The sequence below is a fragment of the Phytohabitans houttuyneae genome (assembly GCF_011764425.1).
GTDB lineage: Bacteria > Actinomycetota > Actinomycetes > Mycobacteriales > Micromonosporaceae > Phytohabitans > Phytohabitans houttuyneae.
The window spans coordinates 1,313,443-1,371,113 of record NZ_BLPF01000002.1 but is presented as its reverse complement, the minus strand read 5'-3'; the positions used below and the strand labels follow the sequence as shown (position 1 = coordinate 1,371,113).

Sequence of the window (57,671 nt, the reverse complement as noted above, 5' to 3'; positions counted from 1 at the left end):
AGGATCCCTGACGTCGACCTAACCTTCGTACACGGGCTGCCGAACCTGCGAAGACTCTCGGTGGAGGACCCCCGCACCCTTCACCCCCTCGCCGGCCAGCCCTTGGTTTCGCTGACCGTGTCGCGCACCGAGGTACCCATTGATCTCGCGCCCCTCGCCTCCATGCCAAGGCTCACCGAGTTCAGGGCCTTCACCCGCGTATGGAACGAACAGAGCATCGCGGGCCTTCCCCTCGCCGAGCTCGGGCTCGACGCCGCCGCCTTCTGCCGCCTGACCTGCGACTGGCCGGCCCTGAAAAAGCTTGAGCTCATCGGCGCCCACGACCTGACGGAACTCCCGGTAGCCAACCTCGCACAGCTGACCCACCTGACCCTGGAGATCCTGGCACCACTCGACCTCAGCCCGATAGCTCAACTGCCGGCGCTGGACAACCTGCGCCTAAACGTCAAGGCCGAGGCGCCAGACCTGACAGCATTGCAGGACACACACATCTCTTCGATCGAATACACCAGCGACAGCATCGACCGCGTCGACCTCCGGCCGTTAGCGTTTCACAGAGAAGTAAAGGTCCGCGTCCCACGCGGCACGACCGTGCTAGGCGCGTCACAGTCTGGCGGAAACATCTCCGTCGTGCACAAGTAGCCGTTCGACGAACTGGGCTAGATCCGCACCGAGGTCGTCAGCCCGCATTGATGTGCCGCTGCTTGACCTGGTCCCCGGAGCCAAGGGTTCCTCACCCGGGCTAGGCCCCAACGGCGCCGGTCTCACTGCTGCAGCGAGTCAATCGCGCAAAGTCGGTTCTGGCAGCGTTCAGGCCGGGCGGGTGCTGTTCGTGTACCACCTGCGGGTGACTTGGTATCCCGGCCCGACCGATCCAGGCCGGTCCGGGAAACGCGCCATTCCAACCCGAACTGGCCCAAGCCGAACCGACACTCCTCACCGCTTGGCCCCGCGCGCCGCAACCGGCCCACGGGAGCGGGAGCCGCCTATCGAGTGTTCACTCTATTCGGCCAGATGCGTGCGTTGGTAGGGCGACGTGACCGTGTTTGCGGTGGCCGGCCACGTCGCTGGCTGCCCACTTACCGCTGTCCGAGAGATCTGGGCGAATGCCGACCGCGTGCCGGATCGTGTCAGGGTGCCGGGCAGGCTGTGCTGAACGGTGTGCGCCCTCGCCTCCCGAAGCGGTGAAAGGACGGACTGCTTCGGGCAGGCATCGCGGGCTCGTGGCCGGGGCCGGTAGGGTGCCGGCCTGGCGGTCCGCAATGATGTTGGGGATCAGCCAGATTCGTTGATTGGTTGGTGGCGGTACACGAGGTTGGTGGGCGCTCCCTGCCGCCACATTAGACACAGCTTCTCGTTGGCCGCTTGCTCGGCTGCCTGATCGGCGGGAAGCGGCAGGTGTAGATGCTCAAGCAGATCGAAGCGATGCAGATCGAACGCAGCTCCCACCGTCTCGCCGTATGCGATGGCGGCCTGCACGGCCGATCGGTATGCCAGAACGGCCAACGCGAGCGGGGCCAAAGCCAGGAGTACCCACCATCGTGACTGCGCGAGAAGCCCGGCTGTGACCACCGCCAAGACGGTTGCCGTGACGGTCAGGCGTGCCGTCAGGTCGAGGGTGTTGCGTCGGTCGTCGACCAGCGTTCGTGCCTGCGGGCCGAGTACTGGGTAGAGCCGGGGCCAGGCTACTGTGGCGTCCCAGCCGTACTCGGCGCCGGCTCTGGCCTCCATCGCGGCGAGCGCGTTACCCAAGGCCGTGGGGCGTAGCCGCGATGGTGGGAACCGCGCTACCAGCAGCGCACCGGCCTGCCCAGCGCGCTGTATGTCGGTGTCGGTCGCGCCGTTGGGCGGAGCCATTGCCGCCCGGGCCAGCCGGGCATGGCACCGCCGTTGGCGTCGGGTGCAAAGCCGCGCCAACCATCCGGCCCACGTTGGCCAATCGCCTTCGAGTACTCGGATCATCCTCAGATGCAGCGGCTGAAGCACCGCTGCGGTTAGCATCACCGCCAGAACGACCAGCAGCAGCTCGCCGAGACCAAGCTGGACGGCGGTATGCCAAGCCTGGGAGAAGTTCAGCTTCCCTGGGGCTCCCGCCCAGAAAAGGATCAGGATGGACAGGACACCGGCGTAGGTCGGCAGATACCCGACGAGAAGAAATCTGCCGCCAAATGTGTCGAAGGCCGCCTTGGCCGGTGTGTCCAGTTTCACGGCAGCAACACCATGGCACCGTGCCCTGACGAACAGTTCGGTGCAGACCTCGGATCGACGTGGATCCGTCGTTCCTCCGCGCCGCACGTTCGGCATTGGAATCGTATGACCTGGTATCGGCTTGAAACGCCTGGCAGGGTAGCCCCGTCTGCATCGCCTATGCCGCGGAACGATCCTTCGACCAGTTCGGCCAGCCGATGGCGACTCATGACGCCGGCCAACTGGCCATCGACGTACAACGCCGCCCGGTCGATGCCAGGTTCGGCCGCGAAGATCTTCTCCACCACCTCGGCCACGATCGCGACGTCCGTGCTGGCTGGCACACTCAGCCGCACCGCGTCGCGTTCGTCGGCATCTCGATCGAACAGGACCCCGAGATCTCGATTCTTCACGCCGCTCCAAACCTTGGTGGGTTGCCCACGATACGGTAGCCATCGCGCTTGGCGTTTCACATGACGAGTCGGGTATTTCATTGTCACCTCCTTTGTTGATTGGGAGTCCGATGGTCGATGAGTTGCTGGCAGCGGTGCGCGCCCGGATCTTCGCGTATGTGCAACAGCACGACCCGGCGGCGGTCGTGGCTGAGGAGGCGGTGACCCAGGCCGATGACCTGTGGCTAGCGGCTCAGCGCAGTTCGGAGGGCCGCGTACGGGAGGAAGTGCTTTTCGCTGTGGCGTGGCTGCACTGGTGCCGTTTCCTGGCCCTACCCGCCGGCGCGAACGCCACGGCCCTGCGAACCGCCGAGCACCTGTTTGTCGAGCTTGCCCAGGTGAACCCACGACGGGTACCCGACCACCATCAACGGGCAGCGATGATCGTGCGACGCTTGCGGACGCTCGACGATCCGCCCGCTCTCGACCATGCCATAGACCTCCTTCACCAGGAGCACCCTGACCGGGTCGGCCGGCTGTGCCTACTTGGCGTCGCGCTGCAGATCAGGTCCGAACGGACCGGCAACCTCGCTGACCTCAACGGTGCCATCGCCGCGCAACGCGAGGCGCTCAGAAATATGGCCGCCGATCACGACGATCGCGGTCTTTGCCTGTCCAATCTCAGCAATTCGCTCCGTGTACGGTACGAGCGGGTCGGCGACCTCGCCGACATCGGTGAGGCAATCCGGATGGCTCGGATGTCCGTCGAGGTCACGCCCGCCGACGATCCTCATCGAGCAAAGAGGCTTGCTAACCTTGGCACCGCCCTGCTGGTGCGGTTCGAGCGAGATGGTGACCACGGGAACGTCGCCGACCTCAACGAGGCTATCGCGGTGGATCGAGCTGCCGTCGAGGTCGAGGCCCCGGACGACCCGGACCGAGCGGGCATGTTGTCCAATCTCGGACTCGCGTTGCAGGCCAGGTTCGACCGGTTCGAGGATCTTTCAGACCTTGATGAGGCCATCACTGTGGGCCGCGCCGCTCTGGACATGAGCGCTCCCGGCCAGGCGAAGCGGGCGGAGTTGCTGTCCAGCCTCGGGCTGGCCCTCCGGGAGAGGTATCGACGCGTTGGTGCCGACGCCGATCTCGACGAGGCGATACGCGTGGGCCGCGCCGCGGTCGAAGCGACGTCCGCCGGCCACTCTGAACGGGCAGCGACGCAGTTCAATCTCGGGCTTGCTTTGCAGGCCCGCTTCGAGCGAGCCCGGGACCCGGCTGACATGTCGACAGCTTTCGGTTTGTGGCGCGAGGCTGCCGCGGATCGGAACGCCGCGGCGTCGCGCCGCATACGCATCGCCGAGAAGTGGGGCGACTCGGCCGCGTTGCTGGGCCGGTGGCAGGATGCGGCCGAAGGGTACGCGGCGGCGGTACGGCTTCTCCCGCTGCTGGCTTGGCCCGGCGCGAGCTGGGCGAGTAGGGAACGGCTGCTCGCGGAATACCACGGACTGGCCAGTACTGCCGCAGCCTGTACCGTGGCCGCGGGATTCCCCGACCGGGCAGTCGAGATCCTGGAGCGAGGCCGCGGCGTGCTGTGGTTCCACCTACTGGCCAGCCAGACCACACCATCGAAGGTCAGCGCCCGGCCGGAGCTGGCCGGCAGGCTCGCCGAGCTGCGCACCGAACTCGATCAGCTCGCCAACCCGACGCTGCCCCGTAATACCACCGTCGTCGATGCGAAGGGCAACAGCCTCAACAGCCATCTGAATGCCATAGTCCACCAGGTCGAGCACTATCGGTCGCTTCCCGGCGCCGAGTCCTACCTGCACGAGAACATTCCTGAGTCGATGAAGCTCCTCGAGGCGCTATACGCGCTGGTCCGGCCGGGAGAGGCGGTTGACCGGCAGATGGCGGCCGCGCAGCAGTGGGATGTCCTCGTTGCCCAGCTCGGCATCGGGTCGGACAACGACTCGCCGCACGAGACCACGATCGGAGAACTGCGCCAAGCCGCGACGTCGGGACCAATTGTCATTGTCAACTGCAGTTCGTGGCGCTGCGACGCCCTGCTGGTGACCACCACCGGCACCGATGTCGTCGAACTGCCGGATCTCACTCATGCGGACGCTGTCGACCGGACCAACGCCTTTCTGCATGCGCTTCGGGATGTTGATTCCGTCCGCGCCGGCCAGGTGGCCGCCCGCCTCACTCTTGAGCGGGCGATCAGTTCGGTCCTGGAATGGCTGTGGGAAGCTGTCGCCGATCCAGTCCTTCGCGCCCTCGGCCACGATCGCTGCCCGGCCCCGGCTCAGCCGTGGCCGAGGATATGGTGGTGCCCGACTGGCCCGTTGGCCATGTTGCCGTTGCACGCCGCCGGATACCACGACCCGAACGACAAGGCGCCGGGCCGGGCCGTCCTCGACCGGGTCGTGTCGTCCTACACAACGACGGTGCGGGCGCTTGCCCGCGCCCTGATCGACGACAGCCAGCCGCCAGCGGCGCCGCAAAGGCCCAACGAGAAGTTGCTCGTCGTGGCGCTGGGCCGTACGCCCGGTCAACCACAATTGCCCAATGTCGATCGCGAGCGTGACCTGCTCGCGACGGTCTTCCCCGCCGAACGGTTGACGCTGCTGGAAGGACCGGCGGCGACAGTTCACGCGGTACAGGACGCGCTTGGCAGCCACACCTGGGCACATTTGAGTTGTCACGGCAGCCAGGAACCCACCAGCCCATCCCGCGGCGGCCTGGTGCTGTACGACGGAAGACTCACCGTGGCGGACCTGACCGCCGGCGGGAGCCAGGGTGAGTTCGCGTTCCTGTCTGCCTGCAAGACGGCCATGGGCGGCACACGCGTCGCCGACGAGATGATCACCGTCGCTGCTGCCCTTCAGTACGCGGGCCGGCGTCACGTGATCGCGACGCTCTGGTCCGTCTGGGACACGGCCGCAGCAAATGTCGCCGAGGACGTGTATGCGCGCCTGGTCTCACGGGGTGACCTGCGGCCAGGACAGTCGGCCGAGGCGCTTCACCACTCCGTACGGCGGCAGCGCGACCGGGATCCTTACAGACCTAGCGTCTGGGCGCCTTTCATCCATATCGGTCCATAACAAGCATGATGCCTGACGACCAAGGCGCTCAGAATGGCTGGAGGCAGCCAGGTCTCGCCCGATGGCACCGGACCGACCCATATCAGCGGGCCGCCGCCGTCCCAGAGAACGAACCGGCCGTGGTTAGCGAGATGCCTACCTGCTGGTGCCCTGCCTCGTGGTCTGGAACAGGTCCGCGAGGTCCAGTGCGGCGGCGTGTTGAATCGGCCAACCCGTCCGGGAGGACTCTATTGGGCTCGCGGCCATTCATTGGCGCCTGTCGGCATCTGTGACTGCCCGTGCGGCCGACCATGAGCCCAGCCACGAACACCGTGATCACCGCCAGGACGAGGGTGCCGTACAGGCCGGCGCCGCCGGGCGCGACCTCGCCGAGCATCATGTTGATCATCGGCATCATGCCGCCGAGCGAGGTGTACGAGTCGTTGAAGGAGTTGACCGCGCCGGTCGAGGTGAGTGTGGTCGCGGCGGCGAAGGTGGCCGAGTTGGCAACGCCGAACCGGACGTCCTCGCTTTCCATGGCTGCGGCGACCGCCTGCGGCACGGTGCCATCGTGGCCGAGCTCGAACGCGTTGTTCAGTGCCACGCTGGCGATCGCCAGGATGCCCATGGCCGCGACGATCGCGTAGCCCTGCCGGTTTTGGCCCACCATGCGCCCGAACACCCGGCGCAGGCTGAACGGGATCACCAGCAGCAGGAAGATCTGGATCCAGCTCGTCCACGACGTGGGGTTCTCGAACGGGTGCGCGGAGTTGACGTTGTCGAAGCCGCCGCCGTTTGTGCCCAGCTCCTTGATGGCCTCCTGGGAGCGACCGGACCGCCGGTGATGCGCCGCCAAGCGTGGTGACTTGGGCGCCGCTGGACAGGTTCTGCACCGCCCCGCCGATGATCAGCACGATCGTGGCCAGCGCGCAGATGGGCAGCAAGATGCGGATCGTGATCCGGGTTAGGTCGACCCAGAGGTTGCCCAGCTGGTTGGTCCGCTTGCGGGCGAAGCCGCGCACGAGCGCGACCGCGACGAGCCGGCGGCGAATATTGACGCGGTCTTGACGCTGGTCGCCTCAGGAGGGCTTCGACGTTGCCGCCGGTGACGCGCTGCTCCAGCTGCCACACGTCGGTGGTGACTGCCTCGATGTACGCCTCTTGGTTGTGGGTCAGCGCGGAGGCGATCGCGTGCGAGAGGTCGAAGGGGGTGCGCGGGCGCAGCCGCCCCGACTGGATCCGGGCCAGCACCGCGCCGGTCCCCCAGCGCCGCCTGCGGCGCGACCGCAGTGTTGAGCGGGCCGTGGGCGGTGACCGCGTAGTTCTGCCCCACGAACTGGTCTAGCTCCAGGTAGTGCACATGGCCACGGTCGCCGCGTTCCGGCGCGTGCAGCACCACGAAGACGTGGTCCGTGTAGGCGTGCACCTTCGGCACCCGGTTGCGCTCGCCGCAGTCCGCCACCGCCATCGGGTGGAAGCCGAACACGTCCGACAGCACCTTCGCCGCGGTCGGGTCGCAGCTCGGTGTGTCGACCCACACCAGGTATTCCCGTCGCTGAGAAGGGCGGGCAGGTCGGTAACGAGCCGGTCCTCGATCCCGCCCGCAGTGATCAGGCGAACTCCGTTCGGCTCACCCCTCGCGCGCCCGTGGGACCTGATCGTGTCAGGGCCAGGCGAACCTCGGGTTAAGGTCCGCGTTAGCCGCCGACGTGGATGCGGGGACGGCGGTCCGGGTCCGGTTCGCTCTTGCGCAGGATCTCGCGGACCACCGGCGGGGTGTCGCCCCGCCCGAGCAGCAGGTACCGGAGCAGGTGGGCCAACGGGCTGCCCTCGGACCACTGGAAGTAGCAGCGGGGGAGCTCGCCGGTCGCGTCGCGCAGGGCGAGCAGGATCGCGGCGATCGCGTTGGGGGCGGCCGGGCTGCCGGCGCGCAGGATGCGGTGGCCGGCGACCTCGACGCCGCGCACGGTGAGCACGTCGGAGAAGGCGGACGGGTCGATCACCTCGATCTCCAGGAACAGCACGTCGGCCCGGCCGGGCACCGGGTTGAGCGCCCGCTGCTCCTGCTCCTTCGCGTCGTACTCGGCCTTGTCGCCGCCCTGCCGCCGGTTCGCGATGAGGTTGAGCCGGCCGTCGTGGGTCAGCGAGTCGGTGACGAACCGGCGAGCGGTCGCATCGAACTCGATCCGCTCGGCCCGCAGTTCCGTGGTCCGCGAGACCCGGGAGATGAGCGAGACGGCGATGATGCCGGCGACGAAGAGCCCCGAGATCATGATGCCGTCGGGCTTCTCGCGGATGTTCTCGCCGAGGGCGTACAGCAGCACGAGCGTGAGGACCGTGAACCCGGCGGTGGCCGCGCGCTGCCGGCGCCGCAGCGCGGAGATGGTCACCGCGACCGCGCCGGAGACCATCATCGCGAGGATGCCGGTGGCGTAGGCGCCGGCCTGGGCGTTGACGTCCGCGCCGAAGGCGATGGTGATCACGACGCTGATCGCGGTGTACACGAGCACGACCGGCCGCACCGCACGCCCCCACTCCGGCGCCATGCCGTACGAGGGCAGGTAGCGGGGAACGATGTTGATCAGGCCGGCCATCGCGGAGGCCCCGGCGAACCAGAGGATCAGAATCGTGCTGACGTCGTACACCCCGCCGAAGCCCCCGCCGAGGTGCTCGTGGGCGAGGTAGGCCAGCGCGCGGCCGTTGGCCGCGCCGCCCTCCTCGAACTCCTGCGCCGGGATCAGCACGGTGGTGACGAAGCTGGTCGTCACCAGGTACACCGACATGATCAGCGCGGCGGTGGTGAGCAGCTTACGGGTGTTGCGGATCCGCGACCGCAGACGCGCCTCGGCGTCCGCGCCGTCGGCGGCGACCAGCGGCATCATGCTCACCCCGGTCTCGAAGCCGGACAGGCCGAGCACCAGCAACGGAAACGCGACCACCGCCGGCCAGAGCACGTCGGTGAGCCCGCCGCCGTGCTCGGCGCTCAGCGCGTCGGTCCAGCCGGAGAACGCGCCGCCGGTGGTGAACACCTCCACCAAGCCGACCACGACCACCACGGCGTTGAGCGCGAGAAACGCGGCGACCAGCGGGATCGCGAGGCTCACCGCCTCGCTGAAGCCGAGCAGGAACACTCCGCCGAGTACCAGCAGGAGCACGACCGTGATCGGCACCGCGTGGCCGTGCAGCGCGTCCGGCAGGAGCGGGTTTTCCAGCATGTGTACCGAGGCGTCGGCAGCCGACAGCGTGATCGTGATGATCCACGAGGTGGCGACGAAACCGAGCAGCACCAGCACGAAGAGCTTGCCCCGCCAGAACGGCAGCAGGTGCTCCAGCATCGCCACCGAGCCCTGCCCGTGCGGGCTCTCCTTGGCCACCCGCCGGTACATCGGCAGCATGCCCAGCAGCGTCAACGCCACTATCAACAGGGTGGCCAGCGGCGACAGCGACCCGGCGGCGAGGGCGGCGATGCCCGGCAGGTACGCGAGCGTGGAGAAGTAGTCCACGCCGGTCAGGCACATCACCTTCCACCAGGAGTGCGGCTTGGCGTGCGACTCCGGCGCCTCCGGCCCAGCCGGCGCCACCCGGTGCGCCAGCAGCCACCGCCCCACGCGCCCGGCAGGCGGACCCGGCCGGGCCGGGCTGGCCACCACCGCAGGTACCGCCAGCTCATCCGTGCCGCTCATCGCCATCTTCCCCTCACCGCACGCCGGGCCGGGTATCACCCTAGGCCGCCACGGCTTGGAACCGGCGCGCCCGGCGGTCGGCTAGCGATATTTTGTTGATTTTAGGGTGGGATGTGCAGGTTTAGTGTGTGTGTCCGTTGGCGACGGCGTTGAGGAGTGCTTGCAGTTGCGGGGATGGTGGTTGGGTGGACCATGCCGTCCAGGTCCGTCGTAGTGTGAGCCCAGAGTGCGAGCCAGCTACGGACTTTGCGTAGGGCTTTGGGCCAGGAGGGTGGTTTCGGTGGTGTGGGCCCCCTCTGCGGGGTCGGCGGGTAGGTCCGGCTCCGGGGTGTCGTTTGTGGGCTGGTCGTCGAACCAGGTGTCCCAGCAGTACGAGAAGGCGCAGTTGACGAGGGTTTGATGGCGGCGGATCGCGGTGTCGGAGCGGACTTTGCGTCGGCCCAGCCGAGTTCGTCTTTGATCTGTTTGTAGCTTTGTTCGATCCAGTGTCGGATCCCGTAGAGGCGCACGATCTCGGTTAGGTCGGCCGGTTGGTGGAGGCGGTCGGTGCTGTCGTGCGGGCCGCCGGGGCGGGGCAGGTGTAGCTGGCGACATTCGACGCTGCGTCGCATTGAATCTGTCGCCGACGGGGGCCTTCAGGGGCGGAGCTCGGCTCTGAGAACGCCGGCTCGGTCGGCTTCGAGGGCGACGTCGGCGAGGGCGAGAACGTGACGGTCTCGGTCACGGCCGTTCGATGACACGGGTGAGGTCCTTCAGGCCTGCGTGACCTGACGGACCGCCGAGTTACTCAGGGCCGGTCCGGTGGGGTGGGGAACCTTGGTGTCTGGTCACGGAACGGACGCAGGGTCTGCCGCTGCAGCAGGAACAGCGTCGTCCAGAGAAGTAGGAACGCTGCTGCCCCACACACCACCGCCACGGACCGAGGGGCCTCGACGGCCCGCAGGCCGAGCACGACGATGGCCGCAGCAAGCGCCGCGTCCACCGTCGCGACGATGTTCGGGGTGTTGATCAGGAAGTGCACCCACATCGACTTCTGGCTGGGGCGATTCACCATGTAGGTGGCGAACACGCCCTGCTCGTCGTCGTATTGGCTTGTAGTCAGATAGCGCTCCAGGCCGGGCTCCAGGGTCAGGTACGCGCGCCGGAGCCGGTTCATCGCCTGCACCAGCTGGAACTCCTCGGCATTAAGATGCACCAGGCGGACGTAGGCGGCGATGCCCAGCAGGAACACCACCGGCAGCAGCACCAGCGCCAGCGTGGCGGTCTGGGTGCCAAAGCCGGTGGCGTCGGCCAGCAAAGCCAGCGCAATGATCGAGGCCGACAGCACGGTCAGGAAGACCGTAGCGCGGCTCTGGGCCTCGCTCCAGATCAGTGACCGGGCCGAGAGCAAGCTCCAGCGCACCTCCTATGTGCCTACGAGGTGGCCAACGGCTGCCACCAGCTTCTCCTACGCCCCCTGACCTACACGAGCAAGAATCCGACAAAGCACGGTGACAACATGGCTGCCACCATCACGAATGGGCTAGTCCGAATGCCTGATGGTAGGTCGATTGATCGCACAAATTGCCGACGATGTGCAGCGGACGCCGGTCGATCAGCCGCCCGTACCGACAAAGATCGGATTGCGCACTCATCGGCATGACCGGATGTCTTCACGTAGCGGATGGTCGCTCCACGCTGATCGAGATCGAACTGGCGCAGACGACGGCCGCCTGCCGCCGACGTGGTTCCCGGGCGTAGACGCGACGATCGGCTCGTGCAAGCCGGGCTATGCCCTCCATCTCTTCAAGGCAGCCGAACCCTGCCAAGCGGCGGCCCGTCCTCGTGAGGATCTCGGTGTTGTACCGGCCTTCCCGCACTCATTGCCGAGCCGGTACACCACGCGCTGTCATGTCCAGCAGCGGGATGCCGAGCGCGGCGCCGATCTCGCCCAGTGTGGTCGACAGCCAGCCGGCCAAGCCTTCCTACCTTCGCGGGCGGGAACGGACGACTTGACCCAGCTGGCGCTCAGGATGCCTACGGCGCTGCCATCGGCGGCCGCGGTAACCGAGGCCGGTCTGCAGCGTCACCCGTGCACCCGACGTCGGCACCATGGCGAGCACCGCCATGCCGGACGCAGCCAGTGCTGCGCCGCAATTCAGCGTCTATCGCACCTCTCGGCGCGCGCAGGCATCGTGCGCGCCAGACTAGCGATCACTTGACGCTTGCCTAGATCGTCAGCGAGCGGGTGTGCAGAAGTTGGGGTTCGGTGCTGGCTCGCGGTCGAGGAACGAGTCTCCGGTCATCTTTTGATTCCCTGTCAGATCTTCGACTCATCCATCAACGACATAGGATGCACTGCTTCTCTGGACGAGTGGCGTCAGTTGATCAATTGGACCAGGCATGATCGAGCGGGAGAAGGTTTTGACGACGCTCGGTGGATGCGTCGGCGCGACGGCGGGTGTTCTGATCGTAGTCCGTGGTGGATCCCGAGGAAGCCAATGGGAACGGGCCGCCCTGGCGTGTATCATCCTTTCGCTCTATTTAAGTCTCGTCGCACTGGCGCTTAGCGCGAGCATCTCAATTCCGCGCGCCATCACTGCGGCGCTCACGACCGCTCCGTTCCTGGTGCTTGGGTTGATAGTTTCGCTGGTGGTAATCATTGTTGGGCTCTTCGCGGTTGGTCTCGCCGTTCCCGTCGCCCTCGTTCTTGGGGCAATTAATCTCCTTCCTTTTCTGTCCTTTTGAAGGAATGGCCGCCCGAGGTTTCTGGGAGCGATAATAATGCCCTTCGTGGTTCTTTGGTGGATGTTGCTGGAGCGCATAGCAAATAATCACAAAAGCCGATCGACGCGTTCAGGCAAGACGGCGGCCAAACGTACGCGCTGCGGGCGGGCATTTGTGGTTATCATTTCAACCACGCTAGGTGCCATGAGTGGAGTCGTCAGTCGGTTTGGTGACCCCAACAGCCGGATCGGCCGCTGGTTCTTTATGCCGTCACAATTTAACTCGGCCGTGTTCTGCCTGCTTGGTTCGGTGTTTCTCCTCGCTCCCATGGCACTGATCGATTCATGGGTCTTCGGCTATGACTACTCTGCACGCCATGAGACGACCCTGTACAGCATGGCGATCGGGCTCCTTGCCGGAACTGGGTCCGGCGTTACCATAGGGATCATTGCTTTCGTCACGTCTGGCCTAGACGAATAGCCCATGCCTTGGCAGGCTAGTCGCTTTCGCGAGGGCGGCTCAGATTGCAATGAAGCGGCACCGCCCTTGGCAGATCGGATGCGCTGTCATCGGCATGACCGAGCGTCGGATGCCCAGCTTGATCGGCTGTGGGGCCAGTGGCTGACGGCGTCGCGGATGTGGTGATCTCGCTGCCGGCGCAGGGGTTGCCCCCGGCGAGGGGTTACGGGGTGTGCTCGGTCCCGGTGACGGCTGAGCCGCGCTGTCGGCAGGCGATGGCTGGAGATTTCGCGTCACGGCGCGCAGCGTGTGCGAGTAGCCGACCTTCTCGTGTCCGACGACCTCGACGACACACGCGACCGATACCAGGGCGATGACCGTGAACAGCGCGGCGAGGTCGGCATCCTCGGCGAGGTCGATAGGGGTGTGGGGATCCACGACGACGGCGATGACGATCGCGGCGGCGATGGGAACGAGTGTGCACACGAACAGCGGCAGGTGTGTGAGATCGAAGGCGCCCACCAGCAGGCTCCAGAGCAGGAAGATCAGGATGATGACGATCGCGACCGGTATGGCCAGGGCGAGCGTGATCTGCAGCAGGGAGAGCAGCTGTTGCTCTACACCGTCCGCGGCGACGCGAAGGCCGGCGCCGACGGCAGCGATCGCGCCGAACAACGGCAGGTGAGCGTATCTCCAGGGAAAGATCCGCGCGGGCGACCGGGTCAGGATCGTGCGTGCGGGAACGAGGTAATACGCCCACCAGAGTCCAGCGGCGATGACCAGCCCCGACGCGGCGATCACGATCGCGGCGACAGACCATCCGGTGTCGCGCACCAGCACGCCGACGGCGGCGACCGTGGCCGCGACTACCTCGCCCAGGGTGATGAGGGTGAGCAGGCCAAACCGCTCGGCGACATGGCCCGCGCTCCAGGGTGCCCTGCCGAGCCGGCCCTCGATGACGGCCGGTGCGACCAGCTCCGCGGCCGCGAGCACGACCAGGGCCGCGATTGTGGCGCCCGTCGGTAGCCCGGGTAGCGTCGTGAGCGCCCATCCGACCTGGGCGACGGTGATCGCCACGGCGTAGGCGGTCGAGGTTCGCCGATGGTCGCGGTCTTCCCGCGCGGCCCGCAGCCACAACGCGACTAGCGGCAACCGCATGATGATGTACCCCACGACGAGGAGCACGTTGTTCGGGCTGCCCCCGTGCGCAGTGTCGGCGAAGCTCACCGGCAGCCCGAAGGTGAAGATGACGACGCCGACCATCTGCACGACTGTCGCTACCCGAAAGAGCGCATCATCGTTGCCGTAAGCCGAACTGAACCAGGTGAAGTTCAGCCAGGCCCACGTCACACCGAAGATCGCGAAGACATACGCCCCCAGGCCAGCACCGACCTCGCCCTCGATGACCGCGTGCGCGAGTTCGTCCGCCGCCACCGCGAAGGCAATCACATAGATGAGGTCGTAAAACAACTCGAGCGGGGTGACCGAACCGGGACCTCGACCCGACATCGGCCGCAACCGGTGCCGCAGGTCGTCCCGCAACCGCGATGCCAACTCCGACTCCGACTCCGACATGCCTTCATCCTCTGCGGCACCCGTCCGGCTGTCAGCGGCTCTCGACAGACCCACCAGGAGCCGGGCCCCGCCAGCCTCAGCGGGTGACCCGCGGCGGCGGTCCGCAGAAGGCCGGCAGCGCCCTTACGGCGCGGTCGCCATCAAGGTCGCGGTACCGAGCACAGCCGAACAGGTCAATAGCGGTCAAGGCGCAGACCTCCCCTTCAAACCGACCGCGCATAGACAGATGCAGCCCGACACGGGCAATCCCACCCTCCAGCCACCTGCAGACACAGCCCTATCGGCACACCACTCCCAACCACCGATAGCATCCCCCACTCGTCCCACGACCGGACACCACAACGCAACACACACCGGCAGCACACTCAACCACGAGCGGATCGCGGCAGATAAGTAAGAGCGACGACCGATGGACTCCGACACTTGCGACCTTGTGCTGTTACCAAATCATAGTCGGCGAATGCGCCTCGTTGTGCGTCGCCTACTGCCTGCCAATGCACGACCCAAGAGCCTTCGCGTTGGCTCAAGACTTCCAATAATCCCAAATAGAGCCAAAAACGCGAAGAAGCCATATGTCAAAGACGCCGTCAGGTGGCCGACAGCAAACGTGTTCACCGCGAACGCAATTCCGAGAGTTATAATGGCCATTCCCGAGATTACACCTCCCCGCGCCGATTCGGGAGTCAAGAGCGCAAGTCGGTCAAAATCCTCCGGAGACCATATAGTAGATCTCGGTGGCTTGGGCAGTTCGGGGTACAACCTCGATAATCCATACACTACATGAGTCACAAACAACGAGGTAGCCATCGGAAGCTCACCAACGAGAAATGCCCTGTTGGCGTCGAGATCAAACGGAACGGCGGACAAATACCGAGTACGAAATAGTCCAGAACCGTTCCGACCAACGATTGTCGGATTCTCCATAGCCTTATTAACGATGAACCCTCGAAGCTTATGGGCAAGCTTCTTCTCTGAGAGCACGTCACTTAGGTGTTTGGTGGCCTGAACAGATGTGGTGTCAGGTTCTACAACTAGGACAATGTCGTCGACAGCTTCGCACACCGCCAACGATTCATCGTCTATGCCACCTCGACAATCGACAATGAGTCGTCCGGCACGGCTGGCTATCGAGGCCACCACGTCGCGAATAATGGGGGGTAATTGTTGCGGATTCATCGTTCGCATAAGGAGAGCGTTATCGCCCATTGGAAGGAAGAGAACCTCTTCCTGTGACGTTGACGTCACGAGTTCGATGTCTCTCAAGGGACGCAGAGACGACCAGGCGTCGCGAACATGTGAGTCGCCATCTAAGGAGTCAGCAGCCACCTCGGCAAGACCGTCCCCGATGTTGTGAACGTACTTCATTCCGAGGTAATAAGAGAGCCCAGAGGTTCCCGCATCGGCGTCCACCAGCACGACAGGCCCAACCGATCCATTGGGCCAACTGGCTGCCGCAAATGCGGACGCAGCAACGGCCGCTACAAGCGTCTTTCCGCTCCCTCCCTTACCAGACAGGATTGCGATACTCCTGCCCTTGTCCTTCCCGGGCTCGTCTGATGAAGGTGTCATTTTCCTTGCTCCGGGTTAGATTCGGAGGAAGCAATCTCGTTGATCATTCTCGCATGCTCGCGGAGCGTGCCATCGGTGGCGGAGCGAAGCCGGCCCGAAAATCTTAGCGCGGCGACAAACAAGATCGACGTGCATACCGCCGCGAACGAACTCAAGATACAGAGTGAGTTGAATTGCCCTGGGTCGACTCCGAAGCGGTCTACGAACATGTTATAAGCAGGTCTGCCCGCCGGAAGCGCAATGGCCATAAAGTTCAAGAAGAAGGCAGCAAAGCCAAAAACCACCTCGTCGCCACGCGCTTCTAAGTTGAGAATTCGCGGCACGGGAATCCGAAACATCTGTTTGGTTTGCCGAGGCATCTTTAGGCTGGTCCCGACAATTTTGCCACTAACAATGACAGCTATAGGCATTAGAGCTACCCATGAGAAGACGAACTTAAGTCCATCCTCCAGGAAGCGTAGAGGGTCATATTGCCGCAGCGAACCCTCTTCTGGTGGCATATTCCCTCCGGGGCTCCAGGAGCTTGAGGTCACGAAGCTTTCTCGGTGCTGATACGTTAAGCAGCGTATCCCGCGATTGTTATAGGACAAAAGCGCCACGAGACGTTGCTTTCTGTCCGGGAGCCGACAGTCGGTCCCTTCAGACCTGACCTGCCGGAGGGCGACGAGGTGTTTGGCAACGAATTTCCCACGCGGACTGGCATGATGCGCCTTCTCGGGCGACTCACTCATCTCGGCATGACCGGACGCTGGCGAGCGGTACCTGCCGTCACCTTCGGTGACTAGCGCGGTCGCTTGTCCGCGCAACCGATCTTGGGCGAGCACCGGTGAGGCGAGCAAGTACAGGCCGCCCTCAAACCTCTTGCGGCTATCCCCGACCTTGGGGCGCCCTCGGTGTTGACGCCAGGTCACCGCGAGGCGCGGCGCGTGGCTTTCTGGAGGAGGCGTTCCGGGCTACGGGTCGCTGAGTTAGGCGACCTTCGTCTCCGCCGTGACGATGTCGGTGCGCAGCGGCGCGAGGGTGGCGCCGATCTGGGCGATCGTGTCGCCGGGAACGCCCAGGCCGGTGAGGGTATCCACGAGGTGGCCGACGACGGTGTCGAATTGGGCGTCGGTGATGCCCAGTCCGGCGTGCGCCGTCGCCATGTCCCGGCCTGCGTACGGTTGGGGACCGCCGATGGCGGCGGCGATGAATGCACGTTGGTGCGCCTTGAGCCGGTTCAGGTCTGTGCTGGCGAACACTGGCGCCAGGGCGGTGTCCGCGAGCACGCGGACGTAGAAGTCGTCGACTGCGGCCTGGACGGCGGGGGCACCGCCGATGGTGTCGAAGATGGTCATGCTGTACCTCCCTGTCGTTGGGCGTAACGGGGTGGGCGGCGCCTGCGCCTGGGCAACGGCGGGGTTGGCCGGTACGGAAGGATAGATGGATTACGTTGCGCGGCCGTTGGCAGGCCGCGACGGCGGCGTAACAACGTGTCGCACAGCGAGCTCGACCTCAATCACGACGCGGATCTGCCGCCTGTTCTGATGGATCGGATTGCCGACCGCCGTTTCCCAAGGTCACACAGTGCGCGAGGAGACCGCCGGACGCGACGCTCCTGAGCACGATGTCCGCGGCAGATCCGGACGCCAAGATCACCTCGTCGCCGGCCCGCCACCGAAGCCGCGCGTGAACGAACAACAGGTACGGTCGTTAGGCGATGATACGAATGCGCGGCAGGCCGCAACCGCACCCGCAACTGGCCAACGCGTCGCGTCCCGGGTCGGCGGCGCTGGCGGATCTCGCCTCCGTCGACATTCCCCGCCGCACGTGCTTGTCCGTGCCAACCACGAGGCGTCCTCCAGTCGTCTTCGGCTGTCGTAAAACACGGTCTGCAACCGGGCCTTGCCGTGACAACTGGCTTGGGAGTACCGGTCCGTCGACCGGTTGACGACGAGCCCGACGCCGGCAAGTAACACCGCCGCTACTGCCGCGACCGCCGTCGTTGGCACCGACACAGTCGCCAAATACACGCCGCTGATACTGGCGAGAACTCCATGACCACGGTGGGCAGTTCGACCGTGTCGAGGTCACGGCCGGGCGGCTGCTCTGCGGGTGTGTCGTCACCGTCCACTGTAGGTGCCCTCTCTGCTCGGCGGGCGGCCCCGCTCACCGGCCGCACTCACGTTTCGGGTCCCGCTCGTGCTGAAGACGTGACCAGTCAGCCCAAGCAGGGCAACAACCACCTTGGCGTCGCACTCGTTTGGCGCGATACCGCAAAAAGAGAGAGCCACGAGAACGCAGCCCAGCCGGAGGAAGTGCCGTCGTCGAGCGCACTGAGTGACGACCAACCGCTCTTGCGGGAATCTGCCGTCGCAGCTACTCGCAACCGCCGGTGAGGAAGTCCCTGGCCTCCGGCGCCCAGTGCCATCGCTCGTTGTGGTGTCCGTTGGTCGGCTTGCTCCACGGGACTGAGCGAGTAGCGGGGCGGCTGCTGCGGCGCCGATGATGCATCAGCAGCCGAGAAGCACTCAGTCGCCGACGTGCGGGGGCTCGTCCGCGCCACGGTAGATGTAAGCCGCGCCGTCAGGGTCTTCCTCAGGGAACGAGCGAGCGCGGAGCGCGATCGCGGCGAGGCAGTCCGAGCACGCCGCCACTGGGCTGTGCTCGAATTTCCCCACCTTTCCGGGTCCGCCACGACCGCCGCGGCGCACAAGGCGCCGAAACGGTTTGCCACCTTGCTAGATGACACCTGTCACTCAGCAAGTCTTTGAAGGCTACAACTTCGCTGCTAGCTTTTCTGACATCACGCCATGCCTCTTCAAAGCATCCGCAAAAGGCGGTCCGATCGGGCTGTGAAGAGGCGGTCGGGCCGGGCCGTAAGTGCGGCGGTTTAGGCACCTGACCTGGCCCTTTGTGTTGTACGGTCTCCGCCATGACCGAGACTCCCTCGCCACAGAGTCACCGAACCGCTGTATACCTGGCACTAATTGGCCTCGCCGGCACTGTCGTCACAGCCGTCGCGTCGATATTAAGCGCGATCTTAACATGAATAATCCTTGTACCAGTTTACGAACCACATGGTCAATCCTCGAGTGAACTTCAGCCCATATTCCGACGCACTGTCATCGGCAGTTCAGGACGCGACCGGCTCAGGGCGTTGGCCACGAGCGTGACGGCCGCCGGAGCGACACAGCGCACGGTCGGCGGCCTGACCCTGCTGCCGCACCCGGCTCGGGATGTCCACCGTGCGATAATGCGCCAACGATGCGGCCTCGCGCTGGTGAAAGGTGACTCGCACCGAATACTTATAGGCGCGCCGAGCATGACTCCGATGGATTCCAACCTCTGGCCCGCGCGCAGTCGGCGGTCAACTGTCGGTTAGCCGACAGTTGAAGGCGATGTCGGTCAGCGGCGTATGGTTCCCGAACCTGGCGGTCTCCCATAATAGCCCCGTGGCAACCACGGACGGAGCCAACCGAAACATCCTCGTGATCCCAGCCAGGTATCGGATCGGTGCAGCATTTATGCTCGGCACTGCCGCCGGAGGTATGTTCTTCAACCTGTTCAGCGCAACCACCGGATATCCCGGAGTGGCGGTTGCGGTGATCGCGGGGTTGCTTATTACCTTGGCCGGTCTCGTCGCCGGCGCCACTCGCTCACGGCTGGCGCATGCCGCGGTGCCGAGCCTCCTGCTGCTGACACCGGTTCCGGTGCTGTTTGCGGCTGGCTCTTTACCTGCGGACTCGGCAAACCTTCGTCCGGGTGGAGCCTTGGCGGCCACCCTGGTCGCGATGTTGATGGGTTTAACCGCAGCTCACCTCTGTAGCGTTGGCGCGCGCGATACGCTGCCCCGATCGGGATGGTTGTTCGCGTGCGTCGGTGCGGTCAACGTGGTTCTGGTGGCCGTTAACCGGCAGACCTTCCTGGCAGGGTGGGTGCTCATGTCCGCTGACGGTGCAGTCTTTCTCGCAGCCGCCGTATGGCTCCGACGTCGCCGACCCGGCCTGCTGACATTGCAGCTGGTCTCCATAGCCGGAGGTATGACGGTGTACGGCTTCGTCGTGCTTGGCTGGGCCACGCCTCTGGCATACGCCGGCGCACAACTCGAACGAATGACGCACGTGCACGTCCCTTTGTTACCCGTTCTTACTGGTGTCGGTATCGCCCTTGTCGCCTCAGCGACATCCAGATCTATACGCCGCCTCGTAGTCGCAGCCACTGCGGGATTGATGTCCGAACCAGGCACCGTCGCCGCCGACACCACGACGAACAAGGCAAACCCTGTCGCCAGGCTATCGAACACAGGCCGAACGACCGAGTGACAGATAAAGCCCGCCACGCGAGGGCTAATGCTTCAAGCCATCCGACTTGACCAACTGCGCGACACGAAATCGGAAGTCAACGACCTGACAGTGCCGTCCGATAAATTTGGGGTGATCGAATGCGATCACATCGGCAAGACAGTGCGTGGAGCTGTTGTGATCACCCTGGTCTGGCGTAGGTGACTACCGCGGCTGGTAGTACGAGTGCACTGCGGGCTGGTTGGTGTAGTTGGGGCCGGCTTTGTCGTCGGCGCCGAGGTAGTCGTAGGGCAGACTGACCTCGCGCCGGCCCTCGCTGGTGATCCGGCGCCGACGCGCGTCGTACCGGAAGCCGGCCTGGCGCAGCGCTCCGGCCAGGGCACGTCCGGCCGGCCGTCCGTCGGGCAGCCGAATGCTGGTCAGGTCAAGGTCGGCGACGAGCAGACCGTCATCGGTCAGCCAGCTCGCCGCACGCGTTAGCACGGCGAGCTTGTCGCCGATGTAGTGCAGACCATGCACGCAGGTGATCAGGTCGAACCGCCGCGCCGGCACCCAGCTCGTCACCGACGCGCACACCAGCTTCACCGGAAGGTCGACATCGTCGATCGGATCGAAGTAGTCGACCAGGTCGACACCGACCAAGGCGACCCGCTCGCCGCGCATCGAACGCGCCGCCTGCAACAGTGCACGGCCGGTGCCGCAGCACAGGTAGAGCCAGCCACCATGCCGGCCCCGCCCGGCCGCGGAGCGGACCTGGTCCAGCGGGTTGAACCCGAGCTCACGCGTATAGCTGTTGACCCCAGCCAGCTGCCGCCCCCGGTTCATCGCCGAGTTGGCCACCACCGCCGACCGCGTCAGGTCGTCCTCAAGAAGCAACCGCCGATCCACCCCCACAGCCTGCCAACCGCCGCCCACTCCCGGAAGCCATCCACGCCCCACCAACGGCAGATGAGAATGCCTGATCATGGCGGTGGTAGTCGCGATCGGGGGCGCGCGGAGCTGGGGCGGCGACTGTTTCTGCGTGAGCGTGGACACCGTCGGCGACGCTACGCGGGCGTCCAGTCGAGGGCACCGGCGTCGGTCACGTGCGGCCGGTAGCCCTGGGGACGGCTCGCCGGTCTCCAGCGCGCGGTCACGAAGCGGCAAGGCCTGTTCGCGCACTGGGAATAGGCCTCTCACTCACCACCCGCCTGGTGACCAGGGTGACGAGATCCCGGTGAATCGAGAGGTTCACGCCCGGGATCTGTCGAAGCCGGAGGGCGAGACTCCCTCCGGCCACCCGACAAGGCACCCTTCCACATCTAGATCCACAGAACGGGCAGCACTTGACGAAGGACCCAATTAAGCTCCGGCGGGAACAGCGGCCGATGGACCGCATGCACGAGAACCAAGTCACGCTACAGTGCGGTCATCCAATGGGTTCCGCCGCTACGCGTATCGCAATATCCCGACGGTCTTTCCTGGATCACGCAACGCCCGACGCAACAAGGCCCGCTGCGTGGGTGGGGTCAACTGCTTCCGGCCACGCAGGTCAGACACGCTGCGCAGACCGGAGCGCCCGGGTTCCCAGCCCGGATTGCTAGTGCGCACATAGCACAGACCCACATGCACAACCACGGCGTTGCCGGGTCTCCGGCGGCTGAAAGGTCGACCCGGTCGCTGAGCATGTTTCCCGATTCGCCGATCAACGTAGTGAACGCGGAGTCAAGGCGTGACGTGTCGTCCCGTGCCTCGCTACGGAATACAACGGTAGGAATAGAACTGTCTGGCGGTGTGACAAGCGTTACGTCGGCCTGCGAAGGAATCAGCCCAGAGGCGTCCGTTCCCAACTGCGCCGCGATATCCGCCGCCGCCGTCGAGTCATCGCCGAAGATCCCTGCAAGACCGTGGCTCTCCGCTTTGACACCGGAAAGCAGGGCTAGGGCACAGATTTGCTGTTCAGTCTCGCCTTGGCTCAGCCTGGCGATGGACTGCTGGGCTGCCATATCGATCCGGGAGTCGTCCAAGTTTTCGGAGGTCAGGAGCTCGCGACCGCGCCCAAGAATGCCGCTGATATCAGGTTGCGTCATAAGAAGGTATATTATACGAAATTTTCCGTTTGGTCGCGTGTCGCGCGGCTGTTCGTGTGAGCGGAGGAACCGTCCGGCTGATTCGGCACACCGCAGCCACCAGGGCATCGACAGCGTTCGTGATCGTGGGCTTGATGATGCTTCCTGCTGATCAGCAGCTACAGAGGTTGAATGGTCGGGGTTACGGTGGTTCGGGGTCGAGGTTGAGGCCGGTGCGATCGAGGAAGCTGGTCAGTAGATCGGGCCGGTACTGGATGCGTTTGAGCCGGTTGCGCACCACGGCGGCGAGGTGGTCCACGCCGGTCGCGGCGAGGTTGCCGAGGCTGCGTTTGACGTGGGACCAGACGCCCTCGGTCGGGTTGAGTTCCGGGGCGTAGGCGGGTAGCTGGACCACGTGGAGCCAGTCCCGCGCTGCGGCCAGTTCGCGCATGACGGCGCTGATGTGGGTGTTGAGGTTGTCCCAGATGACCACGATCGGCGCCTTCAAATGCTGGTGAGCTGCGTCGAGCAGTGCGATGTAGTCGGTTTCGGCGAAGCTGCGCCGTTCGCCTTTGCGCCGACGATGGACCTTGATCCGGTAGAGCAGGCGTGGGCGTTGGCCGGGCTTGACGCAGAGCAGGCCGGCTACCGAAATACGGCCGGATCCCTTACCAGACACCGGAATTATCGGTGTCCGGCCACGCCGCGCCCAGGTTCGGGCCTTGGGCGGCCTAAGCGTGTGACCAGCTTCGTCCTCGAAGCAGATCCACGCCCCACGCTCGGCCGCCACTATTTTGCCTGGGTCCACACCTCTCGCCGCCAGGTCGCGATCGCCTCCTCGTCCTGTTCGACCGGCCGATACTTCGGCATTTGCGGGCTGAAACCCATGCGGTGCAACAACAACGACACCCCGCGCAGGGTGTAGCGCTGCCGGAACAGCCGAGCGATCAGATCCGCGACCCGAGCCAACGTCCACCGCTGATCCTCGACGTAGCCGTGCGCGGCCGGACCCTCGTCCAACGCCGCCGCAAGCGCATCCAGCTGCGCGTCCGATAGCCGGCAATCGCTGCCCGACGGGCCCTTCGACGCCAAGCCTGCCTCACCGCTAGCCACCCACCGTCGCCGCCACACGTAGACCGCGTTGTGCGACACCCGCAACCGCCTGGCGATCTCCGCGACCGGAACGTTCGAAGCGAACAACGCCGCCGCCCGCAAACGGACCGCCTCACGCCGGGCACGGCCCTCAGCCGTCAGCCCACCACCATCGGGATAACGCACCCGAACCAGATACGCCGCCGACCGGGCCACCGTCACGACGACACGCCGAACCAACCAAGATTTAACCCTGACCATTCAATCTCTGTAGCCCCTCGTACTCGTGCTCTATCCAGAAGCGATCCTCGGCGGGATCGCCACGTCGTACTGGAGGCTCCCGGACGCCGACTGGCCGCGATCCACTCACTGCTCCGCTACGCCGCCCTGCGCTGTCCCGAACACACCATGCTCATTCAACGCATCCTGGCCATCCGGTCCAAAGCCGCGACCGCACCGATGTGTGATTTCCTGACCCGTGAGGAGACCAACGCGCTCCTGGCCGTCCCGGACCGATCCACCCTCGTTGGGCCGCCGCAATCACCTGCTGCTGCTCATCGCGGCGCAGACCGGACTACGGGTGTCCGAACTCCTCGCACTGACCTGCGGCGACGCCATCCTCGGCACCGGCGCCCGCCTGCGCTGCACCGGCAAGGGCCGCAAACAGCGCTGCACCCCACTGACCCAACCCACCGCCCGGCTACTGCAGCATGGGTCACCCACCGACGGGCCACACCCCGGACGCCGTCTCGGTCCTACTGGCCAAATGTCTGCCCGCCGCCGCTGCCTGCGTGACCCTCGCGACCAAGAACTGCAAGCCGCCCACGCTGCGCCACACCGCCGCGATCGTCGACGCGATGATCACCTTGTGCGGGACGATCCATCACTCGCCGTAGTCGCTCAACTGGACGTCGGACACCCAACAAAACGCGACCATGCGGGTGGCGTATGGCAGACGTTCCCCTACGAGATGGAGGACTGAGCGAGACCGCAACGGCCGTCCGGCCAGCCATGGCAACCCTCAGTGGCCGGACGCTTCCCCCATCAGTCAGCCCTTAAGGGAGAAGCGCCCGGATCGCGGCAGATCAGTACGCCAAGATCGCACGCCGGAAATCGGCGAATCGTCTCACCCATACTCGAAGAACAGCTACACCGGTGTCGGTGGACGCACGGGTTCCGCACGCCAGAAGCCCGCCCACCAAGTCATGTCAAACAATTCGATCTGTCGAGGGAAATCATAGCGACGTGCTTGGCGTATCGCGCAGCCGAGGGCTGCGTGTCATTACCAGTCCTCGGCGCCGCGGATGCCTAGCCGGAGCGCTTCATTTCGTATGACTACGAGGTCTGCGGGCTCGGCCTGATCCCGGATTACCGATGTAACTCGTGCCACATTGTCCCAGATGGGTTGCTCGGTATTTCGGAGTAGGTGGGCGAGAAGCTTGGCGAACAGCCTGGGATTCTTGGCTATTCGTTCTTCTGTCCAGTCTTCGAGGGATCGCCGTTTCGTCAACGCGGCTGGGTGCGCGGTGGCGAGGGCGACTCCGTCGGCGAAGGACACGGTCAGTAGGGTGGCCCACGTCGCCATGACAGATGCCTCGTCCTTGGTGAGCCGGAGCGGTCTGCTGTTGGCACGCTGGTTCCAGTATTGGGCGATCCAGCGCTGCCATTGCTGCTCGACTGCTGGAGCATCTAGCCCGTCCAGGATGTAGGCGATCTGGCTCATCCATTCTACCCGCTGTTGTTCCGAAGCTCGCCGCGTGAAATCCTCGACCCAGGTCATTGGGTGTGAGGCGCCGTGGAGTGCGATGACGGCAAGGTGGTCACTCAAAGCGCGGCGGAGTTCTTCCGGAAGTTGATCAGCGCGATCGACAGCGTGGAGATAGCCGTCGCGTAAGCCCGCTTCGAATAGCGGGCCGACCCGACCGCTGTAGAGGTAGCCTTGCCAACACCGCACGGCTCGGTCCTGGTCCGTTGTCCAGTCCATCAGCGGGAGAAGATGCGCCTCGCACCAAGCTTGGTCGGCGGCGAAGAAGAAGGCCAGGTGGTTGGCGAACATCACCTGGGCGAGCCAAGTATTGGTGTCGGTGCCGGCAAGGACGCGCTCAAGGGGGCGGCGTAGGTGCGGCGGCAGCCCCGCCCAAGAGTCGCCAGCCGCGGTCCAATCAGCGGAGACCGCCCGAATCCAGAATTCCGCGAGATGTCCTGCCGGCCGATTGATCGCCCGTGTCAGCCAGTCACGCTCCCCGTTCGCGTCAGGCGCCACGGGCAGTGCCGTCCACAGGTGTTCGGCTAGGGATCGCGCTTCGGGTAACAGATGCCACTTGGTTGCATTGGGGTGCTCGCCGAGGCCACCGATGAGCAGGCGAGCGACGCTGTCTGACAGGCCGGCGAGCTCGATGTTGTGGAGACGATCGAGTATGGCCACTGCAGCGACAGGGCAAGGGCGGCTGAAGACCAGCCATTGATCACACTACTAACTAGATCGGTCGATCCATCGCCGACAGCGTCGAGGACCGTGAAGCCATCCTGTGGGTTCGCGTTAACCGTCGCGGTGAGAACTCCGAGCGCGTCGCTCCAGCTTGTGCGATCGAAGGCGAAGTCCACGCCTTCGTACCGGCGAAGTTCAGCGATCGCCCCAGGTGCATCGGATCCGATACGCGTGTGAAGCTCATCCGTGGTCATTGGTGGCTGGTCAGCCCGGACGCGGACCTCGACTCTGGAGCGGAGAAGATCAGGGTCGTTGCGTGGCTCGAAATGCGGATACTCCGCCTTCACGGCCGCCAACGCGGTCCGGGCCGAGTGGAGCTCCGGCGCCCAACGGGTTATCCAGGTCAACGCGTTATAGCGGATGTAGGCGATGTGCTCGGCGTCCTGGCCCTCAAGGGGCAACGTCGTCGTGGCCGCGACAAGTGCGTCGGCTTCCGCGGTCGACGCGTCCGGCAAGGCGACTCGGATCAGGCCGAACACCTCAGGACGCAGTTGATGCTCGAACAGCCATCCCCGTTCGCGTAGCCAGGCAAGCTTGCCCGAAGCGGGAACGTCAGAACGGACCTTCCAGCCGTGCAGTGCAAGCCGGCGCAGGATCGGAATGTCCGACGCCGCCCAGCTGTCCAGGTATCCAGGCCCGGCCGGGGCGCCCGATCGCAGCAACTCGTCGATACAGTCTCGGGCGGCGTCGATGATGGCGTCCACCGGTTCCCGGTATCTGTCACCCGGGTCCTGCTCGATGGCGTATCGGCCGAACGAGACCGGATCCCAGCCGGGCTCCGCCGAACGTGCTACCTGAAGTTGCGAGAACATCCGACGCAGCTGCCGCTCGGCGATCACAAGTACCGCCGCGGCCACATCTCCCAACGCCGGGCGGAACACGGTTGACCAAGCCTCTGCCAGGTCGTCCGCCGACCCACGCATGTTCACCTCGAACGAGGGCTCACCGCCCCAAAGGAGAGAACGTTGCCGCAGTCGCGGCTCGGTCAGCGTGTCGAACAACAGCAGCGCTGCCTCACGATCTTCTGGCAGACGCGACTTGAGTAGGGCTTGCTCAAGCCAATCTGTGTGCTCTTCGCCGGAGTGCTCGATAAGTAGCGTCAGCCACGGTCCCAACCACGGTGGGCGTGGCACCGGACCTCTGTGGAGGTGTAGCCCGAGGACGTTGCAGAGCATGGGGGCGAGCCGGCCGCCACTGCTGTGAGTTACCCGTAACGCATCCGTGGTTAGGGCCTCGCTCATCACGAAGCGCTCGACGAACCAGTCAGCGAGGCGTCGCGTACAAGCGTCGTCAGGAGCAGTTGGGTCGAACATCGAGCGAAACTGAAGTCGACCGGCTGCCCAGGACAACCATTCCAGCCCGTCAGCCAGCTCCGTGAAGAATCGGACTCGGTCCGCGTCCGCGACCACGTCTTCCAGATACGAAACGTCCTCTGGAACCAGGGCTGGCCAGGGCGCGAGGGCTGCATCGTTGGCCGGGCGTGTCGGCCTGTTCGCCACTAGTTGCCCTACGCGTTTGCGGTGGTCATGTAGGCCCATCGAAGCCCACGCTGCCCACGCATCGATGGCTTCCGCCAAGGCAGCGTGTGAATCATCGACCACCTTGTACTCGACGGGCACCACACCGTAGGTCTGCCAGACCTCGCTGTCCGGCTCGAATGTCAAGGCGTATCGCTTCTTGCCCTTGCCCCCTAGGGCGCGTGCCACCATGCGCATAACGGTGTCGTTGTGGCTGTAACCAACGAATAGCACCGTGTACTTCGCGAACATTCGTTCGACGAACCGCGCTGCCCAGGCGGCGGTGAGGTACGCCCGTCCAAAGTCGGCTTCGGTCGCGACCATCCACCGTGGGTCTTGCGACACCGCCCCATGCAGGTAGACGATGCCGTCAAAGTCGTCTCCCACCGGCAGCGCCGGCGCGTAGTACGTCGCCACCCCTGTGCCGACGTCACGAAGTGTCGATGACATGTGCGGGTCGTAGTTCGTGGTCACGATGCGTGCCGGCGTCTGGGCGGTGGCGAGCCTGCCAAGTGCCCGGTGGAGCTGATTCGGCTGTGAATCCGGGCGGTCAATCATGGTTCTGATCATGTGATGAACGTCGACGTCCTGGTCCTTGATCCAGTCGAGCGCACGTTCCGGAACCGTAAGCTGCTCATCCGTTAGGCCGATACGAGCGTCGGCGGCGATCTTCCCCGTCATCTCTACGAAGTTGGGCAGGCCTGCTGGCGGATCGATAGACGCGCCCGCTCCCACGAAGAGAACCAGGTCTCCGGTCCGATGAGCGTGAATCAGACCGGTCGGGAAATTGACATTGCGGAACCACATCGAGGCACAGCCTATCGTGTTGGATCTCGACCGGTGACGACGCCGTTGTCAGGCGGATGCTTTCCTCCTCTGGCTGTTACTGTCGGCACGCATGTCCATGTATGCCGGCGTGGTTCGACCTCATAAGCAATCAGCCATCGGCACGGTCCGACTTTTCGACGAGGCGGGTCACGACGCCTATCATCAACTCTGCGGACGGCAGCGGACGGCCGTCGGGGCGGCCGGCAGTGTACTCGGTGAGGGCCTCGTCGGTCAGTGCGCGAGCCGCCACCGGATCGCTGTCCGCACAGGCCAGGACGGCGAGGGTGGCCGTGCAGTTGCCCGCGCCTTGAAGGTCGTCGGCGGCGCGGTATGTATCCCGTAACGCGCGGATGTCCGAGCGGAGGTGCTCGGGTGCTGGGTGGCCACGCAGCAGGGCGTTCAGCGCCAACAGCGTGGCTCGGTGGTGGCGGATCAACATGAGCCGGTTGCCGTTGCGCGCCCGCTGCGTGGCGCGTTCGCCCAGCTTGGCGGCGAGTTGGCAGAGCGTACCGAGGGGCGGCCAGGACGCTCTAGGCATGACTAAAGTCAGCTGTTCGAAGAGGCGTAGTGAGGTCTGCTGCAACGCCCGGTAGGCATCGCCTGCTTCCTCTGGCAGCTGGCGTCCGTTGCGGGTGGCGATCAAAACCTGGATAGGGCGAGCGTAGGCCTCCGCGAGATCCCGTACGACTCGCGTGCCTCGGCTCTGGCGGGCCGCTCGTCCGCGCGCGAGGTCGCCGAGCCGTAGCAGGCAATGCAGCCGCGTCGCTTCATCCCCCGCATGTGTCGCCATCTCCCCGAATATTGTTCCGGCACGGTCGCGATCGTCGCCGCGGGCACGGTTGTACAGGATCTCGGCGTGTCGTAGCCGTGCGCCCGGCGTCTCGGGCAGCGCGGCGAGCATCGCCTCGGCGGTGTCTAGGTCGCCGAGGTCGGCAATCAGCCACGCCCAAGATTGTGCGATGAGCTCGGCTGGGTGTGCTGCGCGCAATCGCTGTCGCCAGCCGGCGAAGAGGTCCGCGTAGCGGTCACCGCCGAGTCCGATTGAGGGCCAGGACGGCAGTGCGGGAGTGCCCAGGATCTGCCGGAGCGCGGTGACGGCCAGGCCGTCCGGCGCTCCCTGCACCAGGTCAATGCCCCTGTCGCAAGCGTCCGCTGGGACGGTGGATGCTGCGGGCAAACTCAGACAGCACCAAGTGGCAGATGTCCGTGCGGCTGCAGCCAGGAGCGGGCCGTACACGTCGGGGTCGCCGCCGGAGTAGCCGGTGATGAGCAGCCGGTCGGCCGTGCCGAGCCCTTCGACGGCAGCGGCGCGTTCGGCGGTGAGCTGGGCCATCTCTTCGATGTCCACCACGACCACGTCGGCTAGCGAGGTCTGCCGCCGGTCGAGGCCGCCGTGCACCTTGAGCAGTGCGGCGCGACGGCCGGAACGCAGCCAGGCGGCGAACTCGTCGTGGCTGGACACGGTGAGCAGGTCCGGCGAGCCGCTCGGGGCGAGCGCCCGCCAGGCGGGCAGGGCGTCGTGGTATTCGCGGGGCGCGGCAGCCGGGAGATCGGTACGGCCGCAGATCAGGTCGTATGCGAGTTCGATACCTATGTCGAAGTTGACGGTGACGTGTGTTCCGCCGCGAAGCAGGTGTAGGGCGGCGAGCATGTGCGCCTCGTTGGGGACGCTGACATGCAGCGCGAAGATGCAGTCGAGGGCGGCCGGGCCGATCGTTCCCCAGAGGCGACCAAGTACAACCTCCAGCTTGTACGACTCGCCGCGGATCCGCTCCAGCTGCTCGCCCGAGACGAGTGTGCCCAACTCGTCTCGGGCCGCCTCGAACATGGTCTCCAGCACGTCGTCGCGCAGGCCGAACCCGCGCGGGAGACCCGCTGGCTCGTCACCGCTGATCCCGGCTCCGGTGAAGACCGCTGTGGTCAGCAGAAGAACACCTCCTGCGGCTGGCTGCCGCCGGGCAGGCTGACCGCGGCGGTGGCGTGCGCGTGGACGAGGCGCGCACCGATCTGGCCCGCCAGCTCCCGAGCCTCGGTGAGCGCGGCACGGTCGTCGTCCCGTTCCACGGCCACCAGTCCGGTCCCGAGCAGTCCGAGGGCCCGTTGCAGCGGAAAGCGGGACCGGGCCACCTCCCCGTACCACCGAGAGGCCAGGTCGAGGTCATGCGCGTGCACCCGGGCATACTCCGCTCGCTCGATGAGGACAGCCTCGTCGGTGAAGCGGTGCCCGCGGGTGAAGTACGTGTCCTGCGCGGACGTGGACTTCATGCTGCCGTCCAACGTGGCCAGCGCGGTCCGGAACCCTACCGGATCTGTCATCCGGACCAGCGCCAGCTTCGCGGTCTGCACGCTGACAACGCCGTCCATCGAGCCCTCGCCGCGGAAGCGCAGTTCGCTCAGCTCGTAGTACCGGGCCGCCTCGGCAGGTTTCCCCTCGTGCAGCGCGATGCCGCCCTCGACGAAATCGGCCCAGGCGACCCAGCGTGCGGCCGCGATCCCCGCCGCGGGCCGCAGGTCTTCGTCCAAGCATTGGCGGCATTCCTCCAGGCGTTCGGCCCACAGCAGCGCCTGCGCGCGTTGGAAGGCGGCGTGCGCGACGCGTACCTCGTGGACCTCCCAGACAGCTCGCCGGTGAGCTTCGGCCGCGATGTCGGCGGCTTCGTCCAGGTTGCCGGTGATCCGCATCGACATCGCTCGCAGGATGAGCAACGTCGACACGGTCTGATCGTCGATCCGACCTGTACCGCGCAGCACCTTGTGATGGCTGCCGAGCCGGGAGTGGGCGGTGAGGCGTTTCCGCTCGGCGCCGTTCCGCCACCGTGCGGGTACGAGCGGGACCTTCGCAGCCACCCAGAGCGGCACCGGTAGCCACCGGCCACCGTTGTTGACGATCAGCGCGATCAGCTGGCCGACCGTGGCCCGCCGGCCTGGCTCCCGCCAGAGCCGACGCAGGTTGACCCGGACTGCCCCACGCCAGTCGCCGAGAACACCCCGGATCGCCGCTTCCGCCGGTAAATGGTCGACGCCCAGCCCGGGGAACGGCCGCCGCGGTCGTTCCTGGACCAGCTGGTCCAGTAGGGGCTTGGGGACGGTGGCGAGACCGTTTGCCTGGCACCAGGCGACGAAGTCACGGGACGGGTCCGAGCCGGTACCGGACTGGGCCAGCGTCAGTGCGTTACGCGCCACACAGCGGCGCAGTAGCCGGCGCCGGCGGTCCACCTCGTCCCGGTTCGGGAGGTCGAACCAGACGACGTGTTTCGCCTCGTCCAGCAGCTCGTCCCACAGCGGCTGAAAGTCGAAGTCACGGCCGCTGTAACCGATGAACACCACTACCCGCCCCCGGACCGCCTCGGCCAGCGCCTGACGCCAGTCCGCCCGAAGACCGGCCAGAACGCCATCGGCGGTGACGATCAGTTGGCCGGGCAGGGAGCCGTGCGGCTTGTAGATCTCCCCAGTGCTGGCGGCGTCCGAGGGCCAAGCCACCGCACGAAGGCCGTGGCCGGCTTCCTCGATGAGGGTGTCGAAGTTGACCGTCCACACCGCCGCACCCGCGGCGGCCAGTTGCGCCAACGCCACGTGCACCGCGTTGGGCCTCGGCGGCGCGGGCTCGTCCATCCGCAGCGTCCGGGACAACCAGTCCTGCACGTCGACGCCGCTATCGCGCAGGGCGAGCATGAACGGTTCCGGCGCGAGGCCCTCGGTGATCCGGACGAGCTCGGGCTGCTCCTCGTCCAGGTAGTCGTCGAGGCCAAGCTCGCGGAGGATGGCGTTTCGCATCGGGTCGAACAGCGGCAGCGCTGCTGGCGGGGCGTAGGACGCCCCGGCCCCGGCGAACACGAACAGCTCGCTAGCGGCGCCGACCTGAGGCAGGGCCGCCGTCATGTCGCCTCGGCGCGGGCCGAGCGCCAGATGGCCTCGAACTGGTCCAGCCAGTATGTGTACCAAGGTCCGTCGTCGCGGGTGAGGTGGATGTGCATGCGTGACCGGATGGCGTCGTTGCGGAAGCCGTGGAACTCGACGTTGGCGTATCCGCCGGCCGAGTGCGGGTTGACCGCGACGATGCTGAAGCCGGGGTTGAATGGGATCTCGCCGAACGCGAACGTGCCGGTCACCGTCCACTGTGCCATGGACGCCAGCCGAGCCCGGGTCTCGCGCAGCGAGTCCGCAGCCGTCTGCACCGGGTAGTCCAACAACGCGTCGAGCTGCTCGGAGATCGGGTCGTCGGGGTCGAACTGCTTGAGCACTACGATCCGCACCGTGCCGTCGCCCTTCGCCAGCGGGCCCTGCCGGAGGATGTCGCAGCGTTCCTCGGTCAGGAAGTTCGACGCCACCGGAGCGAAGATCCACACGTCTTTCGCGGCGCGCAGGTCGCCCGTGATCGGGTTGCGGTCGTAGTCGCTGCGGTCCAGGAACCGTTCCTCACGATGGTTGGCGAATGCCACACGCAACAGCAGGAACCCCAGCCCTGCGAATAGCAACGACCACCGCACAGTCTCCGGGAGGTCGGCGCCCACCAGCAGCAAAGCGGCGAAGACGAACGCGACAAGCGTCGTGGCGTAAAGATCGATGAAACGGCGATGCCGGAGGTCCTTGACGATCTGCTTAAACCGGCCTCGCACCCTCACTCCGATCCTGGTCTCACAGCCGCATCCCGCTCATGATGCCGTCCGCTGAGGTTTGTGACGCTCACCCATTCAGGCGACTCGCTCCAGGAGCGCCAGTACGATCATGAGTCGCAAATCGGCAGCGCAGCGCATGGGTGGTAATGATCGACCTGCCGGCACGGTACGTGCCCTTCCCCGGGCGGCATCACCTGCTGACCCGGTTCCAGGCAGACTACCTGCACCGACTCCCCAGGGGCCGGTGTCACGATCGTCTGAGCGGTCACCTCCGCCAACCACGACCACACCAAGCGCAAGCCGGTCCCATACCACCGCCGGGAGGCGGCGATCGAACGGTTCCAGCGTGCCGAGCAGCCTGCGCTCGCTGGTCGTACCAGTCTTTGACACCGCGCCCACCGACGCGTGATCCGACGACTGCAAGCCCGTCCCCTCGCCGAGCACTATGCGGGCCGCTACGGACGCAGCCATCGAGCTGATCCAGCGCGCCTCAACACGGCTGACTCTACCCGTCGGCCTGGAGGCCATCACTGAGGCAATGGAGGACCGTGTATTGAATTGGCGTGATGCCTGGAAGAGTGATGTGCCCGGCCGCGTCGGCGGCTAGGAACATCACCGCAGGCGGCGAAGGCGTCGCCGCCATGCGTTGCCCAATTACGGACGACTTAGCAGTGCGACCCGGCACTAAGGGCTCTGCCGCTCTTAGCCAGTGACGACTTTGCCTGCGCACTCTACTGGAAATCTGTCTGACTCGCCGTCAACGAGACATGCCTTCATGACATAGTCCTTTATCCCTGGCGAGATCGCAGAGGATGTAGTTATAGGTGCCAGAGCCTCGGCCGTTGCAGGTACTCTCAAGTTCTGTGCCGTTGCCGCTCAGCAATGTGCCGCGAACACCGTATCCATCTGCGAAACATCAGCAATAGTAAGCTCATCAGTACCGGGACCTGTATTTTGATAATAACGCATGTTTCCAGCATTTGCTGTTGATCCGATGCGATTAGGGGACCGGCGGCGCGGACGCGTTTGCTGTATCCGGCACGGCTTGAAAGCATCCCACGACTTTGTTGGCGCCCTGCTTGCGATCCCGAGCCGGGCGCCCCTGGTCCTCCATACAGCGCCCAGATCCGGCGGCCAAGGAGCTCGAGATCACATTGGTCATTACGCCGGGACAAGGGCGGGGCGTAGCACAACCGAGCTGACGCGTAATCTTCTCCCACAAGCCTCGCGCGAGGCGCTCCGCGGCACAGCCGATGTCCGACTCGTGCCCAGGCTGGCCGTCGATCCGCGACCGCACGCAGTCGAACGCGGCCAGCGGATGATCAGTCCGCATAAGGTGCCACTCGTCCCCCGGTCAACCGACGGCATGGCCGCCGCCACCTCCGGCGCTTGGGACAGGAGTAGACGGCTGCCGTGGTGCCGAACTCTGGCTGCTTCGTATGCTGGGGATCCCGTCGTCTGGGTCAAACGTCGTGGTGCTACCTCTTACAATAAACGGGCTTTGTCCATCGAGCATGGGAAGCTCCTGACGCTCGCAAACCCGCTTGTCAAGAACACAAGCCGTGAAGTCATTTTCAGTCTTGAAGAGGACCAGACCAGGACCTAAGAAGATGGTTTCTGTGAAGCCCTGCGTCAAAGGCAGTTCACCGGCGACGGTGGCGTTCTTTAAGAGATCCTCGACGCGAGCAACTATGAGATGATTCTGACCGCCTTGAGTGAGAGGCCTTATGGCGCCAATCAGCCATCGGCCGTCTGAGCTGAGCCGGAAGCTGGTAGTGGCTGGATTGAGATCGCCCAGTTTGCACATTCGCCTCAGGATCCGCATGGATTCGAGCGGCTTTACGTCGAGCAGGCAGTCATCTTGTGTGAATAGAGCCCGACCTCCTGGCAAACTTCCCACGAACCCGTTGAACTTCTCCGACTGAGCAACCAGGTCAAACGGCCCGGCCTCGGGTACCCAAACGTCATACCATGTCGGTTGAGCGCCGTGTCTCGCCATGATCACTGCATTGCCGGCGAATCCGGCGCCGAAATACTCGTCGGACCGGGCCTCTCCTAAATGCGACCCGCCTGGCAGGTCATAGACATCGTATGTACCCTTTTCGGCGTTGTGAATCAATATCCGAGTGGCGGCTCTGTTGATGACGGGTTGGCCACCCAACGTGGTGGTGATGAGTTCTCGCTCGGTGCCGTCGTTCGATAGCATCACGATGCGCGTGGGTTCCTCGCCCTGCGAACCAGTTCGGACATCTGTAGTGGCAGTGCCAATAACCCAGCCGGACGGGATGCGCTCCGCTAGTTTGACGGGCCCTTTCGCCTGGATTCTGTGAGTTTTTCCGTCTGCTTGTTTGATGGTTACCTGGTACGGCTGGTTAAACGGTCGCATGACGTAAACAAGGTCAAGTGTATCGATTCCGGGTGACCGATTCTGGAACGCGTAGACAGCGATGGTTCCAACAAGCGCCACAATGACCATGATGATGGCCGCACGCGTAAGCCTTGACATCGACTGGAGCCCGGACTTCCCTGCGCGGCGAACGCGAGCCAGTCTCGTCCGCAAGACTCCCTGCATTTGGTTCGACACGACAGCGTCGAATGCCTCCTGGCGAAGCGCTCTCTTTCGCCGCACCTGCTCTGCTGCAGGTGCCGGACCCGTAACCGACTGTGTCGTTGGAACATACCAGTGATGTTGCCCGATCGTCGCGAGGTACACCTTTGCTGCCTCTGTCGCAAGGGCGAGGCACCATTGCCGAGCTGCGTCAGGATCATCGCCAGGCAGGTCGCGGGAGGTGTGGATAAGCCCGATGGCCACCAGGGCTAGCAGTTTTTGATGCCGCCAGTAGTGCCCATAGCCGCGAATTAATGGGCGCGCGTCGCATCCACGGTGGACCGCTTGGCTGATGCGCTGGAACTCGGTCACCAAGGGCGAGGAGGTCGTCGGCAGTGCATCCGGGTTGACGATGATTTGTATAATATCATCCCTGCCAGCTGCACCGAGCCGGGCGTCCACTATCGAGTTGACCGCGATTGCAACGAGCAGGTGCATTGCGTCGTACGCGACTATTCCGTCCGTCGCGTAGTGATCGGCATCAAGCAAGATGAACCGGTCGGGCTCGAGCCGCGGCTTTGTCGGAAGCACGATGTTGCCCTCGTTGAGGTCGCCATGTACTCGTCCCACCAGTACAGACGCCAACTGGTGCGCGGCTAATCGCTGATCGTCAAGGAGGACGAGTGGTAGTAGGCGGGCGTCAACGTTCAACCTGGTCAGCCGGTCGCGGATGGTGGACTGCCGGTCGCCCAGCAGACGCGTCAAGAAAGCCCCGGTAGTGATCCTCTCGATCTCGAACTCCGGATTCAGCCCGTCCATCGATCTAACGATGCTTTCAAGAACATCCCCAAATCGCTCTTCCTTCCGGATGTCGGTCAGCGGACGGAACGTTCCGAGGTCACCGCCGGCGATACCCAGAGTGACAGCCGTCCAGTCATGACCGAGCGGGTACTCGTCGAGATACTCGACGAGGTGCATCCGAAACTCCGTGGGCACGTCGGAGTACGCAGTTCGGAAAGCTTTGATACGTTCCGTCCCGCGAAAGGTCTTTAGGCATACCAGTCTTTTGTGGCGATCGGTTTCCGGCCACTCGACCAAGAGTACCGGTGTGCGGCCGCGTCCACCGGTGAATCGCCCGTGCAGACCTAGCGTCCCTGGGAGAGTTTGTGCCCATCGCTCCATCAGCGGGAACAACTCGGGTGGCAATGCCTGCCGCCAGAGATCGACATCGTCAAGCCCCATCGCGCCTCCAGCCCCAGTGGTTGCTCGCCAGGTCACGGCTTGGCCCGTTCAGCAGAACACCATAACCTATCGGTCAGAACCAAACACCTCAGGGTCGCGCTGCGTTCAACGTTCGGGGAGTATTGATGGCCGACGAGATGTCTGACAAGATCAAGATGCAGAAGGACCTGCTCTGGGGCGTCTACTCCGATGTGCGTGCCCATTCGCGACACGCAGAGACACTGCGTTCTAGCGCGGTCAACTACATCTTCATCATCGCGTCGGCCTTGGTGGCGGTCATCATCTCGGACGGCAACGTTCGAGCGTCCGAACGCCCGCTGTGCCTAATGGTCGCGTTGATCGGCCTATTCGGGCTGGCCTTCGTCGGCATATACACGGAGCTATACCAACGGAATTACCGACGTGCGATAGATTTGCGCAACGAGCTAGACAGTCGATTCTTTGACGGCAGCGACAGTACACTCGCGAAGCTGATAGCTAGCGCAGACAGCCGTCACGAGGCGACCCCTCTCTATCGCTCGAGTCGTCGGCTACTGGGCAGCGCACACCGATTCTGGCTGCTGCTTCCGGGGCTCGTACTAGTAGCCGGACTGGTGCTGATGACTCTAAGCGCATGATCAAAACCTGTGAAGCTTGCCGTCGGCGCGCTAATAGGAGGCACGCATGCGGGGGAGCGAGCCGGGTGGAATGATTGATTGCCCTGGGTACCGATTGCGTGCAGATTCATGACGCCTGATTGGCGCGGTTGGGACGTCAACATCGACGCACTGTATTCGGCATGAGCGGGTGGCGGTAGGGACCGGTGACCGTGCGGCGGTGGACGCGATGCTGGCCTCGGTGATCGGCGGCGTCCTGCCGGGTGGGTACGGTGATCGGGTGTGGCGCAGGAGCGGACGTTCGTTCGCTGACCTGGCTCTGGCCGCTTTGACGTACCAAGAGGTGGGCCCCACGCGTAACCACCCCTTACCCGCGGGCTACGGTCACGTACGCCGTGACGTGAGGGTAGGCGCTGGCCGCGTCGTGTTCGAGCGTGCCGTTTGACGGGCTGTTCGGCTGGAGGATGCACCGTGGCGCTGGGCTCGTTGTAACCAGTAGCGGTGCGAGAGCGGCTCGGGGAGTCGTCGTCGTGCTTCGAGCCGGCTGGGGTCCACTGCGGCTCATGATTCCGTGCCGGGTGGTCTACGTCGTCGATGAGGCCGATCGTCGAGGTTTTGCCTATGGCACCCTGCCCGGCCACCCGGAACAAGGCGAGGAGGCCTTCCTGATGACGAGGGCGAGTACGGGCGAGGTCAATCTCCACATCCGTGCCTTCAGCCGACCCGCGACGTTGCTCGCACGAGGTGGCGGAAAATTCACCCGCACGATCCAGGAGTACGCTACCGACCGCTACGTCAAGGCGATCCAGCGAATCTCCCAGCAAGACAACAGCTCATAAGACCTTCGGCAGCGCCCTCATCTCGGCTAGAAGCGGATGTCCACCGGAGCCGGAGCGCGGTGACGCCGGGTCGTGTGCGGAAATGTACAGACGAGTGTGGCGAACATCTGGATCCGCTGGTCATTGGTGGTGTTCACATGGAAGGCGCCGTCGTCGCGAAGGTGTGCTGCGGGTCGTGGAGGGTCTTGGACTTGCAGACCGTCCTGGCCTGCCAAGGCGCCCGCTGTCTCAGGCGACTGCGCGGAAGAAGGAGTAGTGCCCGGCGATCCGGCGGCTGCCGTGGCCGGTCTGGGAGACCTCGGTCAGTCCGCCTTGGCGCATGACCGCCTGGATCCGTTCCGGGGTGTGTCCGGCCAGCCGCGGGTGCTGGTGGCCTCGCGTGCCCGGGCGTGGTGTCCCGTCCGCGTCGAGCAGGTGCAGCTCGCCACCGGGGCGCAGGATCCGGCGGATCTCGCGCATCGCCGCCACCTGTGGCTCCTGGTCGAGGTGGTGAAGCATGTAGGAGGACAGCACTCGGTCGAGGCTGTCGTCCGGCAGCGGCAGCTCGTCAGCGTACGCGAGCATGAACTGCACCGTCAGGCCGCGGCGGGCGGCCTTGCGGCGGGCCTTGCGCAGCGCGGCCGGGTCGGGGTCGATCCCCATCAGGTCGGCTTCCGGTACTCGGCGGCCGAGCTGCATGAGCAGGTCGCCGGGTCCGCAGCCGACTTCCAGCACCCGGTGGCCGGGCTGAACGCCGGCGCGATCGAGTAGCTGCCCGTGCACCTTGGAGATGCCGGCCGCCCGGGTGAACGGGTCGTAGAGGAACAGCATCCAGTGCCGGCCCATCGCCGGGATGAACGGCCGTACGGCTCCGGTCATGACAGCCTCCCGCAGTAGTGATCAGACGAACTTCGGTCGTACTCTCAGTGTTGTGCCCAAGCAGAGCGTGGACATCGCCGGATACGTGGCAGGGATAGGACATTCTTCAGATGCTCCGGCGCACGCACGGCCGACTCGGATGGCCCGGCGGACCACCGGCGGCGTGCCAGTCGCGGTGTTCCGCCGGTTACCCGGCATCCCGCCGGTGGCGGTGACCCGGCTGTCCGACCGGCCGGTGACGCCGCAGCCGCTACCCGGCCCGCAGACGCATGCGCACGACTTCCTGGTCCTGCTGTACGCACATCGCGCCGGCGGCAGCTTCCTGATCGACGACCGCGCATGGACCGTGGTCGACGGCGATCTGTTTGTGATTGCGCCAGGCCAGGTGCTGTCGTTTCCGCAGCCGGCCGACCGAATCATCGAGGACGGATGGGTGGTGTTCTTCCCGGCCGATGTGATCCGCGGCGGGGCGTACTCGTGGCGAGCCCACCCGCTGCTGTTCCCGTTCGCCTGCGGCGCCGACCGGACGCAGCGGCTGCGGGTCCCACGGGAGCAGCGGCCCGGCTGGGTGGAGCGGATCAGCGCACTCGACGGCGAGTTGCAGACCCGTGGAACCGGATGGTCGGAGGCGTCGCTCGCACACCTGATGCTGGTGCTGGTCGCGGCGGCCCGGCTGGCCGGTGACGTCGCCGATGAACTGCGCGCGGCCGACGAGCCGCTGCTGGCCGCGGTGTTCGACGTGATCGAGCACCGGTTCGCCGAGCCGATCTCGCTGGCCGATGTGGCCGACGAACTGGCGCTGACCCCGGGGCACCTGACCACCTCGGTACGCCGCCGGACCGGCCGAACCGTGCAGCAGTGGCTCACCGAGCGGCGGATGCAGGAGGCCCGTCGGTTGCTGACCGAGACTGACCTGACGGTGGCGGCGATCGCCCACCGGGTCGGCTTTCCCGACGCCAGTTACTTCATCCGACGTTTCCGGACCGAGCACCAGATCACGCCCGCGCTCTGGCGGCGCCGCTGACCGAGTGGCCATAAAGGGTGCGCCTGCCACCCCGGTCAGGGTGGCCCGAACTACGCACCGGCTGATCAGCAAGATCAGGTGCTCGCACATCGGCTATGTGTGAGTCGATCAAGGCTGCGTTGGCTGGGCGGGGCAGGCCATAGTGGGGTTCGTCTCGGCAGACCATTGCACGTGATCTTGGTTTGCCATGCTCATCCAAGACCCGGGCGCCGGGCCGGAGATCATGGTCGCCGCCGCCAGCTGGGCACACACCCGCATGGTGCCGCTCGGCACCGCCGGCGTGCAGGCGCAAACCGACAACCTCGCCGAACAGCTCACCGCCGCGCGGGGCACCGTCGAGGCCCGCCGGTGAAGCGCATCCTGATCGGCGACGCTGTCATCGCCGCCCTGTCCGCAGGTGCCATAGCAGCCGCCGTCACGTACCAGCCCTCCGACCCAACCGACTGCATTACCCACCTCCGTCAGGCCGACGACACCTCCAACGTCGCGATACTTCTTGACGAGGCTGGCTGCGACACCGGCCTCCTGGCCAAGATCCGACAGCGCTCGCCTGACCGGCGCGCGTACGGTCCGGTGATCCCCACCCCACCGCGGAGCCTTGCCATGACGACCCCACCCGAGCCGCCGGTCTCGCCCGGATCGGCCGAGCCATACGCGCTGTCCAACCTGATGCCGCAACCGGCGCAGCCGCCGACGAAGAGCCGCGTCGGCCTCTTCGTCGGCATCGCCGCCGCCGTGCTGCTGGCTGGCGGCCTCGGCGCCGGCGCGGCTCTACTGGTGAGCAGCGACAAGGAGAAACCGAACACGGCGCCCGCCGCCCAGGCTCCGTCGCCGAGCTCCAGCTGCGCCGGCTACGGCGTGGACGCCAGCACCGGCGCCGTCGTCTGCAAGCCGGCCGGAGCCGAGGACGTGGTAAACCAGCAGCCAGCCTACGACGAACCGACGAAGTCGGACTTCAAGCTGAGCATCAAGGTGCTGAAGAAGGAGTGCTTCGGCAGCGCCGGCTGCAACATCGTCTTCCGAATCCAGGTGGCGGCATCCGCGTCGTTCGACAAGACCCTCGACCCGTCGAAGACCTACGAGGTCACGTACGAGGTCCTTGGCGGGGAGGACCCGCTGCAGAACACGTTCGAGCTGACCGGCGACCAGTCGTACGTCGAGGAGGAGGAAATCATCAGCACGGCAACCTCCAACGCGAAGCTGACCGCAGTGGTGCTGGACGTCAGCCCGCGGGGCTACTGAACTTGCCCTGAACATGCCCAAGCGCCCGCCCAGAAGGGAGCGGGCGCTTCATGTTCCAGGGCGTGGGGACGAGGCTGGCCAACGAGGGTGACACCATGGCGATCCTCGGTCACGCGGACCGGCGGTCGACGCAGCAGTACATGCACGGCCGGGAGGAACGTCTTTGGCCAAGCGCATGTGGCGCTGCGCCGGGCACGCGGGTGGCGCAGCTCGGCGACCTCACGCCGCAACCGCAAGTTCCCCTTCATCAAGTCCACGGTCGGCCGGACGACACAGTCATCGTCGACGGCGTGCTCAGCAAGGGCGTGTTGCAGCGGCCGCGGCTACCAAGGGCTGGCCACCGAACTCGGACTCGCGCTCCTGATCACCGTTGCCGAACGCCTCGAACGCAGGGGCGGCCGCGAACTGGTCGCCGGCTGTCCAACCAGGAAAAGACGGCCAGGAGACGGCGGAGGCTGGTCGACCGGTTCTACCGGCTGGTACGCGGACTGCCGGTGACCGCGAGCGTCAATTCTGGCGGCGGCCAGTTCCTCGTCGTCCTGGCCACCGACGGCCGCTGACCCGTTTCCCAGGTCGACGGATGCCCGCTGGAGGAGAGGCCGCCGGACCCGGATGACCACCACCAGCACCGCGCACCACCACTCGTGAGGCTCCGTCACAAACAGATCCGGCGATTCTCGGTGTTCACATGCTCGGCCGGCCACCCGAATGGCGATCTTGTCAGACCACGACACCTCACCACCTACCGTGTGACAACGGGACGCCAGCGGCTCGCGCGTTCTCAGCGGCTACGTGCATCTGATCTTGGAACAGCACCGCGGGATGGCTGCACGATAGTTGTCCGCTGAGGCGGGAATTCGGTTGGACAACAATCACGGCATGATCGACGTTATTTTGTACTTGCGGCCTGTGGCGACGCTACTACCAACGGCGCTGATTTCAGCCTGTCTTGGCGGCACGGAACTGAATTGAGACCGCGAGAACCTCGCAGCCGCTGCGCCTCGCCCCGGCAAGCAGTGACATGAGACTACTTCACATGCAGTAGTGCGCAGCTGCGCACTACCCGCCCAATGATGTGACAGTCCACACTGGTGCCATGGGACTCAAGGACACGTTGCCATATCCATATAACCTGGACCTGTCTCCCGTGCTGCACGGCCTTGCCCGTCGAACCGAGGTGGGCCGTCGCCGGTTGGCGAACGATCCCGTGACAGCCTCGTATCTTGCGGCTGGGATGCGACTGCTGGAGCGGCACCTCGGCCAAGGCGAGGAAGCGTTCAAGTGCGACGACGCTGACAATCCTGAGCGCCCGCTCCTCAAGCTGCTTTCCCAGAGGGCCGTGGCGGACGAGATAACCCGAAACCCGGAACCATTTATTAGGCAGGGTACTACCTCCACCCTACGGGCCACTTGGCAATCGCAGCCACACTATATCGCCGACCTACTCCGGTTCGGACTTTGGTCTCAACGCTATGCCGGTCTCTACGCCGGAGAGCTCGCGGCCTACGTCGAAGATCTGGTCTCCGGTCCACACTTGATAGAAGCCATTCACGCAATCACCGCCGCACACGTCGAGGACAGCGTCGAACGACCACGATTTCGCCTACAGCTGTTGGCAGCCGCGACGGCAGAAGGGGACGACGTTATCCGGCAGGCGATGACTGACAACTATCGTGAGGTGGAGCGCACGTGGGCCGCAGTCTTTGAGGAGATGATCGGGGCGCGGCAGCTAGAGCTCCGTCCCGGCATCACCGTTGAGCATATGGTCACTATGGTCGTAGGAGCCGTCGAAGGCATCTCGCTCCGTGCGCTCCTAGACAACGAGAGGGTCTTTGACGATCGAGAAACGCGGCGCTTGATGGGCACTATGGCTGCGGCACTGCTGATCGGAATCATCAGGCCACAAGACGGCAGCCTGAATGAAACCGTGGAGCAGGCACTAGGGAGGATCGCGAATCTTTAGAGACGTGCGCCTCGCGATGTTCGCTAGACGCAACTCTTTCGTCTACCTAGCGTGGGAGACTAAGCGTGCCACGGAAACGTCGACGTAGATTGATCATCAAGGTACTTTACGTAAGCTCGGAGACATCTGCTTTGGTCCAGGCCTACCGGGGTAGGAGCCGCCGGAGATTCATGTGGCTGCTGCTGTCGATCGCAGCTAGCCTCGGGCTTAACGTGCTAGTCGAAGTCGCGGCTTCCTACCTGTTGATTTGGTAGAGCATTCTCTCATCGGCATGTCCGGATGGTTGTGCTCAGCGTGTCGGTACCCATCGCGGTTGACTGGAGGCTTGCGGTGACGAACCCGCGGGCTGTAGCGCCAGCGAGTGTCTGCCGCAGCACAGTCGTAGCCAGACCACGACGGCGCGCCGACTCGCTGGTGGTGACGAACGAGACGTCGACGTCTGTGTCGCCGGGGATGGGCGCGAGTCCCGATTCGAATCCCTTGGCGGCGAATGTCCACAGTCCTGGCACACCCCTGGCCTGGCTAGCTCAGGCCGCGGGCCGCGCACTCCTGCTCGTACCGCTTGCTGTGCAGCACGCCCGGGTTGACGACCGCCCGACGGTAGAGCAGGTCGTCCGCTCGCCGCGCGGTTATCGGCAGCCCGTGCGCCTCATACAGGTCCGCGACCGCGGCGAACCGGTCGTCCTCATATCCGGCGTAGTGGTAGATCACCGCCTCCACAAGCGATTCGCCGGGCTGGATGTCGAACTCGCCCTCGGTGCTGAATGTGACGACCAGCGGTGGCTCGCCGACCGGTTCGTCGGGGTGCAGCCAGTAGCCGACCACGTCGCCGTCCACCAGTGTGCCGATCCACGCCGCATGTGGGAGCACGGTATCGATCGCGGCGATGTTGGCCATGATGTCGGGGTCCGCGCGATCGTTGTCGTTGAGGTAGCTGTGATCGAGCAGGGCGTGGGACTCACCCGGTTCGAAGATCACCGTCCCGGTGTGCAGCAGCGGATCCCGCGACCGCCCGGCGTCCGCGGGCCGCTCGGCCTGGATCGCCGCGAGCCGCCGCAGATCATCAGGTACGGGCCGGCCACGCAGCCGTTCGGCAACAGAGGCCAGGATCTGATCCACAGTCGCCACCCTGAAGCCTCCCGATCGCCTGAGGTCAACGCGGCACCACGGTAACGCCCCAGCACCAGCGGTCGCGGTCAGCGCCGACCTCGATGAGAGAGCGGACGATCATGTCGCCAAACCTCGGCCCGGGTAGCGGCTCGCGGGCCGTCCGCCCTGCCCACATTTTCGCGCGGCCAGCGAGACAGCGACGAGAAGACCCGGACGCTCGCCGCGGCGCTGGCCGCCGACTCAACGAACCCGTTCCGGCGTCTGCCACGCCGCCTTCCGTAGCCCACGCAGCGCTACCATCGGGTCCCGTGATCGTATGGATCAATGGCACCCACGGTGCAGGCAAGACAACAACCAGTGCACTCGTGCGGCAACTAATCCCGGATTCACGCATCTTCGACGCCGAGAAGGTCGGCGAGACACTCATGGACATCACGCCAGGGCTGCCCGAGACGGACAACTTCCAACACTGGCCGCCGTGGCGGCAACTCGTCGTCGAGACCGCCCGCCGGGTACTCGACTACACCGGCGGCACCCTGGTGATGCCCATGACGGTCCTGGTCGAGCAGTACTGGTGCGAAATCAGCACCGGGCTGGCCCACCACACCATCCCGGTCAGGCACTTCGTCCTCCACGCTGACCAAGACACCCTCCGTCGGCGCATCGAGGCAGAACACCCCATCCCCTCACCGTTCCGCCTAAAACACCTTGAGCCTTACGCCGAGGCAGCCCGCACGTGGCTACACAACGAGGCCGATGTCGTCATCGACACCGCACACCTCACGCCCGCCCAGGCCGCCCTACAGATCGCAGCCGCCGTCAAGAGTTGCCCTCCGCCCGCCCTGCGAGACAGCCGCAGATGAGTCCTGCCCACGGGCCGGAGCCAGTGTCATCAGCTGGCTACAGCGCCGCAGCGGCCATGCATCTCAACCGACCCCTACCAATGTCCGGGACTCGACCTACCACTCTCCGCAACAAGCGGATCGCGGCAGAGAGTGAGTCCCTGATACTGCGGCGACCGGTCCTTGGCTGACAAGCCACCGGTGGACCACTGTCATCGCGGCGCGTTCGACCTTACGGCGCAGCAGCGAATCATCGAGCCGGGCTTGCCCGCCCTCACTGTTACCGCCCATGCGGAGGTTACCGGCCACGCCCGACCCCGTTCTGCCGATCTGGTGATCGGGCCTGCGTGGTGCCCGATGAGCCGAACCGGCCGGTACGCCCACCCAAGCAGCCACCCGGACGCCGGGGCGTTGACGGCGTAGTCCTGGGAAGGCGGACTTGGCGATGGCCATGAGTCGCGCGGCGTGGCTGTGGTCGTAGCGGTCTTTGACCACCCCGCACCGCTGGTTCAGGTCGGCCGTGGGCGGGGCCGTCCGGTGCGTCCGCTGGAGAGGCTGAACAGTCGTCTGGCCAGCACGCGAAGCAGCCGGGCGAGGTGCAGGTGGTCGCCGTCGCGGTGCAGCCGCTGCGCGGTATAGGTGGCGGCGGCCAGTACCGCGCCCGGTGGACCCCAAGCCGGCGCCCAGATCAGGATCCGGGAGATCACCTGGGTGAGGCAGGCACCGGTCCGGCCGGTGTCGGCTGGGTCGCTGTCCAGGGCCGGTAGCAGGTCGCAGGTGAGCGTGAGGTAGGTGTGCCAGGCCGCCCGCCGGGCTGGCTCGGCGAACCGGCAGTGAGGGTCGCTGGCGCGGGGTGTGGTCATAGGTCGTTGCCGGCGTAGGAGAGGTTGAAGCTCTTGTTAGTCAGCGGGAAGTCCGGAACGATCGTGTCGGCGAGGGCGACCGGCAACGCCGGCCAGTTGAAAAACGAGGGGTCGACGATCTTCGCGCGGGCGAGGGTGCCGTCGGGTCGTATCTCGACGCGGTGGGTGATGGTGCCGCGCCAGCCTTCGACGATCCCGACTCCCGAGGTAGGTCGGTCATGTCGTGGCTGTGGGCCGGCGGTGGTCGGGCCGGGTGTGAGGGTTGGCAGCAGCCCGGCGAGCAGCGCGGCTGAGGCGCGGATCTCGTCCGCCCGGACCAGGAAGCGGGCCAGTACGTCGCCGTCCTGGTGGACTGGGGTGCTGAGGTTGTCCAGGTGGGTGTGCGGGTGGGCTGTGCGGGCGTCGAAGGGCATGCCGCTGGCGCGGGCGACGTAGCCGAGGCAGCCGATGTCGGCGGCTTGCCGGAGGCCGAGCACGGCGGTGCCGGTGAGCCGGTCCCGGACCACGGTCTGGTTGAGCGCGATCGCGACGATCTCGGCGATGTCGTCGGCGACGGCGTGCACGGTGGCCGGGTCGGGGACGGTGCGCAGGTGTACGCCGCCGGGGAAGATGCCGCCGCGCAGCAGGCGGTGTCCGGTGGTGGCCTGGTTGAGGCGGAGCAGTCGTTCACGGATGCGTTGGGTGTGTGCGTGCGCGATGCCGTAGCCGACGTCGTTGCAGATGGCGCCGAGGTCGGCGACGTGGTTGTGCAGCCGTTCCAGTTCGAGCAGGGCGGCCCGGGCGCGTTGCACGCGGGCGGGGACGGCGACGGCCAGGGCGTCTTCGACAGCCAGGCTGTAGGCGAGGGCGTGCCCGGCGGAGGTGTCGCCGCTGATCCGCTCGGCGAGCGCGACACGCGAGTATACGGTCTGCCCTTCGAACAGTTTCTCGATTCCCTTGTGGACGTACCAGAGGCGGGCCTTGAGTTTGAGGATGGTTTCGCCAACCACGGAGAACCGGAAGTGGCCCGGTTCGATCAGTCCGGCGTGTACCGGTCCGACCGGGATCTCGTAGACGCCGGCGCCTTGCACGGTGACGAACGGGAACGGTTCGGACTCGGCCAGGGGCGGTCGGGGCCCGGCGTCGGCGCGCATCGGGTACCAGCCGGCGGGCCAGTGGGGGTGGCGGACCAGCCGGCGTGGCAGTGGGTGGTTGTCCGGTTGGACGCCGTACAGGTCGTGCATCTCGCGTTCGAAACGCCCGGCCGGGAAAGATACGGCGGCCAGGCTCGGTACGGCCGGGCGGTCCGGTGCGGTGCGCAGGTGCAGCTCGGTGCGCTGGTCGGGGGGTCCGGAGGTGAACAGGTACACGATCCGGATGGTGTCCGGGTCCTGGTGGGCGGCGACCAGCGCGAGCCGGGCGCCGCCGGCCAGCAGGTGGCCGGCCCGCTCGGCCAGTTCGCCGGCGCTGACCTCGACGGCTGTGGCCGGTGGGATGGGGTGTGCCTCGGTCATTGCTTACCTGTCCTGCACGATGATGTCGGTGGCGGTTTGCAGGAGCTCGTTTAGCGGCCCGAGGCTGATGCCGAGGGCGGCTGCGGCGGCCAGGCCGACGGCGAGCGGCACGATCGCTGCCGGCCGGGCCGCGAGCGTGGGCGCGGTGGCCGGCTCCTGAGTGGCCGGCTCCTGGGTGGCCGGGTCAGGTGGGCCGAGCAGGATGCCGGTGCTGTGCCGGACGATAGCCGCGAAGGCGACCAGGACGAGCGCGAACGTGGCGGCGACGGCCCAGCCCTGGCCGGCGGCCAGGCCGGCCCGGGCGATGCCGAGTTCGGAGGCGAAGAGGCTGAACGGGGGAAGGCCGAGCAACGCCAGCAGCGCCAACCCGAAGACGACGGCGAGGGCTGGCCGGCGGGCGGAGAGCCCGCGGACGGCGGCGATGCGGCTGCTGCCGGACAGGCGCAGCAGTTGACCGGCGCCGCAGAAGGCGACGGCCTTGCTCAGGCCGTGGCCGAGCACGTGCACCAGGACGGCGGTGATCGCCAGGCGGCTGCCCGTGGCGGTGCCGAGGGCGACAAGTCCCATGTGCTCGATCGAGGAGTAGGCCAGCATCCGTTTGTAGTCGCGCTGGCTGATCAGCAGGAGCGCGGCGGCGGCGATCGAGGCCAGGGCGGCGACCAGCAGCAGGGTGCGGGTGTAGCCGGGGCCGATGACGCTGTCGGTGATCGCCTTGTACCGCCAGATCGCGTAGAACGCGACCGACAGCAGAACCCCCGACATGAGCGCCGAGACCGGGGCGGGTGCCTGGCTGTGCGCGTCGGGCAGCCAGGCGTGCATCGGGGCCAGGCCGGCCTTGGTGCCGAAGCCGACCAGCACCAGGCCGGTGGCGAGCCGGATCAGGTCCGCGTCGAGGCCGGCGGCGTGGCCGGTCAGGTAGGTCCAGTCGAGGGCGGCGGCGCCGTGGCCGCCGGCAGCGACCGCGGCGGCGTACACGCAGACGGTACCCAGGAACGCCACCGCGATGCCGATCGAGCACAGCACCACGTACTTCCAGGCGGCCTCCACGCTGGCCCGGCTGCGCCGGTGACCGACCAGGAACGCGGTGACGATGGTGGTGGCCTCCACCGCCACCCACAGCAGGCCCAGGTTGTCGGCCAGGACCGCCAGGCTCATCGCGGCCAGGAACAGCTGGACCAGGATCAGGTAGCGGCGCGCGGTGCCCGCTGTGGCGGCGCCGGCGGCGGCCTCGGCGGCCAGGTGGTGCACTCCGGCCCAGCAGGCGATGGCGGCGACCGCACCGATGACGATGAGCATGAACGCGGTCAGCGCGTCCGCGCGCAGCAACCCGTAGCCGACCTGCTGTCCAGCATGGACAGTGCGGGCGAGCCACACGGCGGCGGCGAGGATGCCCACGGCAGCGGCCACCCCGGCCCAGGCGGCCACGGCCCGGCCGCGCAGCGCGGCGACCGCGGCGGCGGCCAGCGGCGCGGCCAGCGGAAGGTGCAGCGCGAACACGTCGAGTGCCTCTGTCATCAGTCGCGCAACCCTCGTAGGTCGTCCAGGTCGGTACGCCCGAACACGGCCCGCAGCCGCGCGGTGAGCACCTGCAGCACCAGCACCGCCAGCAGCAGGTCCGCCGACACCCCTAGCTCGACGACCAGCGGAACCCCGCCGGTGGCCAGGAACGCGACCGCTGCCACACCGTTGTCGATCAGCAGCAGGCCGACGATCTGGGAGATGGCCCGGCGGCGGGTGGCCGCGAGAAGGAATCCGATCAGCACCACGGCGAGGCCGACCGGCGCGGCCCGGGCGGTCGGTGACGGCGCCAGGTTGACCAGTGGCCGCGCCGCCGCGTAGGCCAGCAGGGTCAGCGCCGCCGCGGCCAGCAGGGACGCCGCGACGTTGACCAGTGGGGCGGTTTCTCTGGCTTCGGGGACCCGGGCCAGCACCCGGCGCAGCAGCCACGGCAGGACACCGACCTTGAGGACCCCGACCATGGCCGCCACCACGAACGCCTCCGGGTGCCGGTGGTCGACCGCGAACAGCACCGCGATACCGGTCAGGGCCGCCCCCTGGACGGTCAGCAGCGTGATCAGCGCCGCCAGTTCCCGGCGCCAGAGCACACCGATGGCGGTGAGCAGGAACAGTCCACAAGCGAGGTTGAGCAGCTGGTCGGTCATGGCAGGCTCCCGGAGGTCAGGCCAGCACGGACGAGGCGATCACGGCAAGCAGGCCCAGCACGAACGAGCCGGCCAGCAGCTCCGGTACTCGAAACAGCCGAAGCTTGGCCACGAACACCTCGCCGGCCGCCACCAGGGCGGCCAGGCCGGCCACCTTGACCACGAACACCCCCGCGGCCAGGGCGAGGGCGGCCGGCCGCGGGTTGGTGGCCACGCCCCACGGGATGAACAGGTTGGCCAGCAGACCGAGCAGGATGCTCAGCCGCATCGCCGCCGCCCACTCCACCAGGGCCAGGTCCCGGCCGGCGTACTCGAGCACCATGGCCTCGTGCACCATGGTCAGCTCCAGGTGCGTGGCGGGGTTGTCCACTGGCAGCCGCCCGGCCTCGGCGAGTGCGGCGACCCCCAAGGCGGCGGCGGCAAGGGCGCTGGCCGGGGTGAACACCAGTGCCGGGTCGGTGGCACCGGCCGCGACGATCCGACCAAGGTCGGTGGAACCGACCCGTGTGGAGAGCGCGAACACCGCCAACAGCGCGGTCGGCTCGACCAGCGCCGCGATGGTCACCTCCCGGCTGGCGCCCATCCCACCGAACGCGGTGCCGGTGTCCAGCCCGGCCAGTGCGAGCGCCGCCGCGCCGAGCAGCAGCAGCCCGACCACCACGACGAGGTCGGCCACCCCCGGCAGCGGACCGACCGTGGACAGAAAAGGTGCGACGCCGGCGACCAGCACGCTGGTGGCCACCAGCACCAGCGGGGCGGCGATGAAGAAAATGCCGGCGTCGGCCGGGATAACCGGCTCCTTGCGCAGCTGCTTGCGCAGGTCCCGCCACGGCTGCACCAGGCGGCCGCCGGCGCGGCCTTCCAACCGCGCCCGCACACCGCGCATCAGGCCGATCACCAACGGCGCCGCAGCCGCGACGAGCACCACCTGCGCGATGGCCGACACCCACGCGTTCACCGGATCACCCCGGCGACCAAGACCGCCACGACCGCGGCGAGCATGTAGGCCAGGTACCGGTGCAGGCTCCCATTCGCCAACCGCCGACCGGCCCGGCCGGCTGCCTCCACCGCGGCCACGAGCGGCCGGTACAGGCGTGCCTCGATCCGGTCCGGCAACCGGCGCCGGTACTGCACCGCCCGCACCAGATACGCCGACTCGGCCGAATGCGTCACGTCGACGTCCTGTTCCGGCGCCAGCACGTCGTCGAAAACCCGCTGTAACGGCTCGGCGAACGACGTCGCGGTGTACTCCATCCGCGCGGTCAACGGCCCGTCACCGCAGTCCCAGGCCGGCGCCCGCCGCCGCCCCCGACCGAACGCCCGTCCCGCCACCGCGGTCGCCACCGCCAGCGCGACGACGCCGACCGCGACCCACAGCGGGGACAGCGTCGAGGCGATACCGGCCAGCCGCAGGTCGACACCGCCGCCCTCGAACAGCGCCGGGCCGGCCCGCAACCCGCTTGCCACCCGGTCCAGCGCCGGCGCCGCCACCACCGGCGCGACCGCCAGGGCGGCGCAGCCCGCGGCGGCCAGCCCCATGCCGGCCAGCATCCACCGTGGCGACTCGACCGCCGCCGCCGCGCCGTCGCCACGCGGGCGGGCCAGAAAGCCCGTGCCCAGAACCTTCACAAACGTGGCCACACCGATCCCGGCGGTCAACGCCACCACGGCCACCGCGACCGGTGCGGCCACGGTCAGCACCGCACCGGCCTGCGGGGCCTGGTGCAGCAACGCCTGCAGCAGCAACCACTCCGAGACGAACCCGTTGCCCGGTGGCAGCGCCGCCGCGCCCAGCGCCCCGACGGTGAACAGCGTCGTGGTCGCCGGCATCCGCCGGGACAACCCGCCCAACGCGTCCAGATCGCGGGTGCCGGTCGCGCGCAACACCGACCCGGCACCGCAGAACAGCAATGTCTTGAACGCGGCGTGGTTGGCCATGTGCAACAACGCCGCGGCTAAGGCGACCCCCGCCACCGCGCCCTCACCGGCGCCGGACCACACACCGGCCGCTGCCAGCCCGAGCAGGATCAAACCCACGTTCTCACTGGTGGAGAACGCCAGCAGCCGCTTCAGGTCAGTGGCCACCGCGGCCTGCAAGATCCCGTACAGGGCCGAGACCGCGCCGAGCGCGCCAAGCAGCAGCCACCACCACCGCGGGCCGCCGCCGAGCAGGTCGAACCCGACCCGCACGATCCCGTACACACCGAGTTTGACCATCGCGGCGCTCATCAACGCCGACACGTGCGACGGCGCCTCCGCGTGCGCCCGCGGCAGCCACGGATGCAACGGCACCACGCCGGCCTTCGACGCGAACCCCGCCAGGCACAACAGGAAAACACCGCTCGCGGTCACCGGCGGCAGGTCCACGCCGCCCGCCCGGATCGCCGCGAACGACTCCCCCGTCCCGGCCGCCGCCAACCAGGTCAGGCCCAGCAGCACACTCACAAACCCGGCCTGCGTCATCGCCGCGTACCACAGCGCGGCCGAACGCACCGCCGGGTTGTGCCGATGCTCGGCCAGCACCAGCAACAGCGACGTTGCCGCCATCAGCTCCCAGCCGAGCAGGAACGTCGACACGCTGCCGGCCGCCGGTACCAGCAGCATCGATGCCACGAACAACGGCAGCACCGCCAGCGCGCCCCGGCCCGCCGGGCCATGGCCGCCCTGGCCGGCATACCCGGCCGTGTAGACGCCGACAACAGCGGCGACCGCGCCGACCAGCAACAGCAGCCAACCCGACAGCGGATCGACCGCCAACCGGACTCCGGACAGCGGCAACACGTCCGGCAGGTAGGCCTGCCACGGCCGGCCGGACACGGCCGCCACCCCGGCCGCCGCGCCCGCCACCCCCACCGCAGCGCTCGCCATACCGACCGCGGCTGAACGCCACCGCGCCGGCGACACCAGCCCCGCCAGGGCACCGAGCCCGGCCAGGATGAAGGCGCCGCCCAACGCCGACGCGACCGGGTTCACCGGCCGGACAGACCGCGTAACGCCGCCACGATCGCCGCCGGCTCCGGCGGGCAACCCCCGACCTGCCCATCCACCGGTACCACGTCAGCGACCGCGCCGTGCACCCCATGACCGCCGGCGAACATCCCGCAGTCACGGGCACAGTCCCCCACCGCGAGCACCAACCTGGGCCGCGGCATCGCCTCGTAGGTCGCCCGCAGCGGCCCCGCCATGTTCACCGTCACCGGCCCGGTCACCGTCAACACATCCGCGTGGCGCGGCGAGGCCACCAACCGCACACCGTGCCGCTCCACGTCATAAACCGGGCCGAACGCCTGACCGATCTCGATCTCACAGCCGTTGCACGACCCGGCGTCCACATGCCGCACCTGCACCGAACCGCCCAACCGGACGGCCTCGGACAGCAAAGGCGGCGGCTCGCCGGCCGGCTCGGCCACCCGCCCCACCTTCCGGATCTTGCCGCCCAAACCCACCACCGGTCCTCCGTTCCACCCACAAGGAGCTTATGAGTTGCTAAACTTAGCAACTCATAAGAACAGCAATACAGTGGGGCGGACCACAACCGAACTGTCGGGCTCGCTCGGAGCGATAAGGCCCAAGTCGCCGTCGTACCGGCGGTACAACAGGTTTCCTCGCCGGGTCCGCCGGTCCGTGAAGAACACGAATGGCAGCCAGCCCTCAGCCAGACGGTGCGCGGCCTGGGCCGCGGTCAGCCTGGGCACCCGCCGCGGGTCGATGGTCAGCGGCAGCGTCACCGGCATCGACGGCGGGTTCGCACTTCGTTGACGCGACAGGCACAGGCCGGTGGGCCCGGCCCGGTAGACGATAGCCTCTTCCCCGCTCTCCGCGTCGGTGTACAGCGCCACGTCGAAGTCCATGGCATTCATGAACGCCGCCGCCTGGCACGGCATCCCGAAATGCAGTCGAAACGTCTTCAACCGTGCGACGACACCCGCGCCCGGCGCACCCAGCGACCGCTTGCCCGGCTCCGGCCAAGGCCCGGGTGCCAGGCCCTGGTCAACCGGTCGATCTGGCGCCGCAGCCGGTCCACAGCCGCGACGACCGCCTCTCGGGCCGGGCTGGCCGCGACCTGAATCCGGGCCGGCGCGCCACCAACACGGAAGTTGACCTGGACCAGCATCGGGCCGCCGGGCTCGCCACCACCGGTCAGCCGCACCCTGACCGCCGCCGGATCGAGCCTGTAGGCGGTCGCGACCGCACCGATCGTCTCGCGGACGGTGCGCACATCGTCTGGATGCACCTGTCCACGCTGAACGAGGCGGACATCCTGTGACGGGGCTGCTGGGCCCTTCGGCCCGCTCTCGTCCATGACCATCAGCACAACCCGCCCGCGCTGCGCCTGATCGGACCTGCCCGGCGACCGCGGCGCCGGCGGAGTGAACGGATGTCCTCCGCGGTCCCGCCACATCGGGCGAGGGCCGGTCGACGCGGCATCGGGAGTCCCTCGACAGCCGGCACGGGGGTCCGCTACGGCGGTGCCCCACCGCCAGAAGGCGGTCGGTCGTCACCGGTCGAGGTGATGGACAGCCGGTACAGGCGTTCGCTGACGTCCTGCATCAGGCCCGCCAAATCGGCGTGCTCGCCCCTGCCGTACAGACCCATCGCGCAATGCAAAGCGACCACCAGCATCGCCCCGTGCTCACCCCAACCCGAGCGGTGCCGGACTATCCGCAGGCCGAGCGCCCCGAGATGGGACCTGACCTCGGCCCGATCAACCTCAGGCCGGTGCAACGCCGGCAGCAAACCAGTGTCGATCGCGCGGCACGCCTCCCACGCCGCGGACTGTGCCGGTGTCATCGCGGCCGGCATGCGCCTCCACCGCGACGCGACCACCGGCCGAGGCCTGCGGCGCCGCAACGGCGGGCGACGCCCCGTCATGCCGCCCGCGCCAACGGTTCATCGCGAAGAGCGTCAAGCAACTCGGCCTGGCTCGCCAGCAGCCCGGTCAGGAAGCTGCGCGCTGCCCGCAGCAGGTCCGCCACATCTGGCCCCGCCAAGACGTAAAGGACCGAGTTGCCCTCGCGATGCGACGTCACAATCCCCGCGCGGCGCAGCACCGCCAACTGCTGCGACAGGCTGGACGCCTCGATCTGGACGGCGTCAAGCAGCTCACGCACCGACCGCGGCCCGTCACCGAGCAACTCCAGCACCCGAATCCGGACCGGGTGCCCCAACGTCCGGAAGAACTCCGCCTCGGCCTGGTACAGCGGAACCATCACACCACTCCAACCGAGCACATGTAGCAATTGAAGACCTCTTCAAATGCGCTAGTCCATACACGACTCCCCTGGTGTGACGTACGCCACCCGTGCGGAGGTCACCGTGCAGGAGGCCGGTCTGCGCGGCCGCCCCAACCACGGCGCGGGCGATGAGACCGTTAGGGCGTGTCCCACAGGGACGGTCGTGGGCCTGCTGGGTAACCGTTTACACCGCGCTCGCGGGCGAGCCGAATCGGGTTGCGAGCGGTCGGACGGACCAGGAAGCTGGTGAAGCATGGAGCCGCCCGAGAAGATCACTGTCGGTGAGCTGGTGCTCAAGCGCTGGGAGCCGGAGTGGGCCGAGCTCGCGACGGCGGCCGTGCGGGAGTCCCTGCCCGAGCTCAAGCGGTTCCTGCCGTGGGCAAAGGACAGCTACGACACGGCCGCCACGCACGCCTTCATCGCCACGTCGACGGAGGAGTGGGCCAAGGGCACGACATTCAACTACGCCATCTTCGACACGGGCGGCGACCTGGTCGGCGCGATCGGCCTGATGTCCCGGATGGGCCCCGGCGTGCTGGAGATCGGCTACTGGACCCGCACGCGGTACGCCGGCCGTGGCTACATGACCGCCGCCGTGGAAAAGCTGGCCCAGGTGGCCCTCGCCCTGCCCGGTATCGACCGGGTGGCCATCCGCCACGACGCCAGCAACGCCGCGTCGGCCGCGGTCGCCACCAAGGCCGGCTTCACCGAGGTCGACCGCATCGACCGGGAGCCGGAAGCGCCGGGCGAGACCGGCACCGACATCATCCGCGAACGCCGGGGCTGAGCGGTGGGCATCCTGCGGCGCGCGTTCGCCCTACCCACCGCCGGCCTGTTCGTGGCCGCACTCGTCGTGGCCTGCGGCTTCCAGGACGCCATCTGCGGCTCAGGCGAGTACCCGGTGCAGCAGATCGACAACACCGGCCGGCAGTGCGTCGCCAAGGGCGAGGAGCCACCGGCCGGCTGGACCCGCTACCCGGCCGGCCAGGAGCCGAAGCGGGTGGACGACGAGTGGGACGTCTACTGGCGGACCCACACGATCAACCAGCACGGAGAGGTCATCGAGGCGCGGTAACGACTCGCCGCGCCTACCCTGGCAATGCCGACCATCGACGGAGGTTGACATGCCGAACCCGATGACCATGACGCTCGCGCGCGAGCACCCGTTCGACCCGCCGGCCAACCTGCGTTCCGGCAAGCCGATACAGCGTCTGTCCTTTCCGGACGGTCACCTCGGCTGGCTGGTGACCGGGTACGAGGCGGCGCGGCAGGTGCTCGGCGACGCCCGCTTCAGCGCCCGACAGGAGCTGCGCCACTCCCCCGTCCGGCTGCCGATCATCGAGCAGGGCGGACCCGCGCGCCCCGGCTGGTTCGTCCGCATGGACGCGCCCGAGCACACCCGGTACCGGCGGCTACTCACCCGGCAGTTCAGCATGCGGCGGATGACCGCGCTGACACCACGGATCGAGGCGATCGTCGAGGAGCACCTTGACGCGATGGCACGGCAGGGCCCGCCGGTCGACCTGGTGCGGGCGTACGCGCTGCCGATCCCGTCGCTGGTCATCTGCGAGCTGCTCGGCGTGCCGTACAGCGAGCGCGAGCACTTCCAGCAGCAGACCGCCGCGCTGCTGCGGGTCGGCCTCGGCGTGGAGGAGTTCCGGGAGGCGATCACCGGCCTGGGGCAGTTCGTGTACGGCCTGGTGCGCTCCAAGCGCGGCGGGCACGGCGACGACGTGCTGAGCGGGCTGGCCGCGCACGCCGAGCTGACCGACGAGGAGCTGACCGGGATCGCGATGCTGCTGCTGGTCGCGGGCCACGAGACGACCGCGAACATGCTCGCCCTCGGCACCTACGCGCTGCTGCGCGACCCGCACCAGCTCGCGGCGCTGCGGGCCGACCCGTCGCTGGCCGAAAACGCCGTCGAGGAGCTGCTGCGCTACCTGTCCATCATCCACATCGGACTGGCCCGGACCGCGCTGGAGGACGTCGAGCTCGCCGGCGAGCGGGTCGCGGCGGGCGAGACGGTCGTGGTCGCGATGAACGAGGCCAACCGCGACGCCGCCCAGTTCGACGACCCGGACCGGCTGGCGGTCGACCGGCCGGCGGGCGGGCACCTCGCCTTCGGGCACGGCGTGCACCAGTGCCTGGGCCAGCAGCTGGCCCGGATCGAGATGCGGGTCGGCTTCAGCGCGCTGCTGCGCCGCTTTCCCGACCTCCGGCTCGCCGTGCCGCCCGAGGAGGTCCCGCTGCGCACCGACATGGCCGTCCACGGCGTACACCGGCTGCCGGTGACCTGGTAGCGGGGGTGACAGGCCAGGGCTCAGGGTGCCAACCCCTCGGCTACCCGTCGCCCTGGCCGTCCGTCGAACCTGAATCCCTCCTGCGGCCAAGCGGCCATGTCAGGCTCGGATCCCGTCTTTTCCCGAAGTGGATCTCGTCAAACCTCCCGAGGTCGACCCGCCGGTTCCCCCGCCGCGGGTGAGGCGGCCTGCGCCGTCGCCGGCCAGGCTGGACGCATGCCTTCAACCACCCTCGCCCTGCCCGTACCGAGCGGCGTGGCCTCCGTCGCCGGCGCGCCGGGCCTGCCCGACGGCTTCACCGACACCTTCTCCGGCATCTACGTGGACACCGGCGAGCTGCGCCTGCACGCGGTCGTCGGCGGCAACGGGCCTCCGCTGCTGCTGGTGCACGGCTGGCCGGAGACCTGGTACGCGTGGCGCCTGCTGATGCCGGCGCTGGCCCGCGACTTCGAGGTCGTCGCCGTCGACCAGCGCGGCATGGGGCTGTCCGACAAGCCCGACGGCGGGTACGACACCGGAAGCCTCGCCGACGACCTGGCCGCCGTGATGGACGCGCTCGGTCACCAGCGCTTCGCCGTCGTCGGCCACGACACCGGGTTCGCGATCGCCTACGCGCTGGCCGCCGATCACCCGGACCGGGTGGACCGCGTCGCGCTCGCGGAGATCCCCGGCCCGCCCGGGGCGGCGCCGTCACCGCCGCTGTTCAGCCCCGGCCCGCTCAACGACCGCCTCTGGCACCTGCCCTTCAACCGGGTCGACCGGCTGCCCGAACAGCTCGTGGCCGGACGCGAGGACGTCTTCTTCGGCTACGAGTTCGCCGTCCAGGGCGGCG

49 protein-coding genes and 2 pseudogenes (2 of these 51 only partly in view) are annotated in these 57,671 nt (G+C 66.7%); 18 read left to right on the top strand and 33 right to left on the bottom strand.

The features are described from left to right. Window positions 1–642 carry the 3' portion of an NACHT domain-containing protein gene (locus Phou_RS29645; RefSeq protein WP_173061840.1) on the top strand. The gene continues 2,406 nt to the left of window position 1, outside the view, so the window shows 642 of its 3,048 coding nt (coding positions 2,407–3,048); its start codon lies off the left edge, out of view; it ends in the stop codon at window positions 640–642. Window positions 643–1,275: 633 nt separating this feature from the next. Here Phou_RS29645 and Phou_RS29640 read toward each other — a convergent pair. Further along, the gene (locus tag Phou_RS29640; RefSeq protein ID WP_173061837.1) at window positions 1,276–2,208 is read right to left on the bottom strand and encodes a hypothetical protein; all 933 of its coding nucleotides are present in this window, start codon (window positions 2,206–2,208) and stop codon (window positions 1,276–1,278) included. After that, window positions 2,205–2,681 (bottom strand): hypothetical protein, encoded by a 477-nt coding sequence (locus Phou_RS29635; protein WP_173061834.1) that lies wholly within the window; start codon window positions 2,679–2,681, stop codon window positions 2,205–2,207. Before Phou_RS29635 ends, Phou_RS29640 begins: the two co-directional genes overlap by 4 nt. 29 nt (window positions 2,682–2,710) lie before the next feature. On the opposite strand from Phou_RS29635, the gene Phou_RS29630 reads away from it, so the two are divergent. Continuing rightward, window positions 2,711–5,680, top strand: a complete 2,970-nt coding sequence (locus Phou_RS29630; RefSeq protein WP_173061831.1) for a CHAT domain-containing protein — start codon at window positions 2,711–2,713, stop codon at window positions 5,678–5,680. A gap of 277 nt (window positions 5,681–5,957) precedes the next feature. On the opposite strand, the pseudogene Phou_RS29625 reads toward Phou_RS29630, so the two are convergent. The 4 genes and pseudogenes from Phou_RS29625 to Phou_RS29610 form a co-directional block, all read right to left on the bottom strand. After that, window positions 5,958–6,696 (bottom strand): annotated as a pseudogene (locus Phou_RS29625) (potassium-transporting ATPase subunit KdpA); the annotation flags it as partial. Beyond that, window positions 6,624–7,199: a CorA family divalent cation transporter gene (locus Phou_RS55745; protein WP_218579259.1), complete on the bottom strand. Its 576-nt coding sequence runs from the start codon at window positions 7,197–7,199 to the stop codon at window positions 6,624–6,626. The gene Phou_RS55745 and the pseudogene Phou_RS29625, both read right to left, overlap by 73 nt. 157 nt (window positions 7,200–7,356) lie before the next feature. Continuing rightward, window positions 7,357–9,342: an APC family permease gene (locus tag Phou_RS29615; RefSeq protein ID WP_173061828.1), complete on the bottom strand. Its 1,986-nt coding sequence runs from the start codon at window positions 9,340–9,342 to the stop codon at window positions 7,357–7,359. Window positions 9,343–10,129: 787 nt separating this feature from the next. Next, complete coding sequence (locus Phou_RS29610; RefSeq protein ID WP_173061825.1) at window positions 10,130–10,732, bottom strand: hypothetical protein; 603 nt, start codon at window positions 10,730–10,732, stop codon at window positions 10,130–10,132. A gap of 992 nt (window positions 10,733–11,724) precedes the next feature. On the opposite strand from Phou_RS29610, the gene Phou_RS29605 reads away from it, so the two are divergent. Further along, window positions 11,725–12,069 (top strand): hypothetical protein, encoded by a 345-nt coding sequence (locus Phou_RS29605; RefSeq protein WP_173061822.1) that lies wholly within the window; start codon window positions 11,725–11,727, stop codon window positions 12,067–12,069. A gap of 45 nt (window positions 12,070–12,114) precedes the next feature. After that, window positions 12,115–12,528, top strand: a complete 414-nt coding sequence (locus tag Phou_RS29600) for a hypothetical protein (RefSeq protein WP_173061819.1) — start codon at window positions 12,115–12,117, stop codon at window positions 12,526–12,528. Between the two features lie 39 nt (window positions 12,529–12,567). Here Phou_RS29600 and Phou_RS29595 read toward each other — a convergent pair whose 3' ends face one another. The 4 genes from Phou_RS29595 to Phou_RS29580 all read right to left on the bottom strand — a co-directional run bounded on the left by Phou_RS29595 (window position 12,568) and on the right by Phou_RS29580 (window position 16,988). Beyond that, a complete protein-coding gene (locus Phou_RS29595) occupies window positions 12,568–14,082 on the bottom strand; it encodes a low temperature requirement protein A (protein ID WP_173061816.1) in 1,515 nt (504 codons plus the stop codon). A gap of 447 nt (window positions 14,083–14,529) precedes the next feature. Next, window positions 14,530–15,651 carry a nucleotide-binding protein gene (locus tag Phou_RS29590; RefSeq protein ID WP_173061813.1) on the bottom strand — a complete coding sequence of 374 codons (1,122 nt, stop codon included), beginning with the start codon at window positions 15,649–15,651 and terminating at the stop codon, window positions 14,530–14,532. Then, window positions 15,648–16,151, bottom strand: coding sequence for a hypothetical protein (locus Phou_RS29585; protein ID WP_173061810.1), 504 nt, complete (start codon window positions 16,149–16,151; stop codon window positions 15,648–15,650). Before Phou_RS29585 ends, Phou_RS29590 begins: the two co-directional genes overlap by 4 nt. A 468-nt stretch (window positions 16,152–16,619) precedes the next feature. Further along, window positions 16,620–16,988 (bottom strand): group I truncated hemoglobin, encoded by a 369-nt coding sequence (locus tag Phou_RS29580; protein ID WP_173061807.1) that lies wholly within the window; start codon window positions 16,986–16,988, stop codon window positions 16,620–16,622. A gap of 2,097 nt (window positions 16,989–19,085) precedes the next feature. Here Phou_RS29580 and Phou_RS29575 point away from each other — a divergent pair. Beyond that, window positions 19,086–19,955, top strand: coding sequence for a hypothetical protein (locus Phou_RS29575; protein ID WP_173061804.1), 870 nt, complete (start codon window positions 19,086–19,088; stop codon window positions 19,953–19,955). Between the two features lie 183 nt (window positions 19,956–20,138). Here the strand turns inward: Phou_RS29575 and Phou_RS29570 are convergent, their stop codons facing one another. From Phou_RS29570 to Phou_RS29555, 4 genes are all read right to left on the bottom strand, one after another. Further along, the gene (locus tag Phou_RS29570) at window positions 20,139–20,822 is read right to left on the bottom strand and encodes a class I SAM-dependent methyltransferase (RefSeq protein ID WP_246273947.1); all 684 of its coding nucleotides are present in this window, start codon (window positions 20,820–20,822) and stop codon (window positions 20,139–20,141) included. 620 nt (window positions 20,823–21,442) lie between these two features. Next, window positions 21,443–22,003 (bottom strand): hypothetical protein, encoded by a 561-nt coding sequence (locus tag Phou_RS29565; protein WP_173061801.1) that lies wholly within the window; start codon window positions 22,001–22,003, stop codon window positions 21,443–21,445. A gap of 181 nt (window positions 22,004–22,184) precedes the next feature. Then, a complete protein-coding gene (locus Phou_RS29560) occupies window positions 22,185–22,772 on the bottom strand; it encodes a transposase (protein ID WP_246273946.1) in 588 nt (195 codons plus the stop codon). Beyond that, a complete protein-coding gene (locus Phou_RS29555) occupies window positions 22,772–23,296 on the bottom strand; it encodes a winged helix-turn-helix domain-containing protein (protein ID WP_246273945.1) in 525 nt (174 codons plus the stop codon). The genes Phou_RS29560 and Phou_RS29555 overlap by 1 nt, the downstream gene beginning before the upstream one ends. 256 nt (window positions 23,297–23,552) lie before the next feature. Here Phou_RS29555 and Phou_RS55740 point away from each other — a divergent pair. Further along, window positions 23,553–23,774: pseudogene (locus Phou_RS55740) on the top strand (tyrosine-type recombinase/integrase); the annotation flags it as partial. Window positions 23,775–24,356: 582 nt separating this feature from the next. On the opposite strand, the gene Phou_RS29545 reads toward Phou_RS55740, so the two are convergent. From Phou_RS29545 to Phou_RS29520, 6 genes are all read right to left on the bottom strand, one after another. After that, a complete protein-coding gene (locus Phou_RS29545; protein ID WP_173061792.1) occupies window positions 24,357–25,337 on the bottom strand; it encodes a DUF4020 domain-containing protein in 981 nt (326 codons plus the stop codon). A 26-nt stretch (window positions 25,338–25,363) separates the two neighbouring features. Beyond that, the gene (locus Phou_RS29540; RefSeq protein ID WP_173061789.1) at window positions 25,364–27,886 is read right to left on the bottom strand and encodes an SIR2 family protein; all 2,523 of its coding nucleotides are present in this window, start codon (window positions 27,884–27,886) and stop codon (window positions 25,364–25,366) included. Between the two features lie 130 nt (window positions 27,887–28,016). Then, window positions 28,017–29,747: a hypothetical protein gene (locus Phou_RS29535; RefSeq protein WP_173061786.1), complete on the bottom strand. Its 1,731-nt coding sequence runs from the start codon at window positions 29,745–29,747 to the stop codon at window positions 28,017–28,019. 80 nt (window positions 29,748–29,827) lie between these two features. Continuing rightward, entirely contained in the window at window positions 29,828–31,786 is a 1,959-nt protein-coding gene (locus tag Phou_RS29530; RefSeq protein ID WP_173061783.1) for an SIR2 family protein, read from the bottom strand. Further along, entirely contained in the window at window positions 31,783–32,523 is a 741-nt protein-coding gene (locus Phou_RS29525) for a hypothetical protein (RefSeq protein ID WP_173061780.1), read from the bottom strand. Before Phou_RS29525 ends, Phou_RS29530 begins: the two co-directional genes overlap by 4 nt. A 1,354-nt stretch (window positions 32,524–33,877) precedes the next feature. Beyond that, on the bottom strand, window positions 33,878–36,049 hold the full coding sequence (locus tag Phou_RS29520; RefSeq protein WP_173061777.1) for a hypothetical protein: 2,172 nt from the start codon (window positions 36,047–36,049) through the stop codon (window positions 33,878–33,880). A 389-nt stretch (window positions 36,050–36,438) separates the two neighbouring features. Between Phou_RS29520 and Phou_RS29515 the strand changes: the two genes are divergently transcribed. The 3 genes from Phou_RS29515 (at window position 36,439) to Phou_RS29510 (ending at window position 37,748) form a co-directional block, all read left to right on the top strand. Then, window positions 36,439–36,930, top strand: a complete 492-nt coding sequence (locus Phou_RS29515; RefSeq protein WP_173061774.1) for a hypothetical protein — start codon at window positions 36,439–36,441, stop codon at window positions 36,928–36,930. Between the two features lie 208 nt (window positions 36,931–37,138). Beyond that, window positions 37,139–37,354 (top strand): DUF1990 family protein, encoded by a 216-nt coding sequence (locus tag Phou_RS55735; protein WP_371872237.1) that lies wholly within the window; start codon window positions 37,139–37,141, stop codon window positions 37,352–37,354. Then, entirely contained in the window at window positions 37,344–37,748 is a 405-nt protein-coding gene (locus Phou_RS29510) for a DUF1990 domain-containing protein (RefSeq protein ID WP_218579257.1), read from the top strand. Before Phou_RS55735 ends, Phou_RS29510 begins: the two co-directional genes overlap by 11 nt. A gap of 228 nt (window positions 37,749–37,976) precedes the next feature. Here the strand turns inward: Phou_RS29510 and Phou_RS29505 are convergent, their stop codons facing one another. Further along, window positions 37,977–38,606 carry a class I SAM-dependent methyltransferase gene (locus tag Phou_RS29505; RefSeq protein ID WP_173061771.1) on the bottom strand — a complete coding sequence of 210 codons (630 nt, stop codon included), beginning with the start codon at window positions 38,604–38,606 and terminating at the stop codon, window positions 37,977–37,979. 163 nt (window positions 38,607–38,769) lie between these two features. On the opposite strand from Phou_RS29505, the gene Phou_RS29500 reads away from it, so the two are divergent. The 4 genes from Phou_RS29500 to Phou_RS29485 all read left to right on the top strand — a co-directional run bounded on the left by Phou_RS29500 (window position 38,770) and on the right by Phou_RS29485 (window position 42,835). Then, the gene (locus tag Phou_RS29500) at window positions 38,770–39,630 is read left to right on the top strand and encodes a helix-turn-helix transcriptional regulator (protein ID WP_173061768.1); all 861 of its coding nucleotides are present in this window, start codon (window positions 38,770–38,772) and stop codon (window positions 39,628–39,630) included. A 187-nt stretch (window positions 39,631–39,817) separates the two neighbouring features. Further along, entirely contained in the window at window positions 39,818–39,982 is a 165-nt protein-coding gene (locus tag Phou_RS29495; RefSeq protein WP_173061765.1) for a hypothetical protein, read from the top strand. A gap of 251 nt (window positions 39,983–40,233) precedes the next feature. After that, window positions 40,234–40,872 carry a hypothetical protein gene (locus Phou_RS29490; RefSeq protein ID WP_173061762.1) on the top strand — a complete coding sequence of 213 codons (639 nt, stop codon included), beginning with the start codon at window positions 40,234–40,236 and terminating at the stop codon, window positions 40,870–40,872. A 1,096-nt stretch (window positions 40,873–41,968) separates the two neighbouring features. After that, complete coding sequence (locus Phou_RS29485; RefSeq protein ID WP_173061759.1) at window positions 41,969–42,835, top strand: TetR family transcriptional regulator C-terminal domain-containing protein; 867 nt, start codon at window positions 41,969–41,971, stop codon at window positions 42,833–42,835. Between the two features lie 522 nt (window positions 42,836–43,357). Here Phou_RS29485 and Phou_RS29480 read toward each other — a convergent pair. Beyond that, window positions 43,358–43,954: a hypothetical protein gene (locus Phou_RS29480; protein ID WP_173061756.1), complete on the bottom strand. Its 597-nt coding sequence runs from the start codon at window positions 43,952–43,954 to the stop codon at window positions 43,358–43,360. Window positions 43,955–44,253: 299 nt separating this feature from the next. Here Phou_RS29480 and Phou_RS29475 point away from each other — a divergent pair, with 299 nt between their 5' ends. Further along, the gene (locus Phou_RS29475; RefSeq protein ID WP_173061753.1) at window positions 44,254–44,808 is read left to right on the top strand and encodes a DEAD/DEAH box helicase family protein; all 555 of its coding nucleotides are present in this window, start codon (window positions 44,254–44,256) and stop codon (window positions 44,806–44,808) included. 488 nt (window positions 44,809–45,296) lie between these two features. Here Phou_RS29475 and Phou_RS29470 read toward each other — a convergent pair whose 3' ends face one another. From Phou_RS29470 to Phou_RS29420, 11 genes are all read right to left on the bottom strand, one after another. Continuing rightward, window positions 45,297–45,650 carry a hypothetical protein gene (locus tag Phou_RS29470; RefSeq protein WP_173061750.1) on the bottom strand — a complete coding sequence of 118 codons (354 nt, stop codon included), beginning with the start codon at window positions 45,648–45,650 and terminating at the stop codon, window positions 45,297–45,299. Further along, window positions 45,647–47,143, bottom strand: coding sequence for a hydrogenase large subunit (locus Phou_RS29465; RefSeq protein ID WP_173061747.1), 1,497 nt, complete (start codon window positions 47,141–47,143; stop codon window positions 45,647–45,649). Before Phou_RS29465 ends, Phou_RS29470 begins: the two co-directional genes overlap by 4 nt. 3 nt (window positions 47,144–47,146) lie before the next feature. Beyond that, complete coding sequence (locus Phou_RS29460; RefSeq protein WP_173061719.1) at window positions 47,147–48,658, bottom strand: proton-conducting transporter transmembrane domain-containing protein; 1,512 nt, start codon at window positions 48,656–48,658, stop codon at window positions 47,147–47,149. Next, entirely contained in the window at window positions 48,658–49,305 is a 648-nt protein-coding gene (locus Phou_RS29455; protein WP_173061716.1) for a hypothetical protein, read from the bottom strand. The genes Phou_RS29460 and Phou_RS29455 overlap by 1 nt, the downstream gene beginning before the upstream one ends. A gap of 16 nt (window positions 49,306–49,321) precedes the next feature. Further along, the gene (locus tag Phou_RS29450; protein ID WP_173061713.1) at window positions 49,322–50,263 is read right to left on the bottom strand and encodes a respiratory chain complex I subunit 1 family protein; all 942 of its coding nucleotides are present in this window, start codon (window positions 50,261–50,263) and stop codon (window positions 49,322–49,324) included. Then, window positions 50,260–52,278, bottom strand: a complete 2,019-nt coding sequence (locus tag Phou_RS29445) for a proton-conducting transporter transmembrane domain-containing protein (RefSeq protein ID WP_173061710.1) — start codon at window positions 52,276–52,278, stop codon at window positions 50,260–50,262. The genes Phou_RS29450 and Phou_RS29445 overlap by 4 nt, the downstream gene beginning before the upstream one ends. After that, window positions 52,275–52,754 carry an NADH-quinone oxidoreductase subunit B family protein gene (locus tag Phou_RS29440; RefSeq protein ID WP_218579256.1) on the bottom strand — a complete coding sequence of 160 codons (480 nt, stop codon included), beginning with the start codon at window positions 52,752–52,754 and terminating at the stop codon, window positions 52,275–52,277. The genes Phou_RS29445 and Phou_RS29440 overlap by 4 nt, the downstream gene beginning before the upstream one ends. 51 nt (window positions 52,755–52,805) lie before the next feature. After that, window positions 52,806–53,216, bottom strand: coding sequence for a hypothetical protein (locus Phou_RS29435; protein WP_173061707.1), 411 nt, complete (start codon window positions 53,214–53,216; stop codon window positions 52,806–52,808). Then, window positions 53,213–53,539 carry a hypothetical protein gene (locus Phou_RS29430; RefSeq protein WP_173061704.1) on the bottom strand — a complete coding sequence of 109 codons (327 nt, stop codon included), beginning with the start codon at window positions 53,537–53,539 and terminating at the stop codon, window positions 53,213–53,215. Before Phou_RS29430 ends, Phou_RS29435 begins: the two co-directional genes overlap by 4 nt. Before the next feature lie 227 nt (window positions 53,540–53,766). After that, a complete protein-coding gene (locus Phou_RS29425) occupies window positions 53,767–54,108 on the bottom strand; it encodes a hypothetical protein (RefSeq protein ID WP_173061701.1) in 342 nt (113 codons plus the stop codon). Between the two features lie 65 nt (window positions 54,109–54,173). Continuing rightward, window positions 54,174–54,518, bottom strand: coding sequence for an ArsR/SmtB family transcription factor (locus Phou_RS29420; RefSeq protein ID WP_173061698.1), 345 nt, complete (start codon window positions 54,516–54,518; stop codon window positions 54,174–54,176). 274 nt (window positions 54,519–54,792) lie between these two features. Here Phou_RS29420 and Phou_RS29415 point away from each other — a divergent pair, with 274 nt between their 5' ends. From Phou_RS29415 to Phou_RS29400, 4 genes are all read left to right on the top strand, one after another. Then, entirely contained in the window at window positions 54,793–55,326 is a 534-nt protein-coding gene (locus Phou_RS29415) for a GNAT family N-acetyltransferase (protein WP_173061695.1), read from the top strand. 3 nt (window positions 55,327–55,329) lie between these two features. Beyond that, the gene (locus tag Phou_RS29410) at window positions 55,330–55,614 is read left to right on the top strand and encodes an SCO0607 family lipoprotein (RefSeq protein ID WP_218579255.1); all 285 of its coding nucleotides are present in this window, start codon (window positions 55,330–55,332) and stop codon (window positions 55,612–55,614) included. Window positions 55,615–55,663: 49 nt separating this feature from the next. Then, entirely contained in the window at window positions 55,664–56,839 is a 1,176-nt protein-coding gene (locus Phou_RS29405; protein WP_173061692.1) for a cytochrome P450, read from the top strand. A gap of 216 nt (window positions 56,840–57,055) precedes the next feature. Continuing rightward, window positions 57,056–57,671, top strand: partial view of an alpha/beta fold hydrolase gene (locus Phou_RS29400; protein WP_173061689.1) — the 5' portion only. Its footprint extends 329 nt past the window's final position; the window shows 616 of its 945 coding nt (coding positions 1–616); it begins with the start codon at window positions 57,056–57,058; its stop codon lies off the right edge, out of view.

Coding starts and splice junctions, on each gene's coding strand:
- Phou_RS29465 (WP_173061747.1), bottom strand. CDS start 47,143: ATGACCGAGGCACACCCCATCCCACCGGCCACAGCCGTCGAGGTCAGC.
- Phou_RS29515 (WP_173061774.1), top strand. CDS start 36,439: ATGGCCGACGAGATGTCTGACAAGATCAAGATGCAGAAGGACCTGCTC.
- Phou_RS29530 (WP_173061783.1), bottom strand. CDS start 31,786: ATGACGGCGGCCCTGCCTCAGGTCGGCGCCGCTAGCGAGCTGTTCGTG.
- Phou_RS29635 (WP_173061834.1), bottom strand. CDS start 2,681: ATGAAATACCCGACTCGTCATGTGAAACGCCAAGCGCGATGGCTACCG.
- Phou_RS29485 (WP_173061759.1), top strand. CDS start 41,969: ATGGGACTCAAGGACACGTTGCCATATCCATATAACCTGGACCTGTCT.
- Phou_RS29520 (WP_173061777.1), bottom strand. CDS start 36,049: ATGCACCTCGTCGAGTATCTCGACGAGTACCCGCTCGGTCATGACTGG.
- Phou_RS29460 (WP_173061719.1), bottom strand. CDS start 48,658: ATGACAGAGGCACTCGACGTGTTCGCGCTGCACCTTCCGCTGGCCGCG.
- Phou_RS29405 (WP_173061692.1), top strand. CDS start 55,664: ATGCCGAACCCGATGACCATGACGCTCGCGCGCGAGCACCCGTTCGAC.
- Phou_RS29615 (WP_173061828.1), bottom strand. CDS start 9,342: ATGAGCGGCACGGATGAGCTGGCGGTACCTGCGGTGGTGGCCAGCCCG.
- Phou_RS29585 (WP_173061810.1), bottom strand. CDS start 16,151: ATGCCACCAGAAGAGGGTTCGCTGCGGCAATATGACCCTCTACGCTTC.
- Phou_RS29540 (WP_173061789.1), bottom strand. CDS start 27,886: ATGTGGTTCCGCAATGTCAATTTCCCGACCGGTCTGATTCACGCTCAT.
- Phou_RS29505 (WP_173061771.1), bottom strand. CDS start 38,606: ATGACCGGAGCCGTACGGCCGTTCATCCCGGCGATGGGCCGGCACTGG.
- Phou_RS29495 (WP_173061765.1), top strand. CDS start 39,818: ATGCTCATCCAAGACCCGGGCGCCGGGCCGGAGATCATGGTCGCCGCC.
- Phou_RS29455 (WP_173061716.1), bottom strand. CDS start 49,305: ATGACCGACCAGCTGCTCAACCTCGCTTGTGGACTGTTCCTGCTCACC.
- Phou_RS55735 (WP_371872237.1), top strand. CDS start 37,139: ATGCTGGCCTCGGTGATCGGCGGCGTCCTGCCGGGTGGGTACGGTGAT.
- Phou_RS29425 (WP_173061701.1), bottom strand. CDS start 54,108: ATGCCGGCCGCGATGACACCGGCACAGTCCGCGGCGTGGGAGGCGTGC.
- Phou_RS29490 (WP_173061762.1), top strand. CDS start 40,234: ATGACGACCCCACCCGAGCCGCCGGTCTCGCCCGGATCGGCCGAGCCA.
- Phou_RS29590 (WP_173061813.1), bottom strand. CDS start 15,651: ATGACACCTTCATCAGACGAGCCCGGGAAGGACAAGGGCAGGAGTATC.
- Phou_RS29605 (WP_173061822.1), top strand. CDS start 11,725: ATGATCGAGCGGGAGAAGGTTTTGACGACGCTCGGTGGATGCGTCGGC.
- Phou_RS29565 (WP_173061801.1), bottom strand. CDS start 22,003: ATGACGCAACCTGATATCAGCGGCATTCTTGGGCGCGGTCGCGAGCTC.
- Phou_RS29415 (WP_173061695.1), top strand. CDS start 54,793: ATGGAGCCGCCCGAGAAGATCACTGTCGGTGAGCTGGTGCTCAAGCGC.
- Phou_RS29630 (WP_173061831.1), top strand. CDS start 2,711: ATGGTCGATGAGTTGCTGGCAGCGGTGCGCGCCCGGATCTTCGCGTAT.
- Phou_RS29470 (WP_173061750.1), bottom strand. CDS start 45,650: ATGACCACACCCCGCGCCAGCGACCCTCACTGCCGGTTCGCCGAGCCA.
- Phou_RS29580 (WP_173061807.1), bottom strand. CDS start 16,988: ATGACCATCTTCGACACCATCGGCGGTGCCCCCGCCGTCCAGGCCGCA.
- Phou_RS29595 (WP_173061816.1), bottom strand. CDS start 14,082: ATGTCGGAGTCGGAGTCGGAGTTGGCATCGCGGTTGCGGGACGACCTG.